The sequence below is a fragment of the Nissabacter archeti genome (genome assembly GCF_018257325.1).
GTDB classification, from domain to species: Bacteria; Pseudomonadota; Gammaproteobacteria; order Enterobacterales; family Enterobacteriaceae; genus Chimaeribacter; species Chimaeribacter arupi.
The window spans coordinates 1-57671 of sequence record NZ_JAERKB010000013.1; the positions used below are offsets into that span (position 1 = coordinate 1).

At 55.7% G+C, this 57671-nt stretch carries 51 protein-coding genes and 2 pseudogenes (1 of these 53 running past the window's edge); 28 read left to right on the forward strand and 25 right to left on the reverse strand.

From position 1 onward, the window contains the following. The 6 genes and pseudogenes from JK232_RS17535 to JK232_RS17560 form a co-directional block, all read left to right on the forward strand. A pseudogene (locus JK232_RS17535) lies at nt 1-113 on the forward strand (hydrolase); the annotation flags it as partial. A gap of 229 nt (nt 114-342) precedes the next feature. Further along, on the forward strand, nt 343-729 hold the full coding sequence (locus JK232_RS17540; protein WP_072932333.1) for a response regulator transcription factor: 387 nt from the start codon (nt 343-345) through the stop codon (nt 727-729). After that, a complete protein-coding gene (locus JK232_RS17545; RefSeq protein ID WP_212589464.1) occupies nt 726-6293 on the forward strand; it encodes an ATP-binding sensor histidine kinase in 5568 nt (1855 codons plus the stop codon). The genes JK232_RS17540 and JK232_RS17545 overlap by 4 nt, the downstream gene beginning before the upstream one ends. Before the next feature lie 209 nt (nt 6294-6502). Continuing rightward, a complete protein-coding gene (locus tag JK232_RS17550; protein ID WP_101835399.1) occupies nt 6503-7108 on the forward strand; it encodes a helix-turn-helix domain-containing protein in 606 nt (201 codons plus the stop codon). A 103-nt stretch (nt 7109-7211) separates the two neighbouring features. Beyond that, complete coding sequence (locus tag JK232_RS17555; protein WP_101855080.1) at nt 7212-8231, forward strand: alpha/beta hydrolase; 1020 nt, start codon at nt 7212-7214, stop codon at nt 8229-8231. A 260-nt stretch (nt 8232-8491) separates the two neighbouring features. Then, nucleotides 8492-9526 carry a tyrosine-type recombinase/integrase gene (locus JK232_RS17560; protein ID WP_241522411.1) on the forward strand — a complete coding sequence of 345 codons (1035 nt, stop codon included), beginning with the start codon at nt 8492-8494 and terminating at the stop codon, nt 9524-9526. Between the two features lie 31 nt (nt 9527-9557). On the opposite strand, the gene JK232_RS17565 is transcribed toward JK232_RS17560, so the two are convergent. After that, the gene (locus JK232_RS17565) at nt 9558-10508 is read right to left on the reverse strand and encodes a hydroxyacid dehydrogenase (RefSeq protein ID WP_072932327.1); all 951 of its coding nucleotides are present in this window, start codon (nt 10506-10508) and stop codon (nt 9558-9560) included. Further along, on the reverse strand, nt 10508-11200 hold the full coding sequence (locus tag JK232_RS17570) for an RraA family protein (protein WP_072932325.1): 693 nt from the start codon (nt 11198-11200) through the stop codon (nt 10508-10510). The genes JK232_RS17565 and JK232_RS17570 overlap by 1 nt, the downstream gene beginning before the upstream one ends. A gap of 165 nt (nt 11201-11365) precedes the next feature. On the opposite strand from JK232_RS17570, the gene JK232_RS17575 reads away from it, so the two are divergent. Further along, entirely contained in the window at nt 11366-12097 is a 732-nt protein-coding gene (locus JK232_RS17575; protein WP_101855077.1) for an IclR family transcriptional regulator, read from the forward strand. 43 nt (nt 12098-12140) lie between these two features. Here the strand turns inward: JK232_RS17575 and JK232_RS17580 are convergent, their stop codons facing one another. Next, complete coding sequence (locus JK232_RS17580; protein ID WP_101855076.1) at nt 12141-13475, reverse strand: MFS transporter; 1335 nt, start codon at nt 13473-13475, stop codon at nt 12141-12143. Between the two features lie 391 nt (nt 13476-13866). Between JK232_RS17580 and JK232_RS17585 the strand changes: the two genes are divergently transcribed. Continuing rightward, nucleotides 13867-14619 (forward strand): FCD domain-containing protein, encoded by a 753-nt coding sequence (locus tag JK232_RS17585; protein WP_338086325.1) that lies wholly within the window; start codon nt 13867-13869, stop codon nt 14617-14619. A gap of 35 nt (nt 14620-14654) precedes the next feature. Here JK232_RS17585 and JK232_RS17590 read toward each other — a convergent pair whose 3' ends face one another. Further along, nucleotides 14655-14924 carry a hypothetical protein gene (locus JK232_RS17590; RefSeq protein WP_420847734.1) on the reverse strand — a complete coding sequence of 90 codons (270 nt, stop codon included), beginning with the start codon at nt 14922-14924 and terminating at the stop codon, nt 14655-14657. A gap of 316 nt (nt 14925-15240) precedes the next feature. Here JK232_RS17590 and JK232_RS17595 point away from each other — a divergent pair, with 316 nt between their 5' ends. Together JK232_RS17595 and JK232_RS17600 are read left to right on the forward strand one after the other, a co-directional pair. Further along, nucleotides 15241-15876, forward strand: a complete 636-nt coding sequence (locus JK232_RS17595) for an AAA family ATPase (protein WP_101828626.1) — start codon at nt 15241-15243, stop codon at nt 15874-15876. After that, nucleotides 15876-16133: a hypothetical protein gene (locus JK232_RS17600; RefSeq protein ID WP_072932317.1), complete on the forward strand. Its 258-nt coding sequence runs from the start codon at nt 15876-15878 to the stop codon at nt 16131-16133. Before JK232_RS17595 ends, JK232_RS17600 begins: the two co-directional genes overlap by 1 nt. A 303-nt stretch (nt 16134-16436) precedes the next feature. Here the strand turns inward: JK232_RS17600 and JK232_RS17605 are convergent, their stop codons facing one another. Continuing rightward, nucleotides 16437-17009 (reverse strand): TetR/AcrR family transcriptional regulator, encoded by a 573-nt coding sequence (locus JK232_RS17605; RefSeq protein WP_212589465.1) that lies wholly within the window; start codon nt 17007-17009, stop codon nt 16437-16439. A 95-nt stretch (nt 17010-17104) separates the two neighbouring features. Here JK232_RS17605 and JK232_RS17610 point away from each other — a divergent pair, with 95 nt between their 5' ends. Beyond that, nucleotides 17105-17995, forward strand: coding sequence for an ABC transporter six-transmembrane domain-containing protein (locus JK232_RS17610; RefSeq protein WP_212589466.1), 891 nt, complete (start codon nt 17105-17107; stop codon nt 17993-17995). Between the two features lie 360 nt (nt 17996-18355). Beyond that, complete coding sequence (locus JK232_RS17615) at nt 18356-18682, forward strand: gamma-glutamylcyclotransferase family protein (protein ID WP_072932310.1); 327 nt, start codon at nt 18356-18358, stop codon at nt 18680-18682. 76 nt (nt 18683-18758) lie between these two features. Here JK232_RS17615 and JK232_RS17620 read toward each other — a convergent pair whose 3' ends face one another. Continuing rightward, a complete protein-coding gene (locus JK232_RS17620) occupies nt 18759-19895 on the reverse strand; it encodes an alpha/beta hydrolase (RefSeq protein ID WP_212589467.1) in 1137 nt (378 codons plus the stop codon). 201 nt (nt 19896-20096) lie between these two features. Here JK232_RS17620 and JK232_RS17625 point away from each other — a divergent pair, with 201 nt between their 5' ends. Together JK232_RS17625 and JK232_RS17630 are read left to right on the forward strand one after the other, a co-directional pair. Continuing rightward, a complete protein-coding gene (locus tag JK232_RS17625; RefSeq protein WP_072932388.1) occupies nt 20097-20981 on the forward strand; it encodes a LysR family transcriptional regulator in 885 nt (294 codons plus the stop codon). A 282-nt stretch (nt 20982-21263) separates the two neighbouring features. Next, complete coding sequence (locus JK232_RS17630) at nt 21264-22145, forward strand: RepB family plasmid replication initiator protein (RefSeq protein ID WP_072932306.1); 882 nt, start codon at nt 21264-21266, stop codon at nt 22143-22145. A 520-nt stretch (nt 22146-22665) separates the two neighbouring features. Here JK232_RS17630 and JK232_RS17635 read toward each other — a convergent pair. The 7 genes from JK232_RS17635 to nac form a co-directional block, all read right to left on the reverse strand. Then, on the reverse strand, nt 22666-23178 hold the full coding sequence (locus JK232_RS17635) for a lysozyme inhibitor LprI family protein (protein WP_101828630.1): 513 nt from the start codon (nt 23176-23178) through the stop codon (nt 22666-22668). Between the two features lie 479 nt (nt 23179-23657). Then, complete coding sequence (locus JK232_RS17640) at nt 23658-24395, reverse strand: amino acid ABC transporter ATP-binding protein (RefSeq protein ID WP_276515072.1); 738 nt, start codon at nt 24393-24395, stop codon at nt 23658-23660. 9 nt (nt 24396-24404) lie between these two features. Further along, nucleotides 24405-25160 (reverse strand): amino acid ABC transporter permease, encoded by a 756-nt coding sequence (locus JK232_RS17645; RefSeq protein ID WP_072932299.1) that lies wholly within the window; start codon nt 25158-25160, stop codon nt 24405-24407. A 5-nt stretch (nt 25161-25165) separates the two neighbouring features. After that, a complete protein-coding gene (locus tag JK232_RS17650) occupies nt 25166-25861 on the reverse strand; it encodes an amino acid ABC transporter permease (RefSeq protein ID WP_072932297.1) in 696 nt (231 codons plus the stop codon). Nucleotides 25862-25876: 15 nt separating this feature from the next. Beyond that, on the reverse strand, nt 25877-26629 hold the full coding sequence (locus JK232_RS17655; protein WP_072932295.1) for an SDR family oxidoreductase: 753 nt from the start codon (nt 26627-26629) through the stop codon (nt 25877-25879). A 130-nt stretch (nt 26630-26759) separates the two neighbouring features. Then, entirely contained in the window at nt 26760-27206 is a 447-nt protein-coding gene (locus tag JK232_RS17660) for an acetyl-CoA carboxylase biotin carboxyl carrier protein (RefSeq protein WP_072932293.1), read from the reverse strand. A gap of 130 nt (nt 27207-27336) precedes the next feature. Next, a complete protein-coding gene (gene nac / locus JK232_RS17665; RefSeq protein ID WP_072932279.1) occupies nt 27337-28260 on the reverse strand; it encodes a nitrogen assimilation transcriptional regulator NAC in 924 nt (307 codons plus the stop codon). A gap of 295 nt (nt 28261-28555) precedes the next feature. Between nac and JK232_RS17670 the strand changes: the two genes are divergently transcribed. Continuing rightward, a complete protein-coding gene (locus tag JK232_RS17670; protein WP_101858023.1) occupies nt 28556-29758 on the forward strand; it encodes a pyridoxal phosphate-dependent aminotransferase in 1203 nt (400 codons plus the stop codon). A 32-nt stretch (nt 29759-29790) separates the two neighbouring features. On the opposite strand, the gene JK232_RS17675 is transcribed toward JK232_RS17670, so the two are convergent. From JK232_RS17675 to JK232_RS17690, 4 genes are all read right to left on the reverse strand, one after another. Then, nucleotides 29791-30561, reverse strand: coding sequence for a 5-oxoprolinase subunit PxpA (locus JK232_RS17675; protein WP_101855070.1), 771 nt, complete (start codon nt 30559-30561; stop codon nt 29791-29793). Nucleotides 30562-30573: 12 nt separating this feature from the next. Next, nucleotides 30574-31560: a 5-oxoprolinase subunit C family protein gene (locus JK232_RS17680; protein ID WP_072932272.1), complete on the reverse strand. Its 987-nt coding sequence runs from the start codon at nt 31558-31560 to the stop codon at nt 30574-30576. Next, a complete protein-coding gene (gene pxpB / locus JK232_RS17685) occupies nt 31557-32186 on the reverse strand; it encodes a 5-oxoprolinase subunit PxpB (protein WP_079205317.1) in 630 nt (209 codons plus the stop codon). The genes JK232_RS17680 and pxpB overlap by 4 nt, the downstream gene beginning before the upstream one ends. A gap of 80 nt (nt 32187-32266) precedes the next feature. Beyond that, nucleotides 32267-33106 carry a transporter substrate-binding domain-containing protein gene (locus JK232_RS17690; protein WP_072932268.1) on the reverse strand — a complete coding sequence of 280 codons (840 nt, stop codon included), beginning with the start codon at nt 33104-33106 and terminating at the stop codon, nt 32267-32269. A 235-nt stretch (nt 33107-33341) separates the two neighbouring features. Between JK232_RS17690 and JK232_RS17695 the strand changes: the two genes are divergently transcribed. The 3 genes from JK232_RS17695 (at nt 33342) to JK232_RS17705 (ending at nt 37052) form a co-directional block, all read left to right on the forward strand. Continuing rightward, nucleotides 33342-34259 carry a DMT family transporter gene (locus tag JK232_RS17695; protein WP_072932266.1) on the forward strand — a complete coding sequence of 306 codons (918 nt, stop codon included), beginning with the start codon at nt 33342-33344 and terminating at the stop codon, nt 34257-34259. Nucleotides 34260-34638: 379 nt separating this feature from the next. Continuing rightward, the gene (locus JK232_RS17700; RefSeq protein ID WP_212589468.1) at nt 34639-35517 is read left to right on the forward strand and encodes a RepB family plasmid replication initiator protein; all 879 of its coding nucleotides are present in this window, start codon (nt 34639-34641) and stop codon (nt 35515-35517) included. Between the two features lie 959 nt (nt 35518-36476). Further along, nucleotides 36477-37052: a hypothetical protein gene (locus JK232_RS17705; protein WP_101855066.1), complete on the forward strand. Its 576-nt coding sequence runs from the start codon at nt 36477-36479 to the stop codon at nt 37050-37052. 374 nt (nt 37053-37426) lie between these two features. Here the strand turns inward: JK232_RS17705 and JK232_RS17710 are convergent, their stop codons facing one another. After that, complete coding sequence (locus JK232_RS17710; protein WP_212589469.1) at nt 37427-38200, reverse strand: DeoR/GlpR family DNA-binding transcription regulator; 774 nt, start codon at nt 38198-38200, stop codon at nt 37427-37429. Nucleotides 38201-38302: 102 nt separating this feature from the next. Between JK232_RS17710 and hisN the strand changes: the two genes are divergently transcribed. Continuing rightward, the gene (gene hisN / locus JK232_RS17715) at nt 38303-39094 is read left to right on the forward strand and encodes a histidinol-phosphatase (RefSeq protein ID WP_212589470.1); all 792 of its coding nucleotides are present in this window, start codon (nt 38303-38305) and stop codon (nt 39092-39094) included. 43 nt (nt 39095-39137) lie between these two features. After that, nucleotides 39138-40304, forward strand: coding sequence for an MFS transporter (locus JK232_RS17720; protein ID WP_246538665.1), 1167 nt, complete (start codon nt 39138-39140; stop codon nt 40302-40304). A gap of 108 nt (nt 40305-40412) precedes the next feature. On the opposite strand, the gene JK232_RS17725 is transcribed toward JK232_RS17720, so the two are convergent. From JK232_RS17725 to JK232_RS17745, 5 genes are all read right to left on the reverse strand, one after another. Then, nucleotides 40413-41414 carry a LacI family DNA-binding transcriptional regulator gene (locus JK232_RS17725; RefSeq protein WP_072932253.1) on the reverse strand — a complete coding sequence of 334 codons (1002 nt, stop codon included), beginning with the start codon at nt 41412-41414 and terminating at the stop codon, nt 40413-40415. A gap of 30 nt (nt 41415-41444) precedes the next feature. Then, nucleotides 41445-42851 (reverse strand): sucrose-6-phosphate hydrolase, encoded by a 1407-nt coding sequence (locus tag JK232_RS17730; RefSeq protein WP_212589471.1) that lies wholly within the window; start codon nt 42849-42851, stop codon nt 41445-41447. Continuing rightward, nucleotides 42848-44221 (reverse strand): sucrose-specific PTS transporter subunit IIBC, encoded by a 1374-nt coding sequence (locus tag JK232_RS17735; protein WP_072932249.1) that lies wholly within the window; start codon nt 44219-44221, stop codon nt 42848-42850. The genes JK232_RS17730 and JK232_RS17735 overlap by 4 nt, the downstream gene beginning before the upstream one ends. A 33-nt stretch (nt 44222-44254) precedes the next feature. After that, a complete protein-coding gene (locus JK232_RS17740) occupies nt 44255-45787 on the reverse strand; it encodes a carbohydrate porin (protein ID WP_212589472.1) in 1533 nt (510 codons plus the stop codon). A gap of 82 nt (nt 45788-45869) precedes the next feature. Beyond that, nucleotides 45870-46823, reverse strand: a complete 954-nt coding sequence (locus tag JK232_RS17745) for an aminoimidazole riboside kinase (RefSeq protein WP_101828639.1) — start codon at nt 46821-46823, stop codon at nt 45870-45872. Between the two features lie 555 nt (nt 46824-47378). Here JK232_RS17745 and mdtJ point away from each other — a divergent pair. Together mdtJ and mdtI are read left to right on the forward strand one after the other, a co-directional pair. Further along, nucleotides 47379-47789, forward strand: a complete 411-nt coding sequence (mdtJ, locus tag JK232_RS17750; RefSeq protein WP_101828641.1) for a multidrug/spermidine efflux SMR transporter subunit MdtJ — start codon at nt 47379-47381, stop codon at nt 47787-47789. Further along, complete coding sequence (gene mdtI / locus JK232_RS17755) at nt 47776-48105, forward strand: multidrug/spermidine efflux SMR transporter subunit MdtI (RefSeq protein WP_101828642.1); 330 nt, start codon at nt 47776-47778, stop codon at nt 48103-48105. The genes mdtJ and mdtI overlap by 14 nt, the downstream gene beginning before the upstream one ends. 47 nt (nt 48106-48152) lie before the next feature. Here the strand turns inward: mdtI and JK232_RS17760 are convergent, their stop codons facing one another. Then, nucleotides 48153-48455, reverse strand: coding sequence for a hypothetical protein (locus JK232_RS17760; RefSeq protein ID WP_079205314.1), 303 nt, complete (start codon nt 48453-48455; stop codon nt 48153-48155). Nucleotides 48456-49206: 751 nt separating this feature from the next. Here JK232_RS17760 and JK232_RS17765 point away from each other — a divergent pair. Further along, nucleotides 49207-49572 (forward strand): hypothetical protein, encoded by a 366-nt coding sequence (locus tag JK232_RS17765; protein WP_212589473.1) that lies wholly within the window; start codon nt 49207-49209, stop codon nt 49570-49572. Between the two features lie 10 nt (nt 49573-49582). After that, nucleotides 49583-51682 (forward strand): pyrroloquinoline quinone-dependent dehydrogenase, encoded by a 2100-nt coding sequence (locus JK232_RS17770; RefSeq protein ID WP_212589474.1) that lies wholly within the window; start codon nt 49583-49585, stop codon nt 51680-51682. A gap of 81 nt (nt 51683-51763) precedes the next feature. Here JK232_RS17770 and JK232_RS22865 read toward each other — a convergent pair. Then, nucleotides 51764-52001, reverse strand: a pseudogene (locus tag JK232_RS22865) (integrase core domain-containing protein); the annotation flags it as partial. A gap of 548 nt (nt 52002-52549) precedes the next feature. Between JK232_RS22865 and JK232_RS17775 the strand changes: the two are divergent. The 4 genes from JK232_RS17775 to treA all read left to right on the forward strand — a co-directional run. Then, nucleotides 52550-53215, forward strand: coding sequence for a hypothetical protein (locus tag JK232_RS17775; RefSeq protein ID WP_212589475.1), 666 nt, complete (start codon nt 52550-52552; stop codon nt 53213-53215). A gap of 620 nt (nt 53216-53835) precedes the next feature. Then, nucleotides 53836-54687 (forward strand): LysR family transcriptional regulator, encoded by an 852-nt coding sequence (locus JK232_RS17780; RefSeq protein ID WP_101828119.1) that lies wholly within the window; start codon nt 53836-53838, stop codon nt 54685-54687. Between the two features lie 155 nt (nt 54688-54842). Next, on the forward strand, nt 54843-55583 hold the full coding sequence (locus JK232_RS17785) for an SDR family oxidoreductase (RefSeq protein WP_072929433.1): 741 nt from the start codon (nt 54843-54845) through the stop codon (nt 55581-55583). 575 nt (nt 55584-56158) lie between these two features. After that, nucleotides 56159-57671: the 5' portion of an alpha,alpha-trehalase TreA gene (gene treA, locus JK232_RS17790; RefSeq protein WP_101835347.1), read on the forward strand. It continues 158 nt past the right edge of the window; the window shows 1513 of its 1671 coding nt (coding positions 1-1513); it begins with the start codon at nt 56159-56161; its stop codon lies off the right edge, out of view.

Sequence of the window (57671 nt, forward strand, 5' to 3'; positions counted from 1 at the left end):
AGCATTCCGGTGCCTACGGCATGGGCGTGGATTACGCCTACACCATGGTGCACAAAGCGGAAGCCCGCCTGCCGGGCAACCACCAGACCCTGGCACCGGTGCCGGCCCGCTAATCTGCCTGGCCGGCCGGTGCGCCCTGCGCCGGCCGGCCCCGTTGCCGCACGTTACCACCATGTTGCTGAAGACCTGTATTTTGTCATCAGGCGCAGGTATTCTTATTGGCATTCTTATGCCTGATGGCCGTCCATTCACCGTGCCGCGACTGCGCCCGGCGTGACCGACACCCCTCCACCTTCTGATGATAAAACTTCTTAGGGAAGCGTGATAATTAAGGATAACAGCATGCAGCTGTCGCAGCGCATCGTCGTCGTCGATGATGAACGTTCTGTCCGCAAGAGTTTAACCAACTTGCTTGAGTCCGAAGGCTATGCGACGCAAGCCTTTGAGTCGGCAGAATCTCTTCTTGGCGATGAAGCAGCGATGGCCAACGCCGCGCTGTTTATCATTGATGTACAACTCAAAGGCATGGACGGTTTTGAGCTGTTCATTAACCTGACCCGGCAGCTCAAAAACCCGCCAGGCATCATTATTTCCGGTAACGGCAACGAGAACACGCTGAACTATGCCATCAGCCTGGGGGCCATCGCCTTTTTGCCGAAGCCTATCGATATCGATACGTTGTTTGAACATATCCATCAGCAGTTTTTCTCAAACGCCAACCGCCTATGACTGCCCATCCGCCCGCGTCAGAGCGTGCAGAAAGCCACGCGATTGTCCTGCCCGGCGAGGCGGTGTTCAGCGCCCTGGTGCAGGAGGGCCATATCGAGTGGCTGTCATGCCGCGATCCGGCCACCGGTGACACCTTCACGCTTGCCACGGCCGCCTCAGACGACGCCGTTTACCCCGTCACGCAACTGCTGAAAAATGAGTGTTCATTGCGGGCAAAACTCTCTGAGCAATGGGCGCTGAAACCGCTGGGGCATACCCTTTACAAAGGCCGCTACGCGCTGGTTTTCCGCCCCTTCGCCTACCGCACACTGGCCGATACCCTGTGTGTGCCGCCCGGCCCGCTCCAGGCATTTCTGCACAGCGCCGTGATGCTCTGCCAGGCGCTGGGGCAGATGCACCAGCAGGGGCTGGTACACGGGGACATCAAACCGGCCAACTTTTTCTTCCTTGAAGAAGGAAAAGTGCATCTGGGCGGTTTCGGGCTGGCCGCGGTCGACACTCAGGTGGTTCAGCAGGCGAGGATGCCGGTCACGGGCGGGACACCGGCCTACATGTCGCCCGAGCATACCTCCCGGACGGCGCACCCGGTCAGCCGCGTCAGCGATCTCTACAGCCTGGGCATCGTGCTGTATGAGCTGCTCACCGGCAAACTGCCCTACGGCAATGCCGGGGGCGGGCACGATGAATGGGTGCACCACCACATCGCCTCGGAAGCGCTGCCGCCGCACAGCCTGCGCAACGAGGTGCCGGCCGTGCTCTCGTCGATTATTTTACGCTTGCTGGCCAAGTCACCGGAATACCGTTACCAGACGGCAGAAGGCGTGATCGCCGATCTGCGGCGCTGCCAGTCCAACCTGATGCCTGACGGTATTATTGAAGGCTTTACCCTGGGGTTACAGGATGTGCAGCATTCCGCATTATCTGCCGAGGCGCTGTTTACCGAACACCCCCAGGCTGCCGCGGTGCTGGCCGCGTTTGACGACGTCAGCCGCAGCGGCAAACACAGCCTGGTCGCCATCGGCGGCACGCCCGGTGCCGGTAAATCCTCCCTGCTCGCGTCGGTGCTGAAAACGCTGCGCAACAAAAACGCCCTGCTGAGCGTGGTGAAAGCGGATCAGCATTCGCCGGTATTGCCCTATGCGGTGTTTACCACCGCCTTCAGAACGCTGGTGCTCCACCTGCTCGGGCTGCCTGCCGACGACATGGCAGGCTGGAAAAGCCACCTCACGCGGCGGCTGGGCAGCGCGACCGGCCTGGCGGTCAACCTTTTGCCCGAGCTGGGCATCCTGCTTAACCAGCCCGCGGCCATGCACACGCAGACTTACTCGCCCGATGCCGGGGACCGTTTCACCCTGGCGGCCTGTAGCCTGGCGAAGGCCTTTACGGCACCGGGCAGGCCGCTGGTGTTGCTGATTGATGATATCCACTGGGCTGACCAGGCGACCCTGCAACTGCTGGGCAGCCTGCTGAGCGCCGGCGAAGATATCCCGTTGTTGCTGGTCATCACGCACCGGGACGCCGTGTCATTGCCCTGCCCGGACGTGGCCGCCCGCCTTACCGGCCTGCGCGCGGCGGCCCACCGGATTGTGGATATCACCCCCCAGCCGTTGTCGGTCAAACAGATCGCCCGCTGGCTGGCCGGGCTGCTCCATACCCGCAGCGCCGCCACCCTGGAGCTGGCGGAGATCATCCATGAAAAAACCGCCGGCAACCCGCTCGCCACGCGGGAATTTTACCGGCAGGCGGTGCGGGACAACCACATTACGCCCCTGGCACCGTTTAAATGGACGTATGACGCCCCGGCACTGAAAAACTGCCACTACACCGCCAACGTCGCCGCCGGTGTCTTAACCCACCTGGAAACCCTGTCTCCTGCTGTCCGCCTGCTGCTGGGAAAACTTGCCTGTGCCGGCAGCACCGGCGAGCTGGAGGTGATGGGCAACATTCTCGCCACCCCGGTGGCGGAGATAAAGGCCACCCTGTTACCGGCCGTCACTGCCCGGCTGGTCAGCCTGACCGGCACCGGTTATGCCTTTATGCATAAAAGCATGCATGAGGCCGCGCTTAATTTACTGGCACCCGACGAAAAAGATGCGTTCCATTACGCCGCGGCCTGCCATTACGCCCAGGCCGCCGGCCAGGACAGGGGCGGTGCCCTGCTTTTCTGGGCCGCGCACCATGTGATGTCGATCAAACAGGCCCGCGGCCTGGTCACCGAGACGGAACCCGTCTGCCGCCTGCTGCTTCAGGCGGGTAAGCAGGCCAAAATGACCGGGGATTACGTCTCTGCCCTGCGCTATTTACAGGCTGCCCGCGGCTTCAGCGAAACAGAAAGTCATCACAGTGACAGCGAGCTGCTGCTTGAAGAGGCGGAGTGTGAGTTCTTAAACGGCAACCTGCCGGCGGCGCTGGAGGCAGGCTCAAAAATCCTGGCCTTGCCGGGTGACATGACGGACAAAGCCGAAGCGGCCTGTCTGGTGGCTGAAATCCATATGCGCCGTTCTGACAGCCAACTGGCGCTGGAAACGGCGCTCGCCTGGCTCTCGGTGTTCGGCATCCGGTTGAAACGCTACCCGGATAAAGCGGAGTGTGACGCGGCCAGGCTGCTGCTGAAACAGGATGTCGGCAAAAACCCCTACACCCGGTTCCGCACCCTGCCGCGCCTGGATTGCCGAAAAACCGAAGCCATCATGGACCTGATGGCCAGCGCCAGCACGGTGGCTGCGTTCATCAGCCCGCGCCTGCAATTTATGATCCTGTGCCGGTTGCTGCACCTGACGATGGCCCACGGCATCAGCGGTGCCTCGACGCTGGCGCTCTCCTGGTACGGCGTGGTCTGCGGCGACCAATATGACGAGTACAGCCGCGGCTTTGCCAGCACGCTGCTGGCGCGGGAGCTGGTGTATAAGCATGATTTTGTCAGTTATAAAGCCCGTACGCTGTTGCCGATAGACCAGGTCAGTATCTGGACGATGCCCCTGACCTACGCGATTGAGTGCGCCAAAGCGACCTTTGATGTCGCCGTGGAGAATGGCGACCGGACGACCGCCTGTCTGGCGCTGCGCCACCTCACCATGAACACCCTGGCCCGCGGCGATCACCTGGACAGCGTCCACACCGCGATCACCCGCGGCATGGTGTATGTGCGCAAAGCCCAGTACCGTGACGTGGAAGTGATACTGCGTATGCAGCGTGATTACGTGACGTTCCTGCGTAAACCCAGCGGCGGGGCGTTCAGCGGTGACCAGTTCCAGACGCCGCCGATCAACGCGGCCAGGCCGGAACTGGCCGTGGAACCGCTGTTTTTGATGCAGTTCTGGAGCCGCCTGTATAAAGGCATGGCGCACTTTTTTGCCGGGGAATATGACGCGGCCGGGCGCTTTTTTGCCGAGGCCGCGCCGTTGACGGCGTTCATCCCCGGCCATGTCCATATCCTGGATTTCCACCTGTACAGTGCGCTGGCGCTGTCGGTTCCCCTGACCCCCGCTGAGTTTGACAGGCAAAAGCGCCGGGGTTTTATGCGCCACCTGGAGAAAGTGGTCACCTGGGCGAATGAGAATGCCAAAACCTTCGCCGACAAAGAGGCGTTGCTGCGTGCCGAGCTGCTGAGGCTGGGCGGCGACGCGACACAGGCAATGGAGCACTATGAACAGGCCATCGCGCTGTCACGCCAGGGGCAATTTTCTCATCTTGAAGGGCTGGCCTGTGAGCTGGCGGCGCGTGCAGCCTATGACCGGGGCATGGCGTTTGCCGGTGATGCCTACCTGAAAGGCGCGATGTCCGCCTGGGATCGCTGGGGGGCCGGGGCAAAAGTGCGCCAGCTTGAGATGCGCTACCCGGCGCTGGCCAACCAGACCCCACAAACGGCATTAAACACAGTGGCGTTTGAGCAAAGCGCCCTCATCAGCGATTTGCAAAGCATGGTTACCGCGATGCGGGCGCTGACGGAAGAGATCGACCTCCACCGCCTGATCAACATCCTGATGGTGATGCTGGTGGAACGGGCCGGTGCCCAGCAATGTATGCTGATCCGCCTGACCAAAGATAACGTGCCGGAGATTCAGGCCAGGGCCACCACCACCGTGGAAGGGATCAAAGTTAAAATCGTCAACGAGCTGCCGGTGGCGACCGATCTGCCGCTGTCGATCCTCTCTGCGGTGATCCGTACCGGCCGGGAGATCCGCACCGGCAAACCTGAAGTCTTCAGCCCGTTCAGCCAGGACAATTACCTGGTGGCGTCAGGCGCTGCGGTGATGTGTGTGCCGATGTACCGCCAGGCCCAAATGGTGGGGGTGCTCTATCTCGAAAACCGGCTGATGCCGGATGTGTTCACCGCTGAGCATTCACGGATTGTCTCCATGCTTGGCGCGCAGGCCGCCGTCTCGCTGGAAACGGCCCGCCTCTATGCGGAGCTGCTGGATGAAAACATCCAGCGCCGCAAAATAGAGAAGCAGTTGCGCGCCAGCCAGACGTCCCTGATCCTCGGGGAAAAAATCAGCAATACCGGCACATGGCACTGGATGCTGGAGCCTGACATCCAGCTGATCTCGGATGAATACAAACGCATCATGGGGCTGCCGCCCGGCCAGACACGCACCTCCATGGCGGAGTTCCAGAGCCGCGTCCACCCGGATGATATCGGCAGCCTCAAAGAACTGATCGACACCAGCGTGCTGAACGGGGCGGTGATGCAGGCGGAGTTCCGCATCATCCGCGATGACGGCGAATGCCGTTACATCAAAGGCATTGGCGAACCGGTCGAAAACTGGCCGGAGGTGGCGGAGTATTTCGGCACGCTCACGGACATCACCGCGCAACGCCACTCAGAGGATGCCGTGCGGATTGCGCAGGCTGAGCTGGCCCGCGTGGCGCGCGCCACCACCGTCGGCCAGCTTACGTCGTCGATCGCCCATGAGATAAACCAGCCGCTGATGTCCATTGTGGCCAATGCCGGGGCCAGCCTGCGCTGGCTGAAACGCGACCCCTTGCATCTCGACAATGCCACCCAGAGCATTGAAGAGATCATCCGCGAGGGGCAGCGCGCCGGTAACATCATCCGCGGGTTACAGGCGCTCACCCGTAACCAGGTGTCAGAGTTCGCGCCGGTCAGGCTGCACCTGATCACGCGGGATATCCTGGCTTTGTCCCGGCAGGAGCTTGAACGCCGTTCGGTGTCGCTGGAGCTGGATTTGAGCGCGCAGCATGATGAGGTGTGCGGCGAGAGCGTCCAGATCCAGCAGGTGCTGCTGAATCTGGTGATCAATGCCATCGAGGCAATGGCCGATAACCGCGGCGCGCGCACCTTACGCATCGCCTCCGCCAACCTCCCGGCGGATCGCCTGCGCATTGAGGTCGCGGATAACGGCACCGGCCTGTCTGACGAGGTGTTGGGGAAACTCTTCGATTCGTTCTATACCACCAAGGCAGAAGGCATGGGGATGGGGCTGACCATCAGCCATGAGATTATTAAACGGCACGGCGGCGTGCTTAATGCAGAAAACCGCCTGGGCGGGGGCAGCCTGTTCTGGTTTACCCTGCCCCTGAGCACGCCGGATAACAGGTGACGGCCGCGCGCCCGGCAGTGACGCGGGCGCGCCGGTAAATACCGGCACATCCGGGTAAAAAATGCCCCCCGCGTTTCAATTATCTTTTCGTATACCTATCCGTTTGTATAGCTACTGTTTCTCTCTTTTTACGCTGATAATCTTCCTACGGTTTTTATTTCAGGCATCGCGCTATTCTCAGCGGATGCCTGAAACATTGCGGGATAATTATGTTTCAGCCTACCTTCAGCCCGTCACCGGCTTATTCCCCGCATAACAGACGGGAAAATATCAGCCCGGCACCCACGGCGAATATCGTATTGCATAATGAGAGAGTGTCACTCGCGATCATTATCCCGTCATTATTGCCGGGAGGGCATGATGTCAGGATTATGGGCGGCCTGTCCGGACATATTAGCGCGCGGGACGACGCGATCTTTGCCGTGGTGCAGCAGATGGTGGCGTGGATTGAACATAATCTGGATGAGCGTTTGTCGGTGGAGAAAATTTCCCAAAAGAGCGGCTATTCCGTCTGGCATTTCCAGCGCAAATTTGTGCAGTTCACCGGGCTGAATGTGTATGAATACGTCCGCATACGCCGGGTCATCAGCGCCGCCTTTGCCCTGACCCGCACCCGGAAAAAGATCCTGGAGATTGCCGTTGAAAATGGCTTCAGTTGCCAGACTGCCTTTACCCGCACATTGCGGAAAATGACCAGGCTGACACCGGGCCAGATGCGCCGGCAATTTACCGGCCACGATCAGGGGCTGATACATTTTATTGGCGCATTGCTCCACCCGGCAAATAACCGGGAAGAGTCCGCTTCTTTCCTCTGACGCCAAAATGTTGAGTCGTGCGTTATTTGCGGTTGGAGCTGACGGCATATAACGCAACACTTAACCTATTTGTGATGTATTGACTGACTTACAGGGAATATTAATGAAAATTAAAATGAGCGCGGTCGCGATATTATTGGCGGCCCAGATGTCGGCGGCCTTTGCGGCCGATAATGACAATACCCCGGCACCGACAGCGGGTGTGAACGCCTTTCTGAACGTCCTGAACGGCAGCGGCGGCAAACCGATTGAGCAGCTTTCGCCTGCCGCCGCCCGTGAGGTGCTGATCGGCGCGCAAAAAGGCGCGGCCTTGCCGCCTGCCGTTGTCTCTGAAAAAGTGATCACCGTGTTGGGGCAGCCTTTGACACTCACGGTTGTGAAGCCGGAAAACAGTACCGGTAACTTGCCGGTGTTTATGTTCTTCCACGGCGGCGGCTGGGTGCTGGGGGATTTCCCGACCCACGAACGTCTGGTGCGTGATCTGGTCAACGGGTCGGGTGCCGCGGCGGTGTTTGTTAACTACACGCCTTCGCCGGAAGCGCACTACCCGGTGGCCATAACCCAGGCGTACGAAGCAACCAAATGGGTGGCACAGCATGGCGGGGAGATTGGCGTCGACGGCTCACGCCTGGCGCTGGCAGGCAACAGCGTCGGCGGTAATATGGTGGCGGCGGTGGCCCTTCAGGCGAAGCAGTACCATTCACCGGCTATCCGTTACAGCGTCATGCTGTGGCCGGTGACCGATGCCCACTTTGACACCGCCTCGTACCAGCAATTTGAAAACGGCCATTTCCTGACCAGAAATATGATGAAGTGGTTCTGGGACAACTACACCACCTCAGAAAAAGACCGCAATAACATCTTCGCCTCGCCGCTGCGGGCCGACAGTGAACAGCTCAAAGGCCTGCCGCCGACGCTGATCCAGACCGCCGAGCTGGACGTGCTGCGCGACGAAGGGGAAGCCTTTGGCCGCAAGCTGGATGCCGCCGGTGTGCCGGTGACCGTCACGCGCTATAACGGGATGATTCACGACTATGGCCTGCTCAACGCCCTGAGCCAGGAACCCACCGTCCGCACGGCGCTGCAACAAGCCTCTACAGCACTGAAAACCCACCTGCAATAATCAGGGGCCGGCAGCGGGGCGCTGCCGGCATCTGTTCCAGAGCGGCAGGAAAACAGGCCTGCCGCTTCCTGCGTGATCAGCATATGAAAACAGCACACCGCCATTAACATCATGTTTATGCCTGGAAGCCCCCGGCAAAAACGGCCATTATGCAGGGTATCGTTAACCGCTTTTCGCCGGGCAGAGCGCCGGTGGATGTTTTTGGGAAAGCGGGTTACTACTTCTTCCCCACCCTGAAAAGGCGAATAAACAGGCGAATTATGGCTGAGATGATTCAGATGCAGGGCGTCATGCCGATCCTGTCCGTGGATGAGGATATTGCCGCACAGCTCCGGGCATTCGTGCAGGATAAAGACGCCTTTTCGCCGAATACCTGGCGGCAGTTGCTGAGCGTGATGCGCAGTTGCTGCCGCTGGGCGCAGGCGCACCAGCGCACGTTCCTGCCGATGTCCCCGGACGACCTGCGGGACTACCTCACCTTCCTGCAAACCTCCGGGCGGGCCTCTTCCACCATTTCCACCCATGCGTCCCTGATTTCAATGTTACACCGTCACGCCGGGCTGGTGTCGCCGAATAGTTCACCGGCGGTGTCACGCACCATGAAGAAAATCAACCGGGTGGCGGTGGTGTCCGGCGAGCGCACCGGGCAGGCGGTGCCGTTCCGGCTGGCGGACCTGATGGCGCTGGATGCAGGCTGGGCAAGCTCGCTGCGGTTACAGGCGCGGCGCAACCTCGCTTTTTTGCATGTGGCGTACAGCACGCTGTTGCGGGTCAGTGAACTGGCGCGTTTGCGGGTCGGGGACATTACGCAGGCGGAGGATGGCCGCGTGATCCTGGATGTCGGCTATACCAAAACCATCGTGCAGACCGGCGGGTTGGTCAAAGCGCTCAGCGCCCTCTCCTCGCAGCGCCTGATGGAGTGGATCGCCATTGCCGGGCTGGCCGGAAAGCCGGACGCCTACCTGTTCTGCAAAGTCCACCGCACCAATAAAGCAATCGTGACGACACGCGCGCCGCTCAGCACCCCGGCGCTGGAAGCGATTTTCGCCCAGGCCTGGCAGGCCGCCGGGCAGGCGAAAACGGTAAAGGCGAATAAAGATCGCTACCTCGGCTGGAGCGGCCACAGCGCCCGCGTCGGGGCCGCGCAGGACATGGCCCAGCAAGGCTACAGCGTGGCGCAGATCATGCAGGAAGGCACCTGGAAAAAGCCGGAAACCCTGATGCGCTACATCCGCAATGTGGAGGCACACCAGGGCGCGATGGTGGACTTGATGGAGAAAAAAAGCCGCCGGTGAGGGTTCTGGTTTTCCGGCGGTGTCACCACGATCACCGGGAAGCGCCGTTCCCCTCTCCTGCCTCATTCAGGGCCTGAAGAATGTTCTGCGCAGCCACCGTCCCCATTTTCACGTAAGACGCGTCACTGACCCCGCCAATATGGGGTGAAAGAATCACATTGCTGATTGCCTGCCAGCGATGCGGCGCCGTCAGGGGTTCGCTGCTGAAGCTGTCCAGCGCCGCCCAGCGGAGTGTGCCGTCATTCAAGGCATGAACGAGTGCCGGTTCATCAATCAAACCGCCGCGGGCGGTATTGACCAGAATGGCACCGCGTTTAAAACATGCCAGCGTACCGGCATTGATCATTTCACGGTTATCCTCCGTCAAAGGGCAATGCAGCGAGACCACATCAGCCTGCGCGAGAAGCTCATCAAGCGTGCTGACCGCATCGCAGCCCGCCGGAAACTCCCCGGCATAGGGATCGCAGGCGATGACGCGCATACCAAACGCCTGGCCGGCACGTGCGACCCGGCGCCCAATCGCCCCCAGGCCAATAAGCCCGAGCGTTCTTCCTTCCAGCTCCAAAGACTTATGCACGGACTTGTCCCAGTGCCCTTCACGCAGGCGCGCATCAAGCGTCACCACAGATTTTGCACAGGCGAGGATAAGCGCCCAGGTATGCTCGGCAACGGCCGCAGCATTCGCACCCGGCGCTGAACAGACGCGAATATGCCGCGCGGCAGCGGCCGGCTGGTCGATAACGTCGATGCCGCTGCCGTGCTTGGAAATCACTTTCAGTGCCGGGGCCGCATCCATGACAGCCGCCGGGATTTTGCCGTAACGCACCAGAATGGCGACCGGGTTATGCCGGCGGCAAAGGGTGATCAGTTGCGCTTCATCAGGCTGTTTGCCGGCAAACACCAGCTCATAACCGGCCAGCAGTTGCAGCGCCTCATCGGCCAGATCACTGCCTGTAACCAATACCACGGGACGACGGTTCATCAGAGGCTCTCCCCTTCATCCAGCATACCGGCACTGCGGAGGGCATTTTCCAGCCAGGGTGCGCGTGTATCCCCGGCACGGATGGCCGCGATGCGGCGCGTCTCCCCTTCCAATTTTTTCTTCGCGAGCGCAATAACGGCGTTGACGTCGCCCCGCGGAATGACGACCACACCATCCACGTCACCCACCACCAGATCGCCCGCCTGCACCTGTGCGCCCGCCACGGACACCGGGTAGTTCACCCGCCCCGGAATGAGCTTGGTAGGGCCGCAGGGATTAAGCCCGGCGGCAAAAACAGGGTAGTCCTGCTTAGCCAGGGTATCGGCATCGCGCACCGCACCGTCGATGATGATGCCGGCAATCCCCGAGGCTTCTGCCTGGGTCGCCATAATCTCCCCCAGCAGCGCACAACTGAGATCCCCTTTGCCATCAACCACAATCACATCACCTGGCTGGGCAACAGCAAGCGCCGCATGGATGGCCAGATTATCCCCGGGGCGCACTTCCACCGTCACGGCCGGCCCCGCTACTTTCATGTTTGGCGACAGCGGTTTAATCCTGCCGTGCAAGGTGCCCCGGCGCCCGGCCACATCTGCCAGGATCGCGGCCTGGTATTCAGCAGCAAGACGGACATCTTCCGCGGACACGCGTGTTATCTCACGGTTAATCATGGGTTGAGTCAGGTTGGTCATAGCCCCTCTCTAGTTTTACTGTGTAAAACACATGTGTACAATATAAAACAACTATAGCGGGGCTTGACTGGGGTTAGCCATACCCCCGGCCCTGTTTGTGACGTAAACACGAGGTGACTCACAAAAATTCAGGTACACTCGGGAGACGTCAAAAAGGAGAAAGTAATGGGTAATGAAGGTGTTATTGCGGTGGAAAAGGCACTGGCGCTGCTTGACTGCTTCCGCCCCGGTGACAACAGCCTGACGCTGACGGCACTTGCTCAGGCATCGGGCTATCACAAGACCACGGTGTACCGTCTGATGAACTCCCTGGAGCGGATGAATTATGTCGTCAGGCATGAGAACGGCAGCTATGGGCTGGGGCCGCGCCTGCTTTATCTTGGCAAACTCTACGAGCAATCTTTCCATCTGGCGAGCGTCGTGCAACCTGAATTGCAGCAGCTGGCTCAGGCCACCAGTGAAAGTGCCAGCTGGTATGTGATTGAAGGCGGCCAGCGGTTGTGCCTGTTCCGTGCTGAGGCGTCTGAAGGCCTGCGCCACAGCCGCCTGCCGGGCACCACCTTTGCTCTGGATGATTCCGCCATTGGCCAGGTGCTGCGCCACTGGGGGCGGGAGGAAGCGCTGTTTAACCATGAGCCTGTACTGCCCCTTTACACTTCAGGCGCCCGCGACCCCCATACCGCGGCTTTCGCCATACCGGTATTTGGGGTCAACGACAAGCTGATAGCGGCACTGGCGCTGACCGGGCCCGCTTCGCGGCTGGTGGAATCCCGCCGGGATGACGGCGTCGCGCAACACATGTTCAGCACAGCCGCCCGTTTGTCGCTCAAGCTCGGTGCATCAACACGTTTTTGTGAAACGCTCTATGGGGCGGACGAGGCGGGAAGCACCGCATAACGAAAACAGCCGATGCCTTGCACCGGCTGTCTGGTTTTGCGATTTAATGGCTGGTGACACCCTCTTTTCCAACGCCCTGCTGGGTCATTTTTCTTCCCATCACGACAACTGCAACGCCGCCGGCCAGACAGAGCGCAGCCAGGGGCACCAGCGCCAGCGTATGGCTGCCGGTGTGCTGATTGATAATCCCATACACATTCACCATGACGCCTCCGCCTATCAGGTTAGCGATGGCCCCAATGGCGGCCAGCCCGGCAGCCGCTGAAGAGCTGCTCATCCAGCCGGAGGCCAGCGCCCAGAACGGGCCTTTCATGGAGTACGCGCCGACCAGAACCAGGCTCAGGATAATAATGGTTGAAGGCAGTGAGAGGCTGATAAAGGCCGCACCAATTCCGCCTGCAATCATGAACAGCGTCAGCGCGGTATGCCAGCGGCGTTCACCGGTACGGTCTGAATTGCGTCCCCATACAATCATCAGCACTGAGGCCAGGCCATAAGGGATCGCATTGAGCAGGCCGATCGTCATGTTATCGAGCTGGAATGATTTCAGCAGTTGCGGCGACCAGACGCTCAGGGTGGTTCCTGCCGCCGAGGCGCCCGAGTAAATCAGCGCAAACAGCCAGATCTGGCGGTGCCGGAGCAGTTGCCAGGTGGAAATATGGCCGATGTTTTTCCGCTGTTCGCGCTCCGCTGCCAGGGTGTCTTCAAGCCACTGTTTCTGGTCGCTTCTCAGCCAGCGGGCATCTTGCGGGCGGTTGCTCAACACAAAATACGCAGCAACGCCCAGCAGCACCGCCGGCAGCCCTTCAATAATGAACAGCAAATGCCAGCCACGCAGCCCCAGCCAGCCGTCAAGCGTCAGGATGAGGCCCGAAAGCGGTGAGCCGATGAAGTTTGCCAGCGGTATCGCGACCATAAACGAGGCGATAATCCGCGCGCGGTAGCGTGAGGGGATCCACCAGGTCAGGTAAAGCACGACGCCCGGAAAGAAGCCTGCTTCAGCGGCACCCAGCAAAAAGCGCAACACGTAGAGAGACGTGGAGCTTTCCACCAGCGCCATACACATCGACACAATCCCCCAGCTGATCATGATGCGCGGGATCCACAGGCGCGCCCCGACCTTTTGCATCGCAAGATTGCTGGGAACCTCAAAGATAAAGTAGGCCACGAAATAAAGGCTGCTCGCGAATCCAAACGCGGCTTTTGACAGCCCCAGATCTGAGCTCATCTGTAGCGCGGCCATGCCGATATTACCGCGGTCAATAATGGATACCAGGTAACTCACCACCAGAAAAGGCAGTATCCGCCAGATGACCCGACGCATGGTTTCGCGCTCCAGCGCAGTGGCATGAGCGCGTTTCAGGTTTTGTTCGGTCATTCTATCCTCGCAGGCTCTGATTAGAATAATAGGACAGTGTTGTTGCACTCTGTAAAACTTGGTTGTACTAAATAAACTATCAGAGTCTTGCTGCATTACCGCTCTCCCGATGGAGGGTTGCGGAATACATCACAAATCCGTGCAGGTCAGAATGACGTTTTGTGATCAGGGCCTAAAGTAAGCTGCAACCGCATTGTGTGTGTTTTATACACGTGCTTGCCCTCTGTGTGTGGTTACCGTGACGCGTGCCGGGCTGACCAATCCCGCTGCGTGGATCATGTTGCTGAAAAGCATACTTATTACGTACTATTTCATACTTCATATTTCACACTTAACATCGGTGACTTACGTGTTGCACGCTATGCCCGTCAGAGGTGAGTGCTGAAAACCGGTGCGCGAGGCGCTGATTTACCTTGAGCAAAAAGGCGTGCTCCGCCAGCAGCGCAACCGTGGGTTTTTCGTCAATGATGATTATGCGCCGCAACCCCTGGCGCAGAGTGAGCCGGAAAGTGACGGCGATATGCCGGAGTATTACCAACTGGCCGAAGACTGGTTACAGGATAAGATCAGCGCCGAAGTCACCGAGCTTTCCCTGCAAAAGCGTTATAACCTGACCAAAACCCAACTAACCACCCTCCTCGCGCGCGGCGTCAGCGAAGGGTGGATTGAGCGTAAGCAAGGCTATGGCTGGCGGTTTTTGCCGGTGGCGAAAACCAAAACGGCGATTGAACACCTCTTCAGTTTCCGCATGGTGATTGAGCCGATGGCGATGCTGGAGCCGACCTTCAACGCCCCGCGGGAAAAACTCAACGCGCTGCGTCAGGAGCTGGAGATACTGGCCGCCAGCGGCATTGAGCGGCTGTCACCGACACAACTGCAACTGTGCGGTTACCGTTTTCATGAAACCGTCATCAGTTTTTCCAACAACCCGTTTTTCGAAATATCCCTGCTTAACGTTAACCGGATGCGCCGCCTGATGGATTACCGCAACCGCTATTACAGTGAAGTGGAAGACCATATGCAGTTGCTGAAGCTGATTGAGGCAGGCCAGCTGATCGACGCGTCCTATATGATGAAGCAGCACCTGCATAAGGCACTGGAAAACAAAAAATTACGCCGGATCGCCGTGGAAAGGCCGGCGTAAGGGCGTGGCCCCGTAGCGGGGCCGGACACCCAGTCTCAGCCCGCCACCGAGTAGAGCGGGTAAAGCCCCATCAGCAAGCCGCATCCCAGGAAAATCATGCAGAGAATAAACGCCCACTTGAAGGTGTACTTTTGGTGGTCGCTGAACTCCACGCCCGCCAGCCCGACCAGCAGATAAGTGGACGCCACCAGCGGGCTGAGCAGGTGGACCGGCTGCCCCACCAGCGACGCCCGGCCAATCTCTGCCGGTTCAATGCCGGGGAGCTGGAAGAGACGGCCAGGCTCTACTTTATTCTGCGGCCACATGGCATGAACACCCTAACCCGTGAAAATATTGATGAGTTAAACACCCTGTTTGCCATGCGCTGATCGCCCGATCGCCAGACAGGCAAAAGCCCGCAGAATGCGGGCTTTTTCAGATGCGCTTACAGATGGAACGCCAGGCGTGGTGCTCCCTGCTCCGTTGTTTTTTACAACTTATTTTTTTATAAAGTCCTGATAAAACAAATGAATAGTTTAAAATAATAAGTATTACTTCACACATAGTACGTATTAAGTAATTATTGACACTTATTACATATGAAGTCATATTGATGCGATTATGCAACTATGAGGGATAGCGATGATCACCATTATCGGGTGCAACAAAGGTGGCGCAGCCAAAACCACCACCGCCATTAATTTAGCGGTAGGGCTGGCGATGCGCGGTGAAGATGTGTGCCTGGTGGATGCGGATGTTCAGCGTTCAGCATCACGCTGGTATGCAGAACGGGAAAACGCCGGGTTGACGCCTGCCATCACGCTGATTGAAAAACGGGACAACATTTCTCAGACGCTGAAAAGCCTCGACCAGAAATACAGCCACGTTATTGTGGATGTGGCCGGGCGCAACAGCCGTGAGCTGATCACCGGCGGTACCGTTGCCCACCAGATTATCGCCCCTCATCAATGTTCGCAGCTGGACCTGGACACCCTGGTTGAATTGCAGCAGCAACTGGAAAGTATGCGGGATTTGAACCCGGAACTGCGGGCGTATTGCTACCAGAGTATGGCGACCACCAACCCGCTGTTGCGCGGCAATGAACGCAAAGAGTTCCTGGATTTCGTCGCCGAATTTGAGGGCATCACCCCGCTGCAATCCGTCGCCTGTTACCGCAAGGTTTACCGGGACGTGATGTCTGAAGGCAAATCCGTGCTGGAAGCGCCGAATGATCAAGCCAGAAGCGAAGTGCTGGCACTGATTGAGGAGGTGTTCTGATGGCCCTGAAAAAACCGGTTCGCCAAAATGTGTCAGCATCCGACGCAGACGCGCTGGCCAGAAAGCTCGCCGATCGCCCTTACGGTGAAGAGAAAAAAGAAGAGGATGTGGTTGCCCGAACCACCATCTCGTTACCCAAATCGTTGCTGATTAAGCTGGAAGATGTGGCGCTGGACAACAAGCGCGCCGGGCGCGAGCCGAAAAGCGTCAGCGCGTTAATCCGCCTGGCGACTGAGCAATACCTTGATTCGCATTAACTTCATGAGTATGAAGTAATATTTCATATATGCTATTTCATAGAGCATAACGAATACTTCATACTTCATCAGTGTGAAGTATGAAGATAAAGGGTGACATGATACGTCATACCTCATTCTTCACACTTCACACTTCACACTGCTTATCTCCTCTTTCATCCCTCTGAATGCATACTCTTACCTCTGCGCCATCCTCCATTCGTAATACTTCATACCGCCATAAGTCATACTTCATCTTTCATACTTAATACGACATGAGTGCACAGGCGATGGCGAAGCCGCCGCGCCTGATGCAGGACACCTTCAAAGGATGCGTTGGATGAAATCAGTGATGTCGTCAGCGGCGACCCGGCATTTTTCCGGTGAGGGGCGGATGATCAGCAGTTCAGCATAGCCATTGAGCATGGCGCCTAACTGCCGGGTGGTGCGGGGGATATCAACCGGGCGGAAATCACCTTTTGCGACGCCTTCTTCAATCATCCCGGCTACCAGCGCGACCCATTTTTCAGTGACCGATTCTGCCAGCTCAGCATACGCCGCATTATGCACCGCCAGCTGCCAGAGAGAGCTGTAAAGCTGCCACACGGCGTCAGGTTCATCGGGCAGATAGTTGGCAATCAGTAACCTGAGTTTTTCATGCGGCGTTCTGCCTGCGAGCTCCGCCATAAAGGCGTCCAGCTCGCCCTGCATGTAATGCGCCATCGAGGCGATGCACAACGTCTGCCAGTCACTGAAATAGTGGTAGACATGGCTGCGGGAGATACCCAGGTGCTCCGCCAGGTCACGCGTTGTGACTTTCTCAATACCCCGTTCAATAAACAGTGCGGCCGCGCCCTCCAGGATCCGGGCTTTTACGTTTTCTTTAGCTTCTTTCATTCTTGCTTCCGCATTGACATTGAGCAACCGCTCAAATAGGCTGTTTTCCATTCTTGAGCAACCGCTCAAGATTCATTTTATCAGAAACCTATCCCATGCAAACCGTTAATACCCCGTCGCTGACGGCGCCTCGCAGCGCCATGCAGACGTTGAAACTGCTCGGACGCCAGCACGGTAAAAAACTCATTCTGACACTGCTGCTGGTCGCCGCAGAGAACATCATATATTTGCTTTACCCGTTGCTGGCAGGCTTTGCCATTAACGCCATTATTGAAGGCCAGGCGCTGCATGCGGTGCTGTATGCCGCGATGGTATTTACCATGTGGGCGATCGGGGCTGCACGACGAAGTGTGGACACGCGTACGTTTGCCCGGATTTACGCTGAACTGGCGGTGCCGGTGATCCTCGCGCAGCGTCAGGAAAACCACAGTTCCTCGACGATTGCGGCGCGGGTTGCCCTGTCCCGTGAGTTTGTGGATTTCTTTGAAAAACATCTGCCGGTACTGGTGACGTCATTGGCTTCGATTACCGGGGCAGCGGTCATGCTGCTGATACTCCAGTTCTGGACCGGGGCCACCTGCCTGGCGATTTTAGTCTTCTTTGCGTTTTTCCTGCCGGGCTTTACGCGGAAAAACGAGGCGCTGTTTTTGCGGCTCAATAACCGGCTGGAGAAAGAGGTGAATTTCGTCAGTAACGCCGCCTCCTCTTCGCTGATGCGCCATTACAGCGTGCTGGCCAGTTTGCGCATCCGCCTGTCCGATCGTGAGGCCGTGGGGTATCTCTCTATCGGCATCGTCACCGCCGCTCTGTTTGCGTCCACCATTCTGACCATGACGTTCGCCGGCGGACAGGATGCCGGCCACATCTATTCGGTGATGACCTACATGTGGATGTTTGCCATGAGCCTGGATGACGGCCCACAGCTGCTGGAGAAATATTCCCAGCTCAGGGACATCGGGAAAAGGGTGAATACCGGCCTGGTCTGATCGTTATAGCCACAGTGCCGCGCCCATCATCGGCGCGGCACTGACCCCGTTTTCTCCGCGCGCTCTTAATTAAATATTTTATTATCAACTTGATAATATTGAACACTTATGAAGTATGACTTATGAAATCATACTTCATAAGTATTTTTCTGATTTCGCTGTCCAGACGACACCGTTTTTTATTGTTTTTCTACAGGTTAAACAGGCGAGGCTTTTTTGTATAAAACTCTCTGTACGTTGTAACTATATTGTTACATACGTGACACTACAGACGTTGTCGTGTTGCACTGTGGTAGTTATATTGCTGAATCCGTTGATTAACCCGCTATCGCGTTAATGCGATGCCGTTTTGGAGGAAGAATGGAAAGTCTGTTTGTTTATGGAACGCTGGGCCCTGGCCGGCCGAATGCGCATATCCTGGAAAACATTGGCGGGTCATGGGAGCAAGGGCATGTTGTCGGTTCCCTGCAGGAGAAAGGCTGGGGTGCGCAAATGGGCTATCCCGGCATCGTGCTTGATGACTCAGGCAACCGTGTAAATGGCTTCCTGTTCTCTTCTGAGAATCTGTCACATCACTGGCAGACACTTGATGAGTTCGAAGGGCATGAGTATGAGCGGGTGCCGGTCGATGTTGTGACCGAAAACGGGCTTACCGTTAAATCCTGGCTCTACATGCTCAAAGCGTAACATCGCGCTTACTGAGCCAGGATGAAAGCCACCTGCAGGCGACAGGTGGCGTTTTGAATGTTCCTGACCCGGCGGTTTATCTCAAGCCGTTTTTGAAAAATTGTTCAAACTTGTCGAAGGGGATCTTGCCGGCAGCGTTGTCGTACAAATCCACATGGTTGGCCCCAGGAACGATCACCAGCTCTTTCTGATGGCTGCCGACCGCTTTATAGGCGTCTTCAGCAAAGTAGCGTGAGTGCGCCTTTTCACCCGTTACAACCAACGTAGGGATGGTGATCTCAGGTGCGTAGCTAAGCAGCGGCATATTCATAAACGACAAGGGCATGGTGGCATTCCACGCGCCGTTCGAGTTTACAGAGCGCTCATGGTAACCGCGCGGCATCCGGTAATAATCAAAGAACTCTTTCAGGATCGGGTTTGGGTTTGCAGGTAACGTTTCCGGCAAAATACGCTCAGACGTGCTTACGTGGCCATTCTTGTCCACGTAAAGATCGTGCCCACCGGCTGCAATCGTTCCGCTTTCAGCATCCTTCCAGCGCTGCGCGTTCAGATACTGCAATACGGCACGGCGATCGGCCGTTGAATAACGGTCTTTCCCGTCGCCGACACCATGACCCATCGCGCGGCTCATGTCATACATCACACTGGTCGCGACCGCTTTTACGCGTGTGTCCATCGCGGCCGCATTCAGTGCCATCCCGCCCCAGCCGCAGATACCGAGTAATCCGATCCGGTTGCGATCCACTTCTTTTTGTAAACCCAGGAAATCAACTGCCGCGCTGAAGTCCTCGGTATTGATATCCGGAGAGGCCACATTGCGGGGAGCGCCGCCGCTTTCCCCCGTGTAGGAAGGGTCAAATGCCAGCGTCACAAACCCCTTTTCGGCCAGCGTCTGGGCATACAGGCCGCTGGATTGCTCTTTGACGGCACCAAATGGGCCGCTTAAGGCAATCGCCGCCAGTTTGCGTTCACCCCGGTTTTTGGGGAGGTAAAGATCCCCAACCAGGGTGATCCCGTAGCGGTTCGGGAAGGTGACTTTGCGATGCTCAACGTTGTGGCTTTTAGCAAACGTTTTATCCCATTTTTCTGTCATCGACACCGGCAGGTTCGGATTAATGGTATCAGCATAACTCATAGTAGTGACTCCACTTAATGATGCGCATAGCAGCATGGCAGGTATAACGGCTGTCAGTTTCCTGGCGAAAGCATTCATGAAAATTCCTCTGAAAAAACAAGATGCAGGTACAGGTTTCATGCGGACAACACTGCTGTGCGTGGTTGCAATGGGCTCAGTATAGTGAGCAGGAATAGTGCTGATTAGCGGGGGAAAGCTGCTAGAATTCATAGCATATTGTTATAAATAATCGTGCCGCGATGAACTTCCTTCGTGGCCGGATAGCCGGGGGGCGCGTTGATGGCGAAACGGGAAAACTATAATGAGCTCTACCTGTTTATGCAGGTGGTACGGGAAGGCAGTTTCACCGCTGCGGCACAACGGCTTGGGCTGGCACAGTCAGGCGTCAGCCGTTCTGTTCGTGAACTTGAAGAAAGGTTGGGTGTGCGGCTCCTGGTCCGCACCACGCGCAAGCTGTCGTTAACCCAGGCAGGTGAGCAGCTCTACCAGACAGCAGAAGCCGGATTTGATGCCTTAGATTCAGGGCTGGCCACGCTGGCGCACTATCGGGATACCCCGTCCGGTACGGTCCGCATCAACGCCAGTCAGCACGCGATTGATAAAGTGCTTTTACCGAAGCTGGCGATAGTTAAACAACGTTACCCCGATATCAGGCTCGAACTCATGAGTGAAAGCCGGTTCGTCGATATTATCTCAGAGCGTTTCGATGCCGGTGTGCGGCTGGGCCCGGAAGTGGGGCAGGGCATGGTTGCGGTGCGCATTACACCTGACATGGAGATGGTCGTTGTGGGCACGCCCGAGCATTTTCGTCGTTACGGCTTTCCACAAACGCCGGCAGATTTAGTGGCCCATCCCTGTATCGCTTACCAGTTTGCCGACGGTTCGCTGTACCAGTGGGAACTTAATCATGACGGTAAAAAAATAACGCACCGACCCCAGGGGCAGTGGATCTTTTCTGACAGCTATATGGAAGCCAAAGCGGCCAGGTTGGGGCTGGGGCTGGCTTATGTCCCGGAGGAACTGGTGGCTGATGATATAGAGCATGGGACGCTTATCAGGACATTACAGCGATACAGCCAGCGCCTTGAAGGCTCATTCCTCTATTACCCTCATCGCCAGGTATCGCCTGCATTAAGGGCCGTGATCGATATATTGAAAATCTGACGTTCAGTTCACCTGGTAACACGTTGTAAGTTATCCACCGGATAGATCATTTAATAAGATCAAAGAAGATCAAGTAAGAACAATAAAGATCACCACCTCTGTAACTGAATGATTTTTATCACGAATATTGCCCTTACGGTCTTCACTTTCATGCATTATGTCTCCACTTTCATGAGGAACATCTTTACTTTCATGCATTGGGTCGCTACTTTCATGCCTCTGAAGTCTTCACTTTCATGAAGAAACCCTGCATTTACACAACCGATGTGAATAAATGGAAAAATGAATAATAACAACGAGATAGATAGTCCTTTTTCGATTATAAAAAAAGACTCAGGCACAAGTTATGAACTGATCCCTAACAGCCATAAGACGGTGCAGCCTGTGGCGTTGTTACGCTTAAGTGTATTCACGCCGGTGGCCCCCAGAGAAAAGGGTAAACGTGATTTCATCATTGATGCTTCGGAGGAATTAGGCAGCCTGGAAGTTGCCAGGCAGGAAGGGTATACCAACATCCGTATCCAGGGTGCAAAACTGAGCATGTCGACCGATTTCAAAACCTGGTTAGGCATTATTCAGGCTTTTTCAACCTACGGATATTCAACAGAAAAAATCACATTACCCTTTACAGAATTCGCTAAAATGTGTGGGATAAAATCAGCGGATTTGAATGCCCGTTCCCGTAAGCGTTTACACGATTCCCTGTTTAGCCTCTCGAGTGTCACCCTCGCGTTCAGCAGCAAAGATGGCAAGAAATCCATGTTCACCCACCTGGTGCAACGCGCGATCCTTAACATGAACACAGACACGGTTGAGATTGTAGGTGATCCCAGCTTATGGGAGCTTTATCGCTATGATCATAAAGTCCTTTTAGGCTTAAAGGCGCTGTCTGAGCTTTCCCGCAAGGAAGCGGCCCAATCGCTGTATATCTATCTGGAGAGTATGCCGGCAGGGGTGTTATTTATCTCCATGAAGCGGCTGCGGGAACGCTTGTCAATGGAATCAGCCATCAGGATACAGAACGCCACTATCCGGCGAGCGTTGGCTGACCTGGCTAAAATAGGTTACCTGGATTACACCGAAATAAAAAAATCACGAGAAATTCAATTTGTTATGCACAGCAGGCGCCCCAAGCTCCAGACGATGCAGCGGCATGAGTCGTGACTTTCATGAACACAGGCTGGGAAATCTTCACTTTCATGCAACCCGCCTTTCATACATCTTCACTTTCATGCAACCTGTCTTTTTTCCGCCCCTGTTGAGGGAATTTTGCGCTAATGCGTCCTGATTGAACCGTGCCCTTCATGAAAGTGAAGACTTGTGAGTCGTTGCGCAGGATCCTTGCTTACTCCCCTGGCGCTTTCATGAAAGTGAAGACTTTCCCCCGATGACGTTTGTCGTCACCAATAAAAATCAAACGCACACTCTGAAGCCGCGTCACCCGACATTGTTGCACGTGATAAACCGGCGTAAACCGGATGTTCACGTGTTTCCCGTTCTTAGATCCGTTGTATATATATTGATTGCACAGCTTATTTGCCTCTATGCCTGTCACGAACCGCAAAATGAAATAGCCTTCAATTCTAAGGGCGGATAGGGTGTCAGCCTAAAAAGCAAACATTTGCGCGTGAATAAGGGTGATCGGGTATTTATTATTCAAAGACTCGCCGGTGAGGCACAGCTTCTACTGAACGTCGATGAATTTAGGTTCTGGAAGAACAGAAGGCGTTGAATCCATATATTGTAACCAGTTTAACCACAGGTCATGAATACGCAGCCCGCGGATTTCAATCTCTCTCTGGGCACTCATGATATTACGGATTGAGCCTTCTTCCCAATCGGTATACGTGGCATCCATGGCCTTAACCCGCAGCTCATCCCAGGCCTTACTCTCAGCATCGTAAGCATCCAATGTTTTTTGAGCATGGTCATGAGAAGCTGGATCATCCAGGCCCGAGGCCACTCTGTTACGCGCGGCCTCCTCATACCTGGTTTGTATCGCTTTAATTTGATCGACTTTGTCAGCAATACAGTTATTCATGTCTATGGTGGTGATTTTAGGATTATCGCGGCACGCCAGCTGGAATGTCTCGACATTGTTTTGCTTGCTGCTCAACGGCAAATCACCGGCCATCGCGATCCCGACATACCCGATAAAAACAGTCAAAAAAGACGCGCCATACAGTAAAGGCCGCATATCCCTATTTACCTTTTCAATGAAACGTGAATGAAAACATCAAATCTTGTCTGGTATGACTTTAATCTGTCATCCTCTTTTTTGACAGCTCTTGGAATAGACTGACATGATTCCGTTCATCTTTTGACCCATGCATTCAGTTTATCAGCCTGACAAAGGAGATTGCATCCTCCTCTGCGTCAATCTCCCAGACCCACTAAGTACTGCTGTATGTCGCCTTCCTTTGCGGCGTCTCTGTATACCTCTACCCTGTTCGCTGTAAGGACGTTATTACCGAATATCCTATCACCGCATAAATCCCGCCTCAGCGGGATGTTAACGCGTTTTCCATGATAGGTAGGTCAACGGAAGGGGTAAGCTAAAAAACCGCACTGCGTACGATTGAGGGCGTCTGGCAGGGTGCTTTGATATGCTCAGGAGACTTTCCCACCTTCCGCAGCAAAACGTACCCCGGCAGTCCTGTTCCGGGGCATACCGGTTCAGTGCACCAGCAGATCGCTGATGAAGCGGCGCGCGCGGGCGTGTTGCGGTGTCCGGAAAAAGGTATCCGGCGTGGCTTTCTCCAGGATTTGCCCCTGATCCATAAACCAGATGGTATCGGCGACGTCGCGGGCAAAATTCATTTCATGCGTCACACACATCATGGTCATGCCCTCCTGCGCCAGGCCACGCATTACATTGAGCACTTCACCCACCATTTCCGGGTCCAGCGCGGAGGTGGGTTCGTCAAACAGCATCACCGGCGGTTTCATCGCCAGCGCGCGGGCAATGGCGACGCGCTGCTGTTGCCCGCCGGAAAGCTGCGCCGGGTAGGCGTTGGCCTTGTGCGACAGGCCCACCCGTTCCAGCAGCATCCCCGCATGTTGCCGTGCCTCTGCACGCTTCTCGCCCAGCACTTTTATCGGCGACATCATAATGTTTTCGATAACTGATACGTGCGGGAACAGGTTGAAATTCTGGAACACGAAGCCGATGCGTGTGCGCAGCGTGTTCAGCCGTGTGCTGCTGCCGTGGATATCGATGCCGTCGAACAGGATCTCGCCCTGCTCAATCGGCTCCAGCCGGTTTACGGTGCGGATCAGCGTCGATTTGCCGGAGCCGGACGGCCCGCACACCACCACCACTTCGCCGGTTTTGATCTCAGCGCTGACATTGGTCAGAGCCTGATAGTCGCCGTACCACTTATTGACCTGGTTGAACATAATCATCGGGCGCATGGCTGCTCCTTATTGGGGTTGCGTTTTGCTGAGCACCAGGGGTGCCACGGCGTCACCGGCTATTGGGCGTTCATTGCGGCGTTTATGGGCGATGTGTGCCTCAAGCCGGTTCGCCAGCCAGGTCAGGCTGCAGCAGATGAGGTAGTAACTCAGTGCCACGATGGCGAACACCTGAAACGGCTTGGTTAACAGCTGGTTGCTGACCTGATTGGCGGCATAGGTCAGTTCCGGCACGTTGATGACATACCCGAGCGTGCTGTCTTTGATGATGGAAACCAGCTGGCTCACCAGGCTGGGCAGCGTGTTGAACAGCGCCTGCGGCAAAATCACCAGGCGCAGGGTTTTCATATGGCCCATGCCCAGCGCGCGTGATGCTTCATACTGGCCGGAAGGCAATGCCTGAATGCCGCCGCGCACGATTTCAGCGATATAGGCGCTCTCATAAATCACCAGCGTGCAGAGCATGGTGGTGAAGCCGCTGATGGTATGGCCGATCAGCAATGGCACGCAGAAATAAGTCCAGAACACCACCATCATCAGTGGGATGCCGCGCAGCAGATATACCCAGCAGGCGGCGGGCCAGCTCAGCCAGCGCCACGGCGACAACCGCGCCAGCCCCAGCAGCACCCCCACCGGAAAGGCCAGCAGCACCGCCAGCAGCGACAGCAACAGCGTACAGAGCACGCCGCCGAGCGGGCCGCTGGGGTATTGCCCCATCAACAGCAACAGGCCGTTGTCATGCAAAATGCTGAATATCTCAAACATGGTGGTTACCTCGCATAGGCACGCTGAAAGCGGCGCGCCAGCAGGGCGCCTGCGCCCATCAACAGTAAGGAGAAGGCCAGATAACCGGCAGTGGCGATCACATAGGCTTCAAAAGTGCGGAAGGTCTGGTTTTCAATGTCACGCGTGACGTAAGTGAGATCGGCCACGCCAATCACCATCGCCAGGCTGGTGTTTTTGAACAGCAACACGCTGTGGTTGATCACGGACGGCAGCGCATTGCGGATGCCCTGCGGCAGGATCACTAGCCGCATCGACCGAACGTAGCCCATGCCCAGCGCGCGGGCGGCTTCGGTCTGGCCTTCCGGGATCGCCCGCAGGCCGCTGCGGATGTCCTCAGAAAAGTAGGCTGCCTGGCATAACCCCAGGGCAAACAGCGAGAACAGGAACTCTGCGTTGAATTCATTTACCCACATCTGCACCGCTTCCGGCAGCAGCGTCGGGATCGCGAAGTACCACATCATCAGCTGAATCAGCGTCGGTACGTTACGGTGGTAGGAGACATAGGCCGATACCAGCCATTGCGCGCTGCGGCGGCCGGTCAGGCGGATGACCACCAGTATCAGCGCAATGAACATGGCCAGCAGCCAGGCACCCAACGCCAGTTCCAGCGTGACCACCGCGCCATCGACGATCATCCGGCCATAGTGGCCGCTCATCACGGTGCTGAAATCGAGTGCCATGTTGGTTTCTCCTGATCAGTTCAGGCTGTCGCCGGGGCGCAGGGTGGAGAGGCCCCCCGGCACCTGAAGGGTCGGCATGATTTCGATATTGCCGATATTGACGGCAATCGGTGCGGAAATGGCGAACGCCACGCAATCAGCGATATCGCTCGCCTGCGGCAGTTCGAAGCCGTCAATAAAATGGCGGCGGGCCTCTTCATGGTTGCCCGACACGTTGCCGAAAATGTCCGTGGCCACCCGGCCGGGGCAGATCTCCGTGACGCGTACCCGTTTGCCGCAGCAGTCAACGCGCAACTGGCGCGACAGCGCATGAACGCCCGCTTTGGTGGCGTGATAGACCGAATTGCCGTTGAAGTTGTAGATCGCCGCGATAGAGGTGATGTTGATGACGTGGCCGCAATCGCGCGCCACCATGCCCGGCACCAGCAGGCGGCACAGGTGCAGCACTGCGCGCAGGTTGACATCCACCTGGGTATCCACCACGTGCTCATCGGCCTGCAGAATCGACCCAGGGTGGGATACCCCGGCATTGTTTACCAGAATATCGACCTGCAGATCGCGGCATAAGGCGGTCAGGGCGGCCAAATCCGCAACGTCAATCGCATGGGGAATGCAGCCGGTGCGGTCGGCCAGCGCCGCCAGGTGCTCTTTGCGCCGGGCCACCGCATGAACGGTGATGCCTTCGCGGCACAGGCGTTCCACAATCGCTTCGCCCATCCCGGCGGACGCGCCGGTGACCAGCGCAACGTTGTAATCAGAAAACGGCATCTCAGCTCTCCTTGGTAGGTTGCGCGATGCGTCGCGCAGTCGGTTACTCTCTGTTTTTTGACTCTATGCAGTTATGCCCGGCGGGTATAAGACATAAACGCACTGAGGGGATAAGGCTGACTTATAACGCTCAGGGCTGTGCGGCGATCAGCACGATCGGGCTGCCGAATTCCACTGCCTGCCCCTGCTCCGCCACGATGTGCGCCACCACACCTGTGGTCGGGCTGCGCAGCGGCAGGTAGAGCGCGCCCACTTTGAGCAGCGCGAGCAGCTCGTGCTGTGTGACCCGCTGGCCCGGCTGGATCCAGGCGGCATCCTGTTGCGGATGGCGCAGCAGCACCCGGCCCGGCATCGGCGCAGAAAGCGGCGTAACGTCAGGCGGGGCGTTTGCACCGGAAGGCGCAGGCTTGCGGAGTTCAAGGGGGAAAGGAGCGCCTCCGGCAACGGCGGGGCGTGCCGGGTAGCGCAGCGTCAATGACCAGTGGCCATTGTGCAGTTCAATTTCATGCAGCCCCGATGCGTGCATTTTTTTCGCCAGCTGGCGAATGTGACCAAGGGCGAGTGTGTCTTTTTCCATATTCCCTCCATTGCGGGCCGGCGGTTGACGTGCGCGGGGCCAACCTCCCCCACGCCGGAGCAGTGACTCTAGCGCGGGACGGTTTCTCTTCCGTAAGAGGCTTTCGTGTTAAGGCAATAAGCGGTGCTTATCACCCCACCAGGGTAAGCGGGCGGTTGTCAGCGGTGCGCCGGGCCATCAGCTGCAGCAGGATCTCTTTGACCGCCTCCGCCGGTTGCGATAACGGCAGGTGGTCAGACATACAGAACGACAGCGAGGTTTGCACGTCCGGGTCGATGATTTTCGCTATCCAGGCATCGGCGGCCTTCACCATGCCGCGTGCCGCCGATTCCGGCATGATGGTGCAGCCCATGCCCGCCGCCAGCGCGGCATTGAGGGTGGTCTGGGATTCAATTTCGCACTTTACGCGGTAGGCCAGCCCGGCGTGGATAAAGGCGTCATCGGCAACTTTTCGCATGATGTTGTAGATGCGCGGCAGGAACAGCTCATAGCGCGCCACCTCGGCCAGGCGGATCTCACGTACCGGTTCAGCCAGCAGATTAGGGCAGACGAAGTAAAGCGCCTCTTTCATCAGCGGAATGAAGCGCAGCCCGTGGATATTGCGGTTGTCGTAGATCACCGCCATGTCCATCCGGCCATTCATGATCAGCTCACTGAGTGTGGTGCCGAAATTTTCATTGAAGTAGAGCACGATGCCCGGATGCTGCCGGTGCACCTCCGCCATCAGCGGCAGTGCGAGTTGCTGGGCGGCAGTGCCGGGTGCCAGCCCCACGGAAACCTGGCCGGACAAGGCCCGCCCGGCGCCGTCAATGGCGCTTTGCGCCTGGTCGCACTGACGCAGGATCGCCTGGGCGTGGGCATACAGGATGTTGCCCGCCTCGGTCGGCGTTACCCCGCGCTTGGTGCGGATCAGCAGTTGCTGATTAACTTCGCCCTCCAGCGTTGCCAGCTGCTGACTCAATGCCGGCTGGGCAATATGCAGGATATCTGCGGCCTGCGTCAGGCTGCCGACATCCACAATCTTGATGAAGTATTTCAGGCGACGAAGGTTCATGGGCAGGATCTCATGTCATAACGTGTTTTTATCACACGCAAGATCGGTGCCAGAACGCCTTATCCGGCAGAGCCGCCGGGCGCGCGGCCTTTGCCCAATGGCCAGCCGGAAAAGGCGGGACGGGCTGCACCAGCACGGTGCGTTGCCCGGCGCGCATTATTGCATTGGGTTATGTCACCACAGGAAAGCGCTATTATCCGCCGCCGCCGCCGCCGCCCTATGCTCGGTCTGAACTTTGCTGCCGCGGTGGCGTTCACCCGCGGCTTTCTGACCTGCCACCTGGAATGAGTGCGCCATGCCTGATATTGCCGATCGCTTAACCCATGTTTCTGTCTCTGCCTCCGTCGCCATGACGCAAAAAGCGCGTGACCTTGCCGCGCAGGGCGTTGATGTCGTCGGGCTTTCCACCGGCGAGCCGGATTTCCCGACGCCGGAACACGCCACAGAGGCCGCCTATGCCGCCGCACGCGCGGGCGATACGCGTTACCCGCCCACGGACGGCACGCCCGCCTTACGGGCAGCCATTCAGCGCAAATTCCTGCGTGATAACGAATTGCATTACGATGTCAGCCAGATCCTCACTGCCGGCGGTGCCAAGCAAATCATCTTCAATGCCATGATGGCGACGATCAATCCCGGCGATGAGGTGGTGATCCCGACGCCCTCCTGGATCAGCTATGCCGATATCGTGAGATTTGCCGGCGGGACGCCGGTGCCGGTGGCCTGCCATGAAGAATACGGCTTCAAACCGCTGCCCGACGATCTCGACGCGGCGATCACGGCCAAAACCAAATGGCTGCTGATCAATTACCCCAGTAACCCCACCGGCGCGGTAGCGACGTTTGATGAGCTGCGCGCAATAGCGGAGGTGGTGCTGCGTCATCAGCATGTCTGGGTGCTGACTGATGATATTTATGAGCACCTGATTTATGACGACGTGACCTTCTGGACGCTGGCACAGGTTGAGCCACGTCTCTTCGATCGTGTCCTGACGGTGAACGGTGTATCAAAAGCCTATTCCATGACCGGCTGGCGGCTGGGTTTTTGCGGCGGCCCGGCAGCGTTAATCAACGCGATGAGCAATGTGAACACCCAGAACAGCGGGGGCGTCACCACGCTGACGCAGGCGGCGGCAGTGGCGGTGCTGGAAGGCCCGCAGGATCTGCTGAACGCGCGTGCCGCCATTTACCGCGAACGCCGTGATTATGTGTTGGGCCGTCTGGCCGCGATCCCCGGTGTGCGCTGCCATTCCCCGCAGGGCGCGTTTTACCTGTTTGTGAATATCGAAGGGATTATCGGGAAAACCAGCGCGGCGGGGCGCAAACTCAATAACGATGCAGATTTTGTGATGGCATTGATTGAGGAGCAGCATGTGGTGACGGTGCCGGGCGCGGCTTACGGCATGAGCCCCTATTTCCGGCTCTCCTACGCCACCAGCATGGAACGGCTGCACACCGGCTGCGATCGCCTCGCGGCGTTCTGCGCAGGCTGCCGTTAATCAACCAGGGGGCCGATGTGGCCCCCTGCGGGTTATTGGGCCAGTACCTCAGCGGCCGGTGCAATGCTGTCGCCGTTGGCGTTGATTTCACTGCGTACCTGCCTGGCCAGTTCGACTGACCCCGGCGTATCGCTGTGGATCAGGATAGAGCGCGCGCGGATCGGCAAACGTTCCCCCTCAAGGGTGGTGACGGTGCCCTGGTGTAAAAACTGGCGTACCCGCGCCCGTACCGCCTGTTCCCCGGTGATGACTGCCCCCGGCACGCCGCGCGGCACCAGCCGGCCATTGGCATCATAGGCGCGGTCAGCGAGAAACAGTGTCAGGGTTGGCAGGCCCGCGGCGGCGGCGGCGCGTTCAATCAGAGTGTCGGGCTGCGAGAAGATAATAAGCGTCGGGTCGATACGTGCAATCGCCCGCATCACCTGCGCTGCCAGCGCGTCGTCACGGTTGATCATCGTACCCATTGCCGCATGGAAACTGACATGCGCGACCCGCGCGCCTTCCGCCTGAGCGATGGCTCGCAGTGCACCGATCTGGTAAATCACCTGCTGGCAGATCTCTTCCGGGCAGTAAGGCAACTCTTTGCGCCCGAACCCCTGCCGGTCCGGGAACCCCGGATGGGCACCGATGCCGACGCCGTGCGCGTGCGCCAGCCGTACCATGCGCGTCATGATCGCCGGGTCGCCGGCATGAAAGCCGCAGGCGATATTGGCCGATGACACCACCTCCATCAGCGCGGCATCATCACACAGCTGATAAACCCCAAACCCTTCGCCCATATCCGAATTGATGTCAATTTTCATACGGTTATCCTGTTAAAACCCTGCTGCGGATGAATACAGTGTGACGCTGTCGCGCACGGTCGCGAGCCAGTGTTCCATCGCCTGGCGGGCCGCTATTGCGCCCTGCGCGTCAGTCTCGACCAGCTGGATTGACTGGCCGGGCTGCACCTGGCCCAGACGCCACAAATCCTCTTCAATGACACAGGCGATTTTCGGGTATCCGCCTGCGGTATTGGCATCACTGAGCTGAATGATCGGCTCCCCGGCGGGCGGCACCTGCACAATACCGGGGATCAGGCCATAGGAGCGCATCTCCACCGTTTCTGACGGCAGAACCGGCTCTCCGGCCAGCCGGTAGCCGGTGCGGTTACTCTGCCGCGACACCTGCCAGGGCTGTTGCCAGAAGCGTGTGGCATCCGCGGCAAACAGGGCATACTCCCCTGAAGGGATGGCGCGGACGTTCACCAGCCCGGCGCGGTTACGTGTAAACGCCTCAGGCATTGCCTGCTCCGGCGGCTCAATACCGATGCCGCCGGGCGGCAGCGGCGCGGCGGTGGGGGTGCCGGTAATGAGCCTGTCGCCGCGTTGTAACGGGCGACCCTCAAGGCCGCCAAAGCTGCCGCGCAGTGCGGTACTGCGCGACCCCAGCACCTGCGGTACATCAATGCCGCCCGCAATGCACAGGTAGCCACGGGCGCCGTGGCGCGGGTAACGCATCTCCAGCACCTGCCCGCGTTTCACTGCACAGCCCCACCACGCCGGCAGTTCGATACCGTCCAGCCGGGTACGGCAGTCTGCGCCGGTCACTGCAATCGCAGTATCGGCAGTAAAACGCACGCGAAACGGGAACATCTGCACTTCAATCGCGGCGGCATTTTCATCGTTACCCAACAGGATATTCCCGGCACGCAGTGCCAGCGGGTCCATCACGCCGCTCACGGAAACCCCCAGGTGACGCCAGGTAAAACGCCCCAAATCCTGCACGGTATTCAGGGCGGCGCTCTGTTCAATCTCAATCACAGTTCAATCCTCTCCGGCAGGAAGCGTACGGTATCACCGGGTGCCATCAACGCCGGGCTTTCCGCCCAGGGATCAAACACCGCAATATCGGCATAGCCGATCGCATTCCAGCCGTTCGGCCCGGTCAGTACTGACACGCCTGCCTGCGGGCCGCCGATCGTCACGGTGCCCTTCGGCATATTGAGCGACGGCACTTTTTTACGCGGGGTGGCCAACAGTGGGTCGAGGCCGTGGAGATAGCCAAACCCCGGTGCGCTGCCGATAGCAAACACCGTGTAATGGCCCTGATAGTGGCGGCGCACCACCTCCTGCGCGCTGAAGCCGGTATGGCGGCATACCGCGTCCAGATCGCTGGCGTGTTCCCCGCCGTAGCAGACCGGGATATGGATGAGCTTACCGTTGGCCTCTACCGCCTGTGCCTGCTGCCATAGCTGGTGCAGTCGATATTCAACCACTCCGGCATCAGGCGGGGTGGCGCGAAATAACACCAGCAAATTGGTGACACCGGGGATCAGCGATTCCACGTCGTCACACTGTGCCAGTGCCCGCGCCAGTGACCAGATACGGCGCTGGGCGGGTAAGTCAAACGCGCCGGTGGTTTCGGCCAGCCAGGCACGGCTGCCCATGGTGGAGAGCTTCAGGCCGGTTTTGCCCTCCGCCGGAGAGAGGATGAGGGGGCGCGACGCCGCGCGTGACAGCACCATGATTATTCCAGTGGTTGGAAGTTCAGGCTGGCGAGCGGCTGGACGCGCTCCTCACGCACCATGTTGTATTCGGTGCCCGGCCCGATCCAGGTCGCCCAGATTTTGTCGATGGTGCCGTTGTCATCCATCGCTTTCAGGCTGGTATTGACGTTCGCCAGCAACGCCGGTTCGTCACGCTTCATGCCGACACCAATCGGCTCCAGCGCCATCGGCTCTTTGATCATCGCCAGTTCGATGCCGTCTTTTTTCGCCTGATTGATCATTTTGATGGCTGTCATGGTGTTGGTGACGAAGCCCACGGCTTTGTTCTGCTCCAGCGCCAGGAAAGCGGACGCGGCATCCTGGAAGGTCACCGCTTTGCCGCCCTTGAGATGGATCGACTGCTCAGAGGTGGTGCCTTTGGTGGCGCTGATGCGTTTGCCTTTGAAATCCGCCAGGGTTTTATCCGCGTTCGGTTGTTTGACCAACAGCATCTCTTTCGCCACGTAGTACGGATCGCTGAACTGGATCTGCTTGCCGCGTGTTTTGGTGTACGCCAGGTTCGCGATCAGCACATCTGCGCGCCCGGTGGCGATCACCGCAATACGCGCTTCGACGGACGTCGGCATCAGCATGGTTTTCACCCCCATTTGCCGGCCCAGCGCGTGGCAGAGATCAACATCCATGCCTACCAGCTGGCGGGTTTTGGGATCGGGTGAAGAGAAGGGTGGCACATCGGAGTAGACAGCGCATTTCAGTTCACCGCGTGCTTTCACATCAGAGAGTAAATCCGCCTGGGCTGACGAGAACGCCAGCAGAGCGGGCAGGGCCAGCGCAAAAGGCGCGCATTGCTTGAGTGTCATTCGGGATCTCCCATTAGCACCGGATAAGGTGTTAACCGACTATATCGGCGTTACGTTATGGCCGGTAAGAGGGAAACCGTGTCGGGAGATAGGGGATTTATATGACCGGGAAAAATAAGCAAAAACTATCCGGGCAGAACGAAATTATCTTAACCCTGCGCCAGGCCTGCGACCTAAGGTACGGGGGCAAAGCGTGTTCCGCGCTCTTTTTCCAGTTAACTCTGCGGGTAATACCATGAATGCCAGATTGGGGATTTCACTAAAAATACTTTCAGCACTCTGTGCAACCCTGATGCTGGCTTGCGTCAAAGGGTTGCAGGGAACAGTCCCTACCGGCGAGGTGATTTTCTTCCGGTCATTCGTGGCGTTGATCCCTTTGCTGATTTGGCTGAAAAGCCAGGGCTGCATCCTTGAGAGCATTAAAACCAGCAATATCGGCGGCCATTTGATCCGGGGGTTTTCCGGTACCGGCGGCATGTATTTTAACTATATGGCGCTGGTGTATCTCTCTCTGGCTGATGCCACTGCCATCAGCTATGCCGCGCCGTTATTCACGGTGATCATGGCGGCGCTACTGTTGAAAGAGAACGTACGCTTTTCCCGCTGGCTGGCAGTTGTGGTGGGTTTCGCCGGGATCATCATGATGCTGTCAGCGAATCTGACTGCCGGCAGTGCATTTTTCACCCTGCAAGGCGTTTCTGCCGGCACGGGTCTGGGGGCGTTATTTGCCCTGGTTGCTGCAATGTGTTCGGCAACGTCGAATGTGCAGATCCGCTTTCTTAATGGTATTGAGAAGCCCGGTGCCATTGTTTTCTATTTTTCGCTGATGACCACCCTGATTGGGCTGTTCACCCTGTTTTTTGGCTGGGTGATGCCCACGCCCCATCAGTTGATCCTGTTAATCGGCTGCGGTTTTTTTGGCGGTATGGCGCAAATCCTGATTACCCTGAGCCTGCGTTATACTGATGCCTCACTGCTGGCACCGTTCGATTACACCACGTTGGTGTGGTCGATGGTGATTGGCTATCTGTTCCTCGACAGTTTGCCCGGCCCCTCGACCCTGATTGGTGCATCGATTGTAGCATTGGCAGGTATCTTTACCGTCTGGAGCGATCAGCGTCAGCGCAGGGCGCAAGTAATACGTTCTTCATAAGCGGGGGCGCATTCCCCTTTCGGTACGCCTTTTCCCGCTTACCGCTGCCCGGTTATTTTCCTGATGAAACGCCTTTTATTGCCACGTTCCTGCACCTTCAGCCCTCTGTTGAAACGGGTTATCCACTTATCCACTGGATAGATCCTAAAATAGATCCTAAATAGATCCTATAAAGATCCTAAAAGATCACCGGGCATATAATCATTTGATTTATCTGAGGAAAAAGGCACTTTGGATTTGTCTGTTCATGGTAAACGTTGGTCTGTTCATGGTAAACATTGGTTTATTCATGGTAATCATTAGTCTGTTCATGGCAAAGTGTTGGTCTGTTCATGGTAAAAGCCATTTTTACTCACCGTTGAATTATAGGATGCAGGGCATGAGAAAAGACAGTGAAATCATGACAATAAATGATGCGTTGGTCTTTAATGTTGATACGGAAAAGAAATCTTATCCACTGACTCCGACTGCTAACCGGACTGTCCAGCCTATCGCCCTGATGCGCCTGGGCGTTTTTGTGCCTGCAGCCAGAAATAAACCTGTCCGCGGTGGATCTGTGATCGATGCGTCTGACGATCTGAGAGAGCTGGAGATAGCCAAATCAGAGGGGTATACCAGCATCATGATCCGCGGTAACCGCCTTGATATGAGTACAGATTTCAAAACCTGGATAGGGACGATCAGGGCATTCAGCAAATATGGGGTGAACTCCAACAAAATCGAGTTGCCTTTTACCGAGTTTGCCAAACTGAGCGGCATCGCGGTTGATGATATCAACAAACGCTCCAGAGACCGTTTTTTCAATTCTCTCAACCGTTTAGCGTCAGTCGTGATCTCGTTTAAAAATAAAAACGGTACGAAAGCGTTCATTACGCACTTACTCAACAATGCGTTGTATGACATTGAGAAAGACACCATCGTGCTGGAAGGGGATGCGCGCCTGTGGGAGCTGTATGCCTTTGACCATAAAGTTCTTTTGCAGCTGAAAGCTATTCAGGCGCTGCCGCGTAAGGAATCTGCCCAGGCGTTGTATGTGTACATCGAAAGTATGCCGAACGGTTTTATCAAAGTGTCGCTGGAACGGTTACGCGATCGCCTGAACCTGACGTCAAGCATCGGCACACAAAACCTTGCCGTGCGTAATGCCATGAAAGAGTTGGAAAAAATCGGTTATCTCACCTATTCGGAAGTGAAAAAAGAGGGCGCGGTTTATTTTTTAATCCATTCCCGCCGCCCGGAACTGCTGCCAGGCGAGTAGCCGCGCATTAGTCGGTTCATGGTGGATTTGTCTATTCATGGTGGTGATGTGCCTGTTCATGGCATTCCGCGATGGAGTGGACAATTTCCCGGCTAAAAAATGTGATGAAGCGCACTCTACCATGAACAGACCAATCGCTATGGGGCTTCAACCGGCAATTCATCCTCCTGCCGGCCATCACTGCCATGAATAGACGAATCCTCATCAATCAGAAACCCCGCGTTACCATGAATAGACAAATGCTCATCCTGCTGCTTTGAACGCTCACCTGCTTTGGGTCATTGCTCTTTAGCCCGGTTGATGCACTTGTCCGCTGCCCGGCGCCTCGCGGTTGATCCCCTTATCCGCAGCAGGGCTGCTGGCAGGTTGGCTTACCAGGTGTTACAGGCAATCACCCTATGAAACACCAGGTGTCGCTGTAAATCACTGTGGAAGGTGTTTACCCGGCATTAAGCAGCGCGGGTAGGGTGTGAATTAAGTATTAGGTGAGAGCCTACTTATTCTTAATAAAATAAGAATAATTATCCCCGACCGTTTTCTGATAGGTGGAACCTTCTATGTTGATAAGTCCAGCGCTATTTAGAATTAATGCATTTTAAGCCCCCAAAAACCTGGGGGGCGCATACCTGACGAGTTGGAGGGGCGTATTAAATTGCGCCTTTAAAAAGCGAAGTGATCTGACGCTCATCAACGGAAGGGATGAAACCTGTTGCAAGCGACAGGCACATAAAGAATGGTGAGAGATTTTCATCGTATGCTTTAAAAAGCATACGGGGTTATGAGCTATCTTTTATCAGCCTCAGAGTGCATTGATGTGTGTTAGATCATGTAAAATGTACACTACATCATGCTTTACTGTGCGTGGCCTCATGTAGAGGGCATTATTTAACCTACGTGAATAGATGTCATCTTATTCAGAGAAAATAGTTATACCTGCTGAAGGAACAGGAAATATAAAAATGGATAATATACTGATTGGTAATCGTTTTTTTATAAATTCATTAAGAAGTAATAAACTCACTGCTCCTAACGAACATGCAGCGGCGTCAGGTTCGATGGTGCATCCGGCTGTGTTGCTGTGGTTAAGCATATTTGTCCCAGGCACACAGACGGCGGTAAACGGTGAAAAACACCGGGTTGATGTGTCTGCTGCGCTGTCTTCATTAATGCTTTCACATCATGAACGTTATGATCAGATACAAATACGGGGAGAGCGTCTTAATATTCTTACTGATTTTTCTGTATGGATGGGCATTATTGCCGTGTTCAGTGAACAGGGTGCACAGACAAATACCGTGACTTTACCTTTCCCTGTCTTCGCCCACCTATGTGGTTTTGAATCACATGAAATTACGCAACGGTTGCGCTTACGTATTTTTGAGGCGTTAACCAAAATTGGATCCAAGGTTATTCAATTTCACCGCCGCAAAGATGGGAAAAAATGCTTTACCCACATGCTGAAAAATGCAGAATTTGATCCCAGCACAGACACTTTAACACTACAGACTGATGAAAGGCTTTGGGAGATTTATTAACCGGGTGCGCTATCCAGTTATTATTTTTATTGCTGATGAATTAAAGGATAAATTTTATTCAATAACAAGGTGTGACATGTGTTAATCCCTGCGCAAGATGAGTTGACGGTGTTACACCCTGTGTCCAGATAATAACTTGTTGAAAAGACAATCTATCTCTAATAAAAGGTGGTTACTTTTTCTTTATTAGTTACATCATACTTTAATGTTAAACCCCATTATCAACATCACCTGGTTACTATGTGGCACATTATAAATTGCTCACCGGCTGTACCTGGGGTTGCTCATGCAAGCAATGAAAATGATAAGCCTCCTTTCTGGCGGCTGGCTGTCACTGTCCATGTTTATTATGCTCTGCTTAACAGACATCCCCCTTATTCAGGATGCACCAACCGGATATTCTTCTCCTTAAATGCGGCGAGCATCCCGGCAGGCAGGGTGCGCTCCACCACCAGCACCGCGATGTCTTCACAGGAGGCAACAGAGTAACGGGCGACGCCGGGGACTTTTTCCGCGGTCATCGCCATGATCACTTCGTTACTGCGTAACATTACCGACTTCTTGAACGCCGCGTCTTCGTAGTCGAATACCGTCATGCCCTCTTCGGCGTCGAGTGCGCAGCCACCCAGAAACACCTGATCAAACGCGATATGCGCGGCTTGCTGCTGGGCGGTAATGCCCACGCTGCCGCCGCTCTGCCTTTGCAGGCGCCCACCCAGCATAATGACGTCACAATGCGGGTGCGCCATCAGCGCAACAGCAATGGCAGGAGTATTGGTGACTGCTGTGAACGCCAGGTCATCCGGCAGGGCGTGGGCAAGGGCCAGATTGGTCGAGCCGGCATCAATGAAAATACAACTCCCGGCTTTCACCAGCTGCGCGCAGGCCGCGCCGAGCCGTGCTTTTTCAGCGCTGCCCTGTTCAGTGCGGGCCGCCAGATCACCTGACGGCGGCACGATGCTGACAGCGCCGCCATAGACTTTTTTACACACGCCTTCCCGTGCCAGCTCCTGCAAATCACGCCGGATCGTATGTTCAGAAACCTGCCACTTCTCCGCCAGGTCAGCACATACCACCCGGCCTTCCTGAACTAATAATTGCCGAATCAGCGATTGCCTCTGTTCCGGGAAAGCTGCATAATCGAGCATAATAACTCCTGAAATACGATATAAAGAATCATAAACGAGCACAAATTATCACTGCACGGTAATTTGTCAACTGAATACTCCTTTCACCTCAGGAACGCCATCATGACTATGTCTTTGCCTGATATCGCTTTTTTCCATGAACTGACTAATGCTGCGGCCAAAGAAACCCTTCCGCGTTATCGTTCCAATGAAGAATTATCCGTCAGCACCAAGCCGAAAGAGGGTTACCGGTTTGACCCGGTTACAGAGGCCGACCGGGCGGCGGAGCGGGTCATGCGGGCGTTGATTGGCCGCGATTACCCCAGCCACAGCATTATGGGCGAAGAGTACGGTACGACCGGCGAGGGGCCATACCAGTGGGTGCTGGACCCGGTGGACGGCACGCGACCTTTCCTGTGCGGGTTACCGGTCTGGGGCACCCTGGTCGGGCTGATGTATAAAGGCCGCGCCGTGATGGGCATGATGAGCCAGCCATACACCGGCGAGCGTTTCTGGTCAGACGGCACCCGCTCCTGGGCCAGCAGTGCCCACGCCATCACCCCGTTGCAGACCCGGAAAAACCTCGCGCTCGATCAGGCTATTCTGCATACCACGTCGCCGGAACCGATCGCCCGGCATCCTGAGATCCACTTCACTGCCCTCGCGGAAAAAACGCTGATGACCCGTTATGGCGGAGAATGCTATGCGATGGCCATGCTGGCGGCAGGGCGGATCGACATCTGCGTCGAGTTCGGGCTTCAGCCGTATGACATCGTGGCGCTTATCCCGCTGATTGAGCAGGCCGGTGGGGTCGTGACGACGCTTGATGGCGGGCGCGCCGAGCAGGGCGGTGCGGTGGTGGCCTCCGGCTGCCCGGCGCTGCACCAGCAGGTGCTGGCCGTGCTGAACGGTTAACGCGCCTGTCTGTATCCCACTTTTTAATGGAGAGCATGAGGTTATGCCTGATTATACCGACATGATGAAGGAACAGTGTACGCAGGGCCTGCCTGCCGTGCGTGAACAGCGGGCGACGCGGGCAATGTTTTTTATCGCCGGTTTTGCCACCGCCGGGTGGGCGGCCCTGGTACCGTTTGCCAAACTGAACACCGGCGTCAATGACGGCACACTCGGGCTGCTGTTGCTGTGCCTCGGGGTGGGCGCACTGATAGCCATGCCGTTGACCGGCCACCTGACCACCCGTTTTGGTTGCCGCGCGGTGTTAATCATCTCAACGCTGCTGTTCAGCCTGATTTTGCCGTTACTCGCGGTGCTGCCGGAGACCAGTATGCTGGCGCTGGCCCTGCTGGTATTCGGCATGGGGATGGGCACCACGGATTGTGCGATGAACGTGCAGGCTATCCTGGTGGAAAAGTCCGCCGATAAACCGATCATGTCAGGTTTCCACGGCTTTTACAGCCTGGGCGGCATTGCCGGGGCCGGGGCGATGAGCGGCATGATGTCGGCCGGGGTTTCCCCTCTGTATGCCAGCATCGCGATCGCCGCGGTGTCCGTGCTGCTGCTGATCACCCATATCAGCGGTTTGCTCACCTACGCGAACCCGGCGGAAGGCCCGGTTTTTGCCCTGCCGCGCGGTGCGGTGCTGACCATCGGCGCCATCTGTTTTGCCGTATTCCTGGCGGAAGGCACGGTGCTGGACTGGAGCGCCGTCTTCCTGAGCGAGCACCGGGCGATGCCGGAAGCGATAAGCGGGCTGGGCTTTGCCTGTTTTGCGGCCGCGATGACCGTAGGGCGCCTCACCGGCGACATCATCGTGTCACGGTTTGGCCGCTACCCGGTGGTGATCACCGGGGCGATGGTGGCGGCTGCCGGATTGGCAATCGCGGTATTTGTGCCTTACTGGGGCTTCTCGCTGGCGGGTTATCTGCTGATCGGCATCGGCTGTGCCAACATTGTGCCGGTGATGTTCTCAGCCATTGGCCGGCAGCAGAGTATGCCGCAGGCCGTGGCCGTACCGGCCGTGACGACGCTGGGGTACATGGGTGTGCTCTCCGGCCCGGCGATTGTCGGGTTCGTGGCGCACGTCAGCACCTTATCCACGGCGTTCCTGTTCATCGCGCTGTTATTGCTGGCCGTGGCCGCGTTGTGCCACAAGGTCAACATGTGACGGCAGCAGGGCTTTAACGTTTTTTGCGGACGTAAAGGCGTTCCGTGCGCTCTGCCGGAACGCCTTCTGTGATTGAAGGGCAGGGCGCTTCCTGCGGCGTAAGGGGAATTAATGCCGTTTCCGGATACCGGCGGGTAAATAACGCTGCGGCTGCTGAGGGGGAACGCCTTCAATAAGCTGGTTGATCATTTCAAAACAGTTCCAGGCCAATTGCCGGTTATCCTGCACGACCGTATCAATCTTTACGGAAAGCGCATCATAGAGATAATGGTCGTCAAAGCTGCAGAGCTTTATTTCTGCGTTGAGCAGCTTATGCTGAGAAAGGTACCGGAGCACCCCCTCCTGCAATCCGCAGGCGGAGCAAAACAACGCCTCCGGTAACCGGCCGAGGTGCATCACTAAATCCGCAAACATCTCATAGCCGGAACTGGCATTATAGTGCCCGTGGTTAATCCATTCAGGTTTCACCGCCAGCCCTGCCCGCTCCAGCCCGAGGCGATAACCGGCCAGGCGATCGCGCGTGGGGGAGATCCGGGGTTGCCCGCCAATAAAATAGAATTCACTGACGCCTTCAGCCAGCGCTTCCACCAACCGTGCAGTCGGCTCGATCGATTCTGTTATCACTAACGGCAAACTTGATTCCCCCAGATGCCGGTCAAAAAGCACCACCGGGAGTTGTTTATTGATGCGCTGATACTCGGTGTCATTGAGCATACTTGAGGCCACAATAATGCCGTCTACCTGACGTTGGATGAGGTTATTCACGGCAAGCGTTTCCTGGCTGGTATTTTCATCCGTGCAGGCGATCAGCAGTTGCAAGCCGGAATCACGGCACAGGGTTTCAAGGGCATGGGAAAAAGTGGCAAATCCGTGGTTGGTCATTTCAGGGACCACCAGACCGAGCGTGTGGCTCCGGCTGGAGGTCAGCGATCTGGCGTGAATGCTGGGCTGATAATTGGCCATGCGCGCCACATTCATTACCCGTTCTTGCGTGGACTCAGAGACGCGAAGTTCTTTGCCGCGGCCGCTGAGAACAATACTGGCGGTTGATTTAGACACCCCCGCCATTTGGGCAATATCTTTGATGGTGACGCGCTTGGGTTTATCCACGTGTAAGCAAGCCTGAATGAACACAGGGGCTTATACTACCATGCTCGATTCGAGTTGCCAGTGTTCCACCGTCAGTTGCCCCCGCCCTTGCCAGTGAATACGCTGTTCAGCGGCAGGGAAATAGCGGCTGGTCATGGTCGCCTCGCCGTGGTTGATGAAGATCTCCGCGATCGAATGATCGCAGAAAATATGCAGGTGATTCACCTGCCCGGACCAGTAACGCGTTTCCGGCTCACCGGTACGGCAATTGATCCGGTGGAGGGTGAGCCCCTGTGCTGTGCAGGTCAGGGTTAACGCCCCGGCCAGGTGGGCTTGCCACTCGCCCTGCGAGGCGATAACCAGCTCGGCCTGCGTGATCGCCAGCGGGGCAAGGTCATCGGCGCACCCCTGTTGCCGGGTGTGTTCGCCACGGAGTGACTGAAGCTCTTTTACCGGCTGCTGGATAATTTTCCCGTTGACCAGATGCAGCTCCCGCGGGCAGCTCATCATATGCATCCAGCCATATTCTGCGGTGGGCTGGTAAAATTCATCCGCATCCGGCACGCCCACCCAGCCAAATAACAGCCTGCGGCCATCATCACTGAGGGTGGTCTGGGGCGCATAAAATTCAAACCCCAGATCGAGTTCATGGAAATCGCCATGCGTGAAATCAGCGTGTTCATACTCCAGCCGGCCAACAAAATAGCCGCTCTGGTGTGTATTAAGCCAGCTCTGTTCTTTCGCGGGTAAGCCCTGGGGGCAGACCAGCAGCACATCCTGCCCATCGAGCGCAAACAGATCCGGGCATTCCCACATGTACCCAAACTCGCCCAGCCCGTTCAGGTGGCTGCCGGCAATTTCGCCTGACAATGTCCATTGCCTTAAGGTTTCGCCGCGGTAGAGCAGCACTTTCCCCTGCTCCTGCAGGTTCTGCGCGCCTAACACCATGTACCAGTAAGGGCCATGACGCCAGACTTTGGGATCGCGCACATGCCCGGTGTAGCCTTCAGGCAAGCCGATAACCGGGCCGGCTTTGGTCACTTCGCCGTCCGGCTGCACGGTCGCCAGGCATTGCCATGCCGTCCGCGAGCCCGGCAGCTTGACATTCCCGGTGTAGAGCAGGCACAAAGTGCCGTTATCGTTCACTGCTGACCCTGAATAACAGCCGTTAACGTCATACACCTCGCCCGGCAGCAACGCGACCGGTTCGTGCTGCCAGTGGGTCAGATCGTCTGAACTCCAGTGCCCCCACCATTTCGCGCCGTGTGCGCAGGCCAGCGGGTTCCATTGGTAAAAAAGGTGATACCGGCCGTCAAACTGGATAAAGCCGTTGGGGTCATTCAGTAATCCTGCTGCCGGTGAGAGGTGCCAGCCGGGGCGGTAAGGGTCCTGTCTGGCCTTGCCCGCGGCAATGGCCACATTTTTCAGCGCTTTTTTTAACAATGCATTTTCTCTCATGCTTTCTCCTCAACCCGGTATTTAAGCAGCAGCGATAAGATAAAGGCGACGCCAAAGGCGATAACCATGCCGATGATGTAATTCAGCAACGCGCCGGCCTGCACAATCGCCAGGCCGGGCAGCGCGGTCAGCCCGACAGCCGTCATGCTGACGTGGGTGATCACGACATACGCGCCGCCCGCTGCCCCGCCGATAATGCCTGCAATAAAGGGTTTCATAAACCGCAGGTTCACGCCGAAAATAGCCGCCTCGGTAATCCCCAACATGCCGGACAAGGCGGAGGGCAACACCACGCTGCGGGTTTTGACATCGCGGGTTTTAAACCAGACGGCGAGGCAGGCACCCGCCTGGGCGATATTCGCCATTGACCAGATCGGCAGCAGGAAATTCACGCCGATGGAAGGGTTACCCAACAGACCGGCTTCGATGGCATGGAAGCTATGATGCACGCCGGAAATCACTATCACTGAATAGAGCCCGCCGAACAGCAACCCGGCCAGCCAGCCGGCATGGGCGATCAGGGTGCTCAGGATAAAGGAGATGCCGTCGCCCAACGCCCGCCCGGCTGGGCCGATGACCAGCATCGCGACAAAACCTGAGATAATCACCGTCATAAAGGGGGTGAGGATGATATCCAGGGCATTCGGGATCACCCGGCGTAACCGCTTCTCCAGCCAGCTCATAAACCAGACGGTCAGCAGCACCGGGAAGACGGTGCCCTGGTAGCCGATCATCGCGATATCCAGCCCGAAGAGGTTCATTGTCTGGAACCCGCCGGCCACGCCCCAGGCATTGGTCAGTGCCGGGTGCGTGAGGATGCCGCCCAGGGTGGCGCCCAGGTACGGGTTACCGCCGAACTCTTTGGCGGCCGTAAACCCGATCAAAATCGGCAGGATGATAAAGGCGGACGAGCTGAACATGTCCAGCATCACGAACAGCGCGCTTTTGGAGTCGACCCAGCCATAGGTTTTCAGCATTCCCAGCAGCCCCATGAGCACGCCGGAGGCAACAATCGCCGGAATGATAGGCACAAAAATGTTGGATAACAGGCGGGCAATCCGCTGTGCCGGGTTCAGTTTGCGGGCGGCCGCGCTGGCGGCCTCACTTTTGGATGACTCGCTGATCCCCACTTCCTGGATAAACGCAGCATGGACTTTATTGACTAACCCGGTGCCGAAAATAATCTGCATCTGGCCTGCATTCTGGAAACAGCCTTTCACCCCCTCAAGGTCGCCAATCGCCTTTTTATCCGCCAGCGCATCATCATTGAGGACCAGCCGCAGGCGCGTGGCGCAGTGTGCCGCCGACGCAATATTCTCTTTCCCACCAAGCAGCGGCAAAAGCTGCCTGGCGACTTTATTCACATCCATAGTCTTCCCTTAATTGCTGTCGAACATGTTTAATCAGAACCAGGTTTCCATCTGGATGCCAACGTTCCATTCGCCACCGGCCGTAAACCCGCCGGACCCAAAGGCGTCATCGCTGGCATAACGGTCAAGCGACGCGTCCCAGTCCATCCAGCTGGCAAAAAAGCGTATTTCCGGGCGGCTCAGGAAATTGCCCATATCGCCGACTTTAAAGGTCGGGGCAAAGGTCAGCTTATAGAAGCCGCCGCTGACGTCCTGCCGGTCTTTGAAGCCCATCGGGCGCAAATCCATATACTGGTAGCTGCCTTCATAGGCCAGCATGAAGTTTTCCGTGATGTCCTGCATCAGGCGGACATTCAGGGTGAGCCAGCGGTAGTCATCGCCGTTGATGTAGCGATCTTTGCTCTGCTGGGCCAGCAGCGCCGGGGCCAGGCGCCAGTGCGGGCTGAGGGAGGTCATGCCATAGGTGGCGACACGCCAGGTATCTGCCTGCTCCGTGAGGTTGCCGTCGGAGCCGATGCCTTTTACCTCCGCGCCCAGGCCGTGCCCATACAGCAGTGCCGTTTTCGCCGTCCCGTCCCGGACACCGTAAAAATTGTTACCATGCCAGGCCAGCATGGTGTGAATGCCTCTGTCACCGGCCTGCGATGTGCGGCGTGCGGAGTTGGTGCGGGCATCATTATCTTTGGCGCGCAGGCCGCTCAGCATAAATTGCAGCGGGCCGCTGAAGGTGTTGGCGGTCACGATATAGTTTTCGATGCTGTTATCGATCGTTTCGATATCACCGAAGTTACGGCCATAGAGGGAAAAGTTGCTTTTGACATTATCTGACCATGTCACGTCATAGATACCGCCTCCCGTCCCGGCGAGGAAGACCACGTCCGAATCGAGCCAGTGGATATCAAAGTTGTCACGGTCAAAACGTTTACCGGCCCACAGCGTGGCGTGACTAAAGGCACCGGTAAAGGTGGGCAGGCTGCCTAATTCAACAAACGCCTGCCGGATATTCAGGTCACTGGTATCGGCCGTCCAGTCGTTATAACTTTGCTGGCCGTCAGCGAGCATCACTTTAAAGCGCGTGGTCGCGCCGTTTGCCAGCCGGGTTTTTTGTTCGAGGTTGAGTTCAACATAGGTATTGTTTTCGTTGCCTAAACGCCCGACTGCCCCGCCGGTTTCGCCGGCCGGAGAGAGATAAGGGCCGCTTTGGGTATCGGCGGCGGAGTCATTCATGATCACCCCGGAGCGGGCATAACCGTGGAATTCAAACCCATCGAGGATCTTCTCCTCATTACCCGGTTCCGTGGCAGCCGGTGCCGTTACCGCCGTGGCGTGTGCAGCCGCAGGAGGCGGGGATATCGGCTGGGCCGCTGGCCGGCTGAGCAACGCTACGCGTTCTTCAGCCCGTTGGGCACGGTGTTCCGCGTTATCCGCCCGTTTTTCCGCTTTTTCCAGCCTCGCTTCCAGCAACGCCAGACGCTGTTCAATCTCCGTCAGGTCAGCCGCAGCAAAAACAGACTGCGGCATCATCGCGGCTGCCACAGCCAGCGCCAAAACATTCTTCCTTATCATTATTGTTCTCCAGAGGGATCCCGTGTTGCTAAACCGGTTTTGCAAGAGAGTATTTAATCCCCCCGGAGGTTTTCAATCAGATTTAAAGGTGGGAGCGTGTATTTGTGACAGGCATAACGTTTTTCAGGGCTGGGGAGTCACGTTTGGGTAGCGCTGTCATGGCACCTTTGGCCGTGGTGGCCAACGCGCCGCAATGCTGGGCAAGCTGGATGATCTGTTCCGGCAGCGGCGTGGTGAGGGGGTGTTCTGCGCTCATCAAGCCGGTTAACAGCCCTGCGACAAAGGCATCGCCTGCGCCGGTTGTATCAACCGGCGTAACGGCGGGGGCAGCGAACTGGCTGAGTTGCCCCTGCTGCCACACCATCACGCCCGCTTTCCCTTGGGTGATAAGCAGCAACGCCGGGTGATAGCGTTGGGTAAACAGCGCGATCGCCTCTTGCGTATTTTCATTGCCGGTGAGCAGCCACAACTCGTCCAGCGAGAGTTTTATCACCTCGGCCAGCGCCAGCGCCCGGCTGATAACCTCGTGCATTTCCTGCGTACTTTTCCACATATCCTCGCGGATATTGGGGTCGAAGCTGACGAAGCCGCCGGCCTGGTGAATGCGGTCGATGGCGGTAAACACCGTACTGCGTGACGGCTCAGCAGAGAGCGCTATTGAGCAAAAATGCAGGAGTTCGCCCGCGGCAAACGGCGGCAAATGCTGTGCCGTGATGAACAGATCGGCACTGGGGCGGACCATAAAGGTAAAGCTGCGCTCACCGTTCTCATCTAACCCAACCAGCACCGTCGAGGTACGTTGATCAGCCAGCAGGCGCAAAAAGGCCGTATCGACCTGCTCAGCCGCCAGCACTTCCTGAAGGCATTTGCCGAAAGGATCATTACCCACACAACCGATAAACGCACTGTCGCCGCCAAGTCTGGCAACACCGACGGCAACGTTCGCCGGCGCGCCGCCCGGACACTGGCGCAACAACAGGCCTTCTTCCGGCAGTAAATCAATCACGGCATCACCTAACACCCATACTCTTTTCATTTTTCACCTTCCTCTGCTGTTTTGCATAAGCTAAACCGTTTTAGCTAACGTTAACAACCCTTTTCAAATGGGCAGGTGATGGCAGACAGGCAGGCTGATACCCGTAAGAGAAAGCGCCCCCGGCAGAGCAGCCAATTGATTACCTCTGTTTTTAAACAGCCGTTATTTGGCGCAGTGTTATTTCAGAAAACGGAAAAAAAGCGTGATGCATAAAACCCGTCAACTTTTAATAGCTTTCTACGTAAAGAAATGAAAATTTTAGAAAAAGCCCTGATGCTTGTGGCAGAATAAATTTGTGTCTAACTACTGAGGACAATTATTCATCCACACCGAGGAAAAGCAACAACGTGGATAGGTTGTAAAATTATGGACAAAATGTTCACCCCAAAAATGCTTACCCCTCCTTTATTCCTTGCTGATGTAAACGGCCTGCTTTGCGATCAGCACTGGCGTTGCGCGCTTTAGCCCCGTTCTCTCCTTTTTATTTCTGATTTATTTGGTTTTCACGCAGCACTTTCGCGTGAGCAGGAATTATTTCTCATCAGGAGAGAAATCATGCGGTATTGGATTTTATTAACAGCAGCCATTGCTGCGGAAATTATTGGCACCGTGTCGATGAAATGGGCGGGCGTGAATGGCAGTAGTGCCGGCTATATTTTTATGCTGGTGATGATTGCGCTGTCCTATATTTTATTGGCCTTTGCGGTGAAACGCATTGCGCTGGGGGTGGCTTACGCCCTGTGGGAAGGGATCGGCATTCTGTTTATCACGCTGTTCAGCGTCACGCTGTTTGGTGAAACGTTATCGGCCATGAAAATCGCCGGCCTGATGACGCTGGTGGCCGGTATTGTGCTGATTAAATCCGGCACGCAGACGCGTAGCAGCCAGGCACGTGCCGCACAGACACATGCCGCCCCGGCGCGTAACATGCAGGCGCATAAGGAGCTGAGCCATGGCCACCTTTAATGCAATGCATATCGCCTGGCTGGCATTGGCCACCGGGCTTGAGATCGGCGGGAATATCCTGTTGAAGTACTCCAACGGGTTTCGCCGCCCGCTGTATGGCCTGGGTTCCCTGGTTGCCGTGCTGGCCGCCTTCAGTGCGCTGGCACAGGCGGTAAAAGGCATCGATTTATCGGTCGCCTATGCGTTATGGGGCGGGTTTGGCCTGGTGGCGACGGTTGCGGCGGGCTGGATATTGTTCGGGCAACGGCTCAGCAGCAAAGGCTGGTTAGGCATGGCGCTGTTATTAACCGGGATGGTGCTGATTAAATTGGCGTGACCATGATAATCCGCGGGAAACAGTATTATGCTGTCCCCGCGGATCCTTCAGGGTAAAACAACCGGGGCAGGGGCCATCATGGATTGCCCCTGCCGATAAATCATTTTCAGCATCGGTAAATAATCGTGTGCCAGCCCATCGGTTAACATTTTCCGGCGCAGCCAGCGGATTTCATTAATCAGCTCCGCCTGAAACGATTTATTGCGTTGCGCGTTATCCAGCCAGCGTAATAAGAACTGGTTTTTAGCCACCTGGGAAACCGGGAATCCATAGCGCTCATTGATCAGCGCCGCGACGATGGCACAATAATAAAAGTGCAGCCGCTGGGAGAGTTGTTCATGACTCATCATTATTGACTCAAAAATAAAAGAGGGGCCGGCGTGAACAGGCGTTGAGCGACCTTATTCTCCCCCTCTGGAATAACAGAGAAAACGATCCGGCATTACCCCTCTTTTCCGGCACGGTACTCCTGCCAGCGGATCACGGAATTAATCCCCATCCAGGCCAGCGGGTTAGGGTGAGAAAACTGATCTATTGGTGTTTTGGTGTACTTAAGTCCCGACGAGTATTTGACATCGGTTATGTAAATCATCAACTGGAAGTATGGCAATGTTAAAGCCTGCGCTAAAAGCTTTAGCCCACCCAGCTTTCATATAGTTGCCATGCCGAAAAGTTTGATGATCTTCCGTTGTCTCATGGGAGAACCGATTTTACATGTACTGTATACGAACTTCCGATCTGTGCCAGAAGCGGGCATTACCACCATCCCGGCATGTTAATCACCAGAATGCAGGCCAATGTGGGTTTTGCCGGTTTGTCGCTGCATGGCGGGTTGCTTAAAGAGGTGTTACTACGCACGATTAAAATAGTCATTATTGATACAACGCCTCTGCCGGTAAGCCATCGTGTCTGCCACAGCAATTTGTGCGCCTCCCTTAAAAAACCATCTCCTATACTCAGTTGCGTTTAGTGAACTATGCCGCTGCTCTTCGCGCTGCGTTGTTTTTTAGTCGTTTTCCTGCGCGAAAAACAGCCGCATACCCTCACCAGAACGTACGCCATATTTATTCATTGTTCATTTTTAACAGGGGAATTCCTGCTATGTCGCACTCTCAACCCTCCCGCCTGGGCAGCCTGTTGCTGCTGCTGGCAGCCGTGATCGGCTTCGCCGTGGCTTTATACGCGTGGCTGACGCCACTTACCGGTGTCACCGGTACCCTTGGTGCATTAGGTGTGGTCATCGCCTGCGTGGTGCTGGCGCTGCTGACCTTTATGTTACGTGGCGCATCCCGTCGCGGTGCGCGCGCTTTCTTGATTATTGTCACGCTTGTGGTGTTGTTCAGTATTGGTTTTGCAGCCGCGCTGCTGCACCAATACATCATTACGGCAGCCATGGTGGTCGGCCTGATTGGTCTGATTGCGCTGAGTAGCAATTCTGCTCGTCACAATCATCACGCCAATGTCTGAGGAGCTGCCCATGCATAACGATAAATACGCCCCCTCAATCAAAGTCAGCATGGCGGCGCTGGCGCTGCTGGTCACGCCGCTGACGCTGCAGGCGCAGGATAAAGCCGCTGAAGCCTCAATGGGCTCCCAGGAAGAAATCAATGTGGATGCAGCCAATCAACAAGCGTCGGGAACCACGAAAACCACTGACGATGCGTCAACCGGCAAGCATGACGGACAAAAAGTCGACTCTGCCGCAAATCCGGCATTATCACTGGTGCCTTCCTCCTCTGCCACCTGGGATAACTTTCATGGCCAGCTTAATGCACAGAAATATAGCCCGCTTAAACAAATCACCACGGATAATGTCAGTAAGTTAAAGAAAATTTGGGAGTTTCATACCGGGGATGTCTCGGATGGAAAAGGCGACATACCTGCCACTGTATGGTCAGCAACGCCTATTTTTGCCAACGATACGCTCTACATCGGTACACCTTTTGATCGCCTGATTGCGCTCGACCCCGGTACAGGTAAAGAGAAGTGGCACTTTGATACTAAATCTTCGCGCAAAGCATTGACGCAGCCGGTACTGAAAAACCGTGGTGCCTCCTACTGGCAGGCAAAAAACCTCGTCGCCGGACAAGCGTGTCAGAAGATCGTCTATATGGGTACCGTGGATGGCAAGCTCTATGCGGTGGACGCCGATTCAGGCAAGCCATGCACCGGCTTTGCTGACAATGGCGTGCTGGATCTCAATCAGTGGAATACGGTTAACGCTAAATATCCGCTCTCTGTGTTGCAGCCGCCAACCGTCGTTGGCAACCATCTGCTTGTTGGCTGGGCCGGTAAAGACTGGGCTTATGCTGAAGCGCCTCCGGGCTCCGTGTTTTCCATTAATGCACAGACCGGCGAGCGTGAATGGACGTTTGAAGCGATCCCGGCAGACATCCGCCAACGCACCGGTACGGCCAACGTCTGGACACATATGTCTGCCGATGAGGCGCATGGCTTGGTTTATCTGCCGGTTTCATCCCCTTCCCCCAACTACTGGGGCGGTAACCGTATCGCGCCTATTCCGCTTGGCACCTCTACCACCGCGCTGGACATCAACACCGGTAAAGTGGTCTGGTCCCGCCAGTGGGTGCATCACGACGTGTGGGATTACGATATCAACTCTGCACCAACGTTGATGGATATCACCGTAAACGGTAAACAGATCCCCGCGCTGATTCAGGCGACCAAGCAGGGCTTTCTGTTTGTCGTGAATCGTCTGACGGGTGAGGATGTCTGGCCGATTGAAGAGCGTCCTGTGCCGCAGGGCGATGGATCGGTGCAGGGTGAAGTCCTCTCGCCAACGCAGCCCTTCCCGACTAAACCTGCGCCGTTGCTTGACCAATCGAAAAAGCCTGCGATCTGGAAACTGGCGGATATGGTGGGTGCCGGCCAGTGTTCACGTCTGTGGGATAAACTGACCTATGAGGGGATGTATACGCCGCCAACCACTAAAGGCGAGGGAACGCTCACCTATCCGGACAGTGCCGGTGGCGTCCAGTGGGGCGGCGTGGCGTATGACCCACAAAAACAGATTGCCATCGTTAACACCTCTCACATTGTGCAGTATGTGAAGCTCTACAGCCGCGAAGATTACGATAAAGCGGATAAGGATTCCGGCAACGAAAGCGGCTTTGCGCCGCAGGAAGGTGCCCCTTATGGCATGCGTCTGATGGTAGCGAATAACTGGCTGGGCATGCCGTGCTGGCAGCCGCCATTTGGTGAAATCGTGGCGCTGGATATGCATACGGGGGACGTGAAGTGGCGTCGTCCGGTTGGCGCAGCGCAGCAGTATGGCTTCTTTATGCCGGAAAGCTGGGGTTCACCCACCATCGGCGGCCCGGCAGTGACAGCAGGCGGCGTGGTCTTTATCGGTGCCTCAATGGATGCCAAGGTCCGCGCCTACTCCGTAGATAATGGTGAAGAGCTGTGGTCCGATCAGGTTGAAGCACCTGCGGTAGCGAACCCGTCGGTCTATGAGTATAAAGGCCGTCAATATGTGGCGTTCGTCGCCGGGGGGAATACTATCCTGAAGGATCAGGTAGGCGATCAGGTGGTGGTTTACGCTCTGCCTGAATAGCCATTCATACAAATATCAGTGAAACAGCATGGGGCCTTAGCGCCCCATTTTTTGTACTCGTTCAGGCTTTTTCAATCTGCCCTGCCTGGCGTGGACAATATCGCTGAACCCGTGCTCATTCAGGTATTCATCGCGAGCGGCCATTAAAACGCTTGATAAACCCTTTCTATGTTGGCTATTAAGCACAGCTTTACACTGCACACTCAAAGACCCATTGCTCCAACGCGCGACAGGCAGACTCAAGGCTTTGAGCAGTTCTTATCGTTGCCGGGGAGCCTCGAAACAGTGTAATGCTGTCGAGAATACGTGTGGCCTGAACCCTGAGGAAAGTCGCTCCGTCACCCGTCCTTTACGACGTTTTATACATGGCTTCTACGGTTACTTGCTTTTAATCTGTCGTCACGGACAATGCTGATGAGCTGTTCGTCGGAAAAACGCTTCTTCATGGGGGATGTCTTCACGCTACTGATGAAGACATGACTCACATCGCAGTGTATTAATCAATGGGGAGAAAACCAGCTATATGTCCACAAATATATGATTTATCTTAGTAGCAAAGTAAAGATAAAATTGACTAAAGCCTCAGTTTTCCGCGCAATAATATGTCAATTCGCATGGTGACATTAAAAAATGTGAAGTCAGGCACATATCAAGAATAGCAGTTAAAATTAAAAACTGATTCTGCCAGGTGCTTAATTCGACCCTGGAAAAAAAAGTGCCAGCGTTAGCCTGTCTCTAACTACTACTGACAATGAATAATTAATTAGATTAAGTTACAATGTGCTTTATAAAGCTTTAGGCATTTTTTGACAAAAAGATAACAAAAGTTACATCTATAATTATTGGTTTTTAAACTTAAGGCTCTTTATGTTTAATCATCCATTTTCTGGAGTCAGGCTGGCTGTCGTTGTCTCTTTTTTCGCTTTTGCCTTGTCGTGCCTGTTACCGACAAATACCGTTATTCATTTAATGGAAGAAGGCCAGCTGGTCGAAACATTAACGTTATATGCTTATGCTATCGTTCTTCTATATTTTATTTTTAGACCTAACCTTCACATTACGGTTATTACTCGCTGCTCAATTATTTTTTGTCTGTTTGTCATGATGGCCAGAGAGGCAGATTTACACAAATCCATTGCTCATATGAGCATGCTTAAACTGCGCTTCTGGACTGGAAATCTGCCCTTGCATGATAAGATGGTCGCTTTGTTAATCCTGTTACCTGTTGTGGTCGCCTGCCTCTTTCTGCTTATAAAACATGCAAAAAATATATGGCTCCAAGCGAAATTACATAAAGCCTATGCCGTCACAACGGTAACGTTCGTTGTATTAATACCGTTGACTAACATCGCTGACCGTTCATTAGGGTTGCTTAATGAGAGTTTCAGATGGCATGCGCCCCTGTGGTTAGTGGCATTTCAGTCCTCACAAGAGGAGCTGCTGGAGATGTCTTTGCCGTTACTGGCTCTACTTGCGATCATACAATACAAACGCAGCAAAGACATGGGCGACATTGTTCAGGTCTATACCTAGGAGATATTCATGAGGCAATATATTCTTATTGCCTTTTATAATTTCTATCCGTTCTTCAGGGTATTTATGTTGTATAAATTAAGGCGTAAAAACTTTACTCTTTATTTCAGAGGAAGTAATACTCTTTATCATCGTATCTTTGCAGACTTCGTTAGTTACCGCCAGTCGGTTATAAGTGTCATAATCAAAATAAATCTAAAGTCATATTGATTGAGTATGAAAGGCATCTCTATTTATTGAATTTTTTCAAGCCTGATGGATAAAAGATTGAACGATTATATAAATATTGGTTTAAAAAGGATTATTCATTTGTAGAGCTCTGGCTAATGTTAGGCCTGTCTGCTCTGTCTTTGTGCTCTTCGGCATAATTATGCAGTAAAAACCGCCAGACAAGGGCTGCACCAGCAGCCTTGTGCCGGAAGCGGACGTTCATTAAGCCTGAGTGTGCCGTTCATCGCGTTTACTGCGGGCTGGTTTTTATCGTGATTATGTGTGAAAGACTCTTTGAAAAGGGATGATTTCACGGTAACAGAATGATGTGCCGCGTTGTTTGTAAGGCACAGCGCATCGGGTGTAAGGTGAAAAACAGGTAGCTTAACTACGCTGATTTTTGAGGCACTATGTTTGACTGGGAAGACTTACGCTATTTTTCAACTTTTGCGCAGACAGGTTCACTGGCGTCAGCGGCAAGGAAACTGGGTGTTGATCATGCCACGGTTGCCCGGCGAATAGCGTCGCTTGAAGCCTCTGTTAACCTCAGATTGGTAGACCGGAGGCCGCGCTCCTATACCCTGACGGAAGATGGTCGCCAGGTGGCCCGCTACGGTGATCAGATGAGTGACTCTGCATACTCATTAGAGCGGTTTTCCGGGGCAGAGCAGGGTGTGGTGGAAGGTGATGTGGTTATCGCTGCACCTCACGTGTTCATGGGCAACCTTATTGCTCCGCACATTGGCAGCTTTTACAAACAGTATCCGCGTATTCGTTTAAGCCTGACGGGAACCAAAGAACGCCTTTCTCTTGCCCGTCGTGAAGCGGACATAACCCTCGGTCTGGTTCGTCCCGTCGAGTCAGCAGTCATAACCAGACGACTCGGCCAGGTGAGTTTTACGCTTTACGGCAGTGCCGGGTATCTTGCATCAGGGCAGGAATTAAGTGTTATCGCTTACGATGATTCAGTAGCAGACACCCCACAGCAGGCGTGGCTGAAAAAGCATTGTGCAGGACGCCCCGTTGTATTTTTCAGCAATGATTTGCGTATACAGGCTATAACGGCAGCCGGTCATGCGGGTATAGCTCTGTTGCCCGATTATCTGGCAAAAGAATATCATCTTGTGCCTGTTCAACCAGACGGTCCCGTTCTTACTCAAGACATTTGGATGAGTGTACATAAGGATGTGCGCCATGCCCGCCACATCACCCCCGTAATGGGTTTTTTAAACAGTTGCATTGAACCTGCTTATGGCTTGTGAATTTTTGCATAACTGAAGTGTAGTAATGCGGAATATTACACAATCTGGTCTCTGACTATAATCGCCCCCGCCTGAATAACGAATGGTCAGAACGTTTCCGGTTACGCCTGGCCCGTTATCGTTTTTGTTCCCTGTCCCCCTAAAGGAAACCTTTTATGATCAGTAATATCAGTGGAAAAGTCGTTGTCATCACAGGCGCCAGCAGCGGTATTGGCGAAGCCACAGCCCGCCGGTTAAGCGCAGCCGGGGCCTGTGTCGTGCTGGGCGCACGTCGGCTGGACAAGCTTAATGCCCTGGCTGAAGAAATCACTGCGGCAGGAGGAAAGGTTGAAGTAGCGAAGACGGATGTGGCAAATCTTCAGGATGTTGAGGCATTGGTAAATAAAGCGGTTGAGGTATTTGGCCGGGTCGATGTGCTCATTAATAACGCCGGTATCATGCCAAACTCCCGTCTTGATGAGCTGCAAGTTGATGACTGGAACCGGGCGATTGATATCAACCTGAAAGGCACGCTTTATGGTATTGCTGCGGCACTTCCTTTTATGAAAGCGCAAAACAGCGGACACATTATCAACGTTTCCTCGCTCTCAGGACATCGCGTCCGTCCGACCACAGCCGTTTATTCCGCAACTAAATTTGCTGTCAGAGCCATATCTGAAGGCCTGCGCATGGAAATGACACCTTATAATATCCGCAGCACGATTATTTCTCCGGGGCCGGTCGATACCGACTTACCGTCCAGCGTGACGAATGCGGCGGTAGCAGAGCAGGTCAGGAAGATACATGAAATAGCAATTCCTGTAGAAACGCTTGCCGACACTATCGTATTTGCGATTAGCCAGCCGGAAACGGTCGACATCAATGAAATTGTTGTTCGGCCGACAGCCATGGAATAGCCCCGCAGGCACGCCGCAGTTCAAAATGCCCGCTGCTCGCTCATAGCTGCCGATATTTTATGCCCGAAGGAAATAGCAAGTTGCTCACCATTTTTCCAAAGAAATTTACTGCAGAACAGCCAAAGCTGGTACAAAACTAATAGGTATTACCTATCACATCTTCCGCCCTGTTAAGCCTTACGCCCAATCAGGCAATCTATTTCGTATAAAGTCTCCCCAACGGGCGCTTGCGACCGGGCAGGGCTGACCATGTTTGTGGTCAGCCGCACGGTACGGCGAGTGCGCAGCCGCAGACAAGTTACGGGGGCGTCTCCACAGATACTGAAGATGAAATAGCGTGTTTTAACTCGGTAGCTGCCGGGCATTCAGCCCCTTTTTATTCTGGCTTAGCTGCACCTGAAAAAGGGCATTAACCCCTTAGTGCGCCTTTTCAGGTGCACTGCGCTATTTTTTAAAACTCCCGTCCCCTTCACATTTATCAGCCCGTTAATAAGCAAGCTATTCATTTTCGTCTAGAGTTTTTCGAATGGTCAACCATTTACAGGCCATGTCTGGTCTGGACAAGGAGAACAGTGATGACGAAAAAGGCCGTATCCCCTCAATGGAAAGGCGCGTTGCTTATGCCTTTGCTGCTGACCGGCGCGCTGGCAACCGGCTCTTTTTATGCGCAGGCAGAAGACGACCAACCCCTGTTGACGCAGGCACCGGTGCCGCCTGATGTCCGCCTTGGGCCGCTTTACCATGCGGTGCAGGCGGCGAAATTCTTCCCGGATCAGAAAACCTTTGCCGACGCTGTGCCGAAATATGATCCCTCCTCGATTCTGGCCGACTGGCAGATGCAAAAAACACAGCAAAATTTCGACCTGAAGCGCTTTGTTGACAGCAATTTCACCCTGCCGGGCAAAAATGACGCCTATGTGCCGCCCGCCGGGCAGAGCCTACGTGAGCATATCGACGGCCTGTGGCCGGTGCTGACACGCACCACCGATAAAGTGAACCAGTATGACTCGCTGCTGCCGCTGCCGAAGCCGTATGTGGTGCCGGGCGGCCGCTTCCGCGAAATCTATTACTGGGACAGCTACTTCACCATGCTGGGGCTGGCAGAGAGCGGCCACTGGGATCGCGTCCAGGATATGGTGGACAACTTCGCGCACGAGCTGGACACCTACGGCCATATCCCCAACGGCAACCGCAGCTACTACCTGAGCCGTTCGCAGCCGCCGTTCTTCAGCCTGATGGTGGATCTGCTGGCGCAGCACCGCGGGGAAAGCGTCTACGCCACCTACCTGCCGCAGCTGCAAAAAGAGTATCAATACTGGATGGCGGATGCGGAAAGCGTCCCGGCGGGCAGTGCCGGCAAGCGCGTGGTCAAACTGAAAGACGGCACGGTGCTGAACCGCTATTGGGATGCGCGTGATGTGCCGCGTACTGAATCTTATATGGATGACATCGCCACAGCGGAAAAAGCCACCTCGCGCAACAAATCGGAGCTTTACCGCGATCTGCGTGCCGGGGCGGCCTCCGGCTGGGATTTCAGCTCCCGCTGGTTTGACGATCCGAATAATCTCTCCACCATCCGTACCACAGAGATTGTGCCGGTGGATCTGAACGCCCTGCTGTTCCATCTGGAGAACACGCTGGCGCGCGCCAGTAAAGCCGCAGGCCAATCCGCTGACGGCCAGCGTTATGCTGACCAGGCAGAAAAACGGCAGGCGGCGATCAACCGCTATCTGTGGAACGCCGACGGCGGCTGGTATGCCGACTATGACTGGAAGCGCGGCAGTGTGCGCACCCAATTAACTGCCGCTGCGCTTTTCCCGCTCTATATGCAGGCCGCCAGTGACGATCAGGCCGACAAAACCGCTGCCGCGGTGGAGAAACAGTTGGTGAAAGCGGGCGGGCTGGTGACGACGAATGTGCATAACGGGCAGCAGTGGGATGCCCCCAACGGCTGGGCGCCGCTCCAGTGGGTAGCGGTGGAAGGGCTGAACCATTACGGCAAACAGACGTTGGCAAAAGAGATCGGTATGCGCTTCCTGGACAACGTGCAGGCCACCTATGACCGCGAACACAAGCTGGTGGAGAAAT

Excerpts from the sequence above, each read along its gene's own strand:
- JK232_RS17540 (WP_072932333.1), top strand. The coding sequence starts at position 343 with ATGCAGCTGTCGCAGCGCATCGTCGTCGTCGATGATGAACGTTCTGTC.
- JK232_RS17545 (WP_212589464.1), top strand. The coding sequence starts at position 726 with ATGACTGCCCATCCGCCCGCGTCAGAGCGTGCAGAAAGCCACGCGATT.
- JK232_RS17550 (WP_101835399.1), top strand. The coding sequence starts at position 6,503 with ATGTTTCAGCCTACCTTCAGCCCGTCACCGGCTTATTCCCCGCATAAC.
- JK232_RS17555 (WP_101855080.1), top strand. The coding sequence starts at position 7,212 with ATGAAAATTAAAATGAGCGCGGTCGCGATATTATTGGCGGCCCAGATG.
- JK232_RS17560 (WP_241522411.1), top strand. The coding sequence starts at position 8,492 with ATGGCTGAGATGATTCAGATGCAGGGCGTCATGCCGATCCTGTCCGTG.
- JK232_RS17565 (WP_072932327.1), bottom strand. The coding sequence starts at position 10,508 with ATGAACCGTCGTCCCGTGGTATTGGTTACAGGCAGTGATCTGGCCGAT.
- JK232_RS17570 (WP_072932325.1), bottom strand. The coding sequence starts at position 11,200 with ATGACCAACCTGACTCAACCCATGATTAACCGTGAGATAACACGCGTG.
- JK232_RS17575 (WP_101855077.1), top strand. The coding sequence starts at position 11,366 with ATGGGTAATGAAGGTGTTATTGCGGTGGAAAAGGCACTGGCGCTGCTT.
- JK232_RS17580 (WP_101855076.1), bottom strand. The coding sequence starts at position 13,475 with ATGACCGAACAAAACCTGAAACGCGCTCATGCCACTGCGCTGGAGCGC.
- JK232_RS17590 (WP_420847734.1), bottom strand. The coding sequence starts at position 14,924 with ATGTGGCCGCAGAATAAAGTAGAGCCTGGCCGTCTCTTCCAGCTCCCC.
- JK232_RS17595 (WP_101828626.1), top strand. The coding sequence starts at position 15,241 with ATGATCACCATTATCGGGTGCAACAAAGGTGGCGCAGCCAAAACCACC.
- JK232_RS17600 (WP_072932317.1), top strand. The coding sequence starts at position 15,876 with ATGGCCCTGAAAAAACCGGTTCGCCAAAATGTGTCAGCATCCGACGCA.
- JK232_RS17605 (WP_212589465.1), bottom strand. The coding sequence starts at position 17,009 with ATGAAAGAAGCTAAAGAAAACGTAAAAGCCCGGATCCTGGAGGGCGCG.
- JK232_RS17610 (WP_212589466.1), top strand. The coding sequence starts at position 17,105 with ATGCAAACCGTTAATACCCCGTCGCTGACGGCGCCTCGCAGCGCCATG.
- JK232_RS17615 (WP_072932310.1), top strand. The coding sequence starts at position 18,356 with ATGGAAAGTCTGTTTGTTTATGGAACGCTGGGCCCTGGCCGGCCGAAT.
- JK232_RS17620 (WP_212589467.1), bottom strand. The coding sequence starts at position 19,895 with ATGAATGCTTTCGCCAGGAAACTGACAGCCGTTATACCTGCCATGCTG.
- JK232_RS17625 (WP_072932388.1), top strand. The coding sequence starts at position 20,097 with ATGGCGAAACGGGAAAACTATAATGAGCTCTACCTGTTTATGCAGGTG.
- JK232_RS17630 (WP_072932306.1), top strand. The coding sequence starts at position 21,264 with ATGAATAATAACAACGAGATAGATAGTCCTTTTTCGATTATAAAAAAA.
- JK232_RS17635 (WP_101828630.1), bottom strand. The coding sequence starts at position 23,178 with ATGCGGCCTTTACTGTATGGCGCGTCTTTTTTGACTGTTTTTATCGGG.
- JK232_RS17640 (WP_276515072.1), bottom strand. The coding sequence starts at position 24,395 with ATGCGCCCGATGATTATGTTCAACCAGGTCAATAAGTGGTACGGCGAC.
- JK232_RS17645 (WP_072932299.1), bottom strand. The coding sequence starts at position 25,160 with ATGTTTGAGATATTCAGCATTTTGCATGACAACGGCCTGTTGCTGTTG.
- JK232_RS17650 (WP_072932297.1), bottom strand. The coding sequence starts at position 25,861 with ATGGCACTCGATTTCAGCACCGTGATGAGCGGCCACTATGGCCGGATG.
- JK232_RS17655 (WP_072932295.1), bottom strand. The coding sequence starts at position 26,629 with ATGCCGTTTTCTGATTACAACGTTGCGCTGGTCACCGGCGCGTCCGCC.
- JK232_RS17660 (WP_072932293.1), bottom strand. The coding sequence starts at position 27,206 with ATGGAAAAAGACACACTCGCCCTTGGTCACATTCGCCAGCTGGCGAAA.
- nac (WP_072932279.1), bottom strand. The coding sequence starts at position 28,260 with ATGAACCTTCGTCGCCTGAAATACTTCATCAAGATTGTGGATGTCGGC.
- JK232_RS17670 (WP_101858023.1), top strand. The coding sequence starts at position 28,556 with ATGCCTGATATTGCCGATCGCTTAACCCATGTTTCTGTCTCTGCCTCC.
- JK232_RS17675 (WP_101855070.1), bottom strand. The coding sequence starts at position 30,561 with ATGAAAATTGACATCAATTCGGATATGGGCGAAGGGTTTGGGGTTTAT.
- pxpB (WP_079205317.1), bottom strand. The coding sequence starts at position 32,186 with ATGGGCAGCCGTGCCTGGCTGGCCGAAACCACCGGCGCGTTTGACTTA.
- JK232_RS17690 (WP_072932268.1), bottom strand. The coding sequence starts at position 33,106 with ATGACACTCAAGCAATGCGCGCCTTTTGCGCTGGCCCTGCCCGCTCTG.
- JK232_RS17695 (WP_072932266.1), top strand. The coding sequence starts at position 33,342 with ATGAATGCCAGATTGGGGATTTCACTAAAAATACTTTCAGCACTCTGT.
- JK232_RS17700 (WP_212589468.1), top strand. The coding sequence starts at position 34,639 with ATGAGAAAAGACAGTGAAATCATGACAATAAATGATGCGTTGGTCTTT.
- JK232_RS17705 (WP_101855066.1), top strand. The coding sequence starts at position 36,477 with ATGGATAATATACTGATTGGTAATCGTTTTTTTATAAATTCATTAAGA.
- JK232_RS17710 (WP_212589469.1), bottom strand. The coding sequence starts at position 38,200 with ATGCTCGATTATGCAGCTTTCCCGGAACAGAGGCAATCGCTGATTCGG.
- hisN (WP_212589470.1), top strand. The coding sequence starts at position 38,303 with ATGACTATGTCTTTGCCTGATATCGCTTTTTTCCATGAACTGACTAAT.
- JK232_RS17720 (WP_246538665.1), top strand. The coding sequence starts at position 39,138 with ATGCCTGATTATACCGACATGATGAAGGAACAGTGTACGCAGGGCCTG.
- JK232_RS17730 (WP_212589471.1), bottom strand. The coding sequence starts at position 42,851 with ATGAGAGAAAATGCATTGTTAAAAAAAGCGCTGAAAAATGTGGCCATT.
- JK232_RS17735 (WP_072932249.1), bottom strand. The coding sequence starts at position 44,221 with ATGGATGTGAATAAAGTCGCCAGGCAGCTTTTGCCGCTGCTTGGTGGG.
- JK232_RS17740 (WP_212589472.1), bottom strand. The coding sequence starts at position 45,787 with ATGATAAGGAAGAATGTTTTGGCGCTGGCTGTGGCAGCCGCGATGATG.
- JK232_RS17745 (WP_101828639.1), bottom strand. The coding sequence starts at position 46,823 with ATGAAAAGAGTATGGGTGTTAGGTGATGCCGTGATTGATTTACTGCCG.
- mdtJ (WP_101828641.1), top strand. The coding sequence starts at position 47,379 with ATGCGGTATTGGATTTTATTAACAGCAGCCATTGCTGCGGAAATTATT.
- mdtI (WP_101828642.1), top strand. The coding sequence starts at position 47,776 with ATGGCCACCTTTAATGCAATGCATATCGCCTGGCTGGCATTGGCCACC.
- JK232_RS17760 (WP_079205314.1), bottom strand. The coding sequence starts at position 48,455 with ATGATGAGTCATGAACAACTCTCCCAGCGGCTGCACTTTTATTATTGT.
- JK232_RS17765 (WP_212589473.1), top strand. The coding sequence starts at position 49,207 with ATGTCGCACTCTCAACCCTCCCGCCTGGGCAGCCTGTTGCTGCTGCTG.
- JK232_RS17770 (WP_212589474.1), top strand. The coding sequence starts at position 49,583 with ATGCATAACGATAAATACGCCCCCTCAATCAAAGTCAGCATGGCGGCG.
- JK232_RS17775 (WP_212589475.1), top strand. The coding sequence starts at position 52,550 with ATGTTTAATCATCCATTTTCTGGAGTCAGGCTGGCTGTCGTTGTCTCT.
- JK232_RS17780 (WP_101828119.1), top strand. The coding sequence starts at position 53,836 with ATGTTTGACTGGGAAGACTTACGCTATTTTTCAACTTTTGCGCAGACA.
- JK232_RS17785 (WP_072929433.1), top strand. The coding sequence starts at position 54,843 with ATGATCAGTAATATCAGTGGAAAAGTCGTTGTCATCACAGGCGCCAGC.